Source organism: Promicromonospora sp. AC04 (genome assembly GCF_003058225.1).
Taxonomy (GTDB): Bacteria; Actinomycetota; Actinomycetes; order Actinomycetales; family Cellulomonadaceae; genus Promicromonospora.
Genome location: NZ_QBUG01000001.1, coordinates 804,306 through 861,286, shown reverse-complemented (window position 1 = coordinate 861,286; position 56,981 = coordinate 804,306). Strand labels below are relative to the sequence as shown.

Annotated in this window: 51 protein-coding genes and 1 tRNA gene (2 of these 52 cut by a window edge); 21 read left to right on the top strand and 31 right to left on the bottom strand. The window is 71.6% G+C overall.

Annotated features, from left to right (window positions below; translation table 11 throughout):
* Both C8K30_RS03675 and C8K30_RS03670 read left to right on the top strand, forming a co-directional pair.
* On the top strand, positions 1–1,037 hold the final stretch of the coding sequence (locus C8K30_RS03675; RefSeq protein WP_146197316.1) for a metallophosphoesterase. It extends 2,494 nt beyond the left edge of the window; 1,037 of the gene's 3,531 nt are visible here — the last part of the coding sequence; its start codon lies beyond the left edge, outside the window; the stop codon is at positions 1,035–1,037.
* Positions 1,034–2,320 (top strand): HupE/UreJ family protein, encoded by a 1,287-nt coding sequence (locus tag C8K30_RS03670; RefSeq protein ID WP_108491487.1) that lies wholly within the window; start codon positions 1,034–1,036, stop codon positions 2,318–2,320. Before C8K30_RS03675 ends, C8K30_RS03670 begins: the two co-directional genes overlap by 4 nt.
* Before the next feature lie 348 nt (positions 2,321–2,668).
* On the opposite strand, the gene C8K30_RS03665 is transcribed toward C8K30_RS03670, so the two are convergent.
* The 3 genes from C8K30_RS03665 to C8K30_RS03655 all read right to left on the bottom strand — a co-directional run bounded on the left by C8K30_RS03665 (position 2,669) and on the right by C8K30_RS03655 (position 5,247).
* Positions 2,669–3,238, bottom strand: a complete 570-nt coding sequence (locus C8K30_RS03665) for a hypothetical protein (protein ID WP_108491486.1) — start codon at positions 3,236–3,238, stop codon at positions 2,669–2,671.
* A 126-nt stretch (positions 3,239–3,364) separates the two neighbouring features.
* Entirely contained in the window at positions 3,365–3,889 is a 525-nt protein-coding gene (locus tag C8K30_RS03660; protein ID WP_233256950.1) for a type IV toxin-antitoxin system AbiEi family antitoxin domain-containing protein, read from the bottom strand.
* A gap of 359 nt (positions 3,890–4,248) precedes the next feature.
* Positions 4,249–5,247, bottom strand: a complete 999-nt coding sequence (locus tag C8K30_RS03655) for an alpha/beta fold hydrolase (RefSeq protein ID WP_108491484.1) — start codon at positions 5,245–5,247, stop codon at positions 4,249–4,251.
* A gap of 111 nt (positions 5,248–5,358) precedes the next feature.
* Here C8K30_RS03655 and C8K30_RS03650 point away from each other — a divergent pair, with 111 nt between their 5' ends.
* Positions 5,359–5,955, top strand: a complete 597-nt coding sequence (locus C8K30_RS03650; protein ID WP_108491483.1) for a TetR/AcrR family transcriptional regulator — start codon at positions 5,359–5,361, stop codon at positions 5,953–5,955.
* Between the two features lie 12 nt (positions 5,956–5,967).
* Here the strand turns inward: C8K30_RS03650 and C8K30_RS03645 are convergent, their stop codons facing one another.
* Both C8K30_RS03645 and C8K30_RS03640 read right to left on the bottom strand, forming a co-directional pair.
* Positions 5,968–6,267 (bottom strand): hypothetical protein, encoded by a 300-nt coding sequence (locus C8K30_RS03645; protein ID WP_108491482.1) that lies wholly within the window; start codon positions 6,265–6,267, stop codon positions 5,968–5,970.
* Positions 6,264–6,449, bottom strand: a complete 186-nt coding sequence (locus C8K30_RS03640) for a hypothetical protein (protein WP_108491481.1) — start codon at positions 6,447–6,449, stop codon at positions 6,264–6,266. The genes C8K30_RS03645 and C8K30_RS03640 overlap by 4 nt, the downstream gene beginning before the upstream one ends.
* A gap of 132 nt (positions 6,450–6,581) precedes the next feature.
* Here C8K30_RS03640 and trmB point away from each other — a divergent pair, with 132 nt between their 5' ends.
* From trmB to C8K30_RS03625, 3 genes are all read left to right on the top strand, one after another.
* Positions 6,582–7,361: a tRNA (guanosine(46)-N7)-methyltransferase TrmB gene (trmB, locus tag C8K30_RS03635; protein WP_108491480.1), complete on the top strand. Its 780-nt coding sequence runs from the start codon at positions 6,582–6,584 to the stop codon at positions 7,359–7,361.
* 195 nt (positions 7,362–7,556) lie between these two features.
* Entirely contained in the window at positions 7,557–7,895 is a 339-nt protein-coding gene (locus tag C8K30_RS03630; protein WP_108491479.1) for a DUF485 domain-containing protein, read from the top strand.
* Positions 7,892–9,541 carry a cation acetate symporter gene (locus C8K30_RS03625; protein ID WP_108491478.1) on the top strand — a complete coding sequence of 550 codons (1,650 nt, stop codon included), beginning with the start codon at positions 7,892–7,894 and terminating at the stop codon, positions 9,539–9,541. The genes C8K30_RS03630 and C8K30_RS03625 overlap by 4 nt, the downstream gene beginning before the upstream one ends.
* 90 nt (positions 9,542–9,631) lie before the next feature.
* Here the strand turns inward: C8K30_RS03625 and C8K30_RS03620 are convergent, their stop codons facing one another.
* Positions 9,632–11,959, bottom strand: a complete 2,328-nt coding sequence (locus C8K30_RS03620) for an FdhF/YdeP family oxidoreductase (RefSeq protein ID WP_108491477.1) — start codon at positions 11,957–11,959, stop codon at positions 9,632–9,634.
* Between the two features lie 76 nt (positions 11,960–12,035).
* Between C8K30_RS03620 and fdhD the strand changes: the two genes are divergently transcribed.
* Positions 12,036–12,935 (top strand): formate dehydrogenase accessory sulfurtransferase FdhD, encoded by a 900-nt coding sequence (gene fdhD, locus C8K30_RS03615; protein ID WP_233256949.1) that lies wholly within the window; start codon positions 12,036–12,038, stop codon positions 12,933–12,935.
* Positions 12,936–13,163: 228 nt separating this feature from the next.
* Here fdhD and C8K30_RS30905 read toward each other — a convergent pair whose 3' ends face one another.
* From C8K30_RS30905 to C8K30_RS03600, 4 genes are all read right to left on the bottom strand, one after another.
* Positions 13,164–13,310 (bottom strand): hypothetical protein, encoded by a 147-nt coding sequence (locus C8K30_RS30905; protein ID WP_165919678.1) that lies wholly within the window; start codon positions 13,308–13,310, stop codon positions 13,164–13,166.
* A 2-nt stretch (positions 13,311–13,312) separates the two neighbouring features.
* Complete coding sequence (locus C8K30_RS03610) at positions 13,313–14,704, bottom strand: OFA family MFS transporter (protein ID WP_199230361.1); 1,392 nt, start codon at positions 14,702–14,704, stop codon at positions 13,313–13,315.
* Positions 14,705–14,850: 146 nt separating this feature from the next.
* The gene (locus C8K30_RS03605; RefSeq protein ID WP_108491475.1) at positions 14,851–16,170 is read right to left on the bottom strand and encodes a serpin family protein; all 1,320 of its coding nucleotides are present in this window, start codon (positions 16,168–16,170) and stop codon (positions 14,851–14,853) included.
* A 67-nt stretch (positions 16,171–16,237) separates the two neighbouring features.
* A complete protein-coding gene (locus C8K30_RS03600) occupies positions 16,238–16,909 on the bottom strand; it encodes a Type 1 glutamine amidotransferase-like domain-containing protein (protein ID WP_108491474.1) in 672 nt (223 codons plus the stop codon).
* A 210-nt stretch (positions 16,910–17,119) separates the two neighbouring features.
* Here C8K30_RS03600 and C8K30_RS03595 point away from each other — a divergent pair, with 210 nt between their 5' ends.
* Complete coding sequence (locus tag C8K30_RS03595; protein WP_108491473.1) at positions 17,120–19,552, top strand: Tex family protein; 2,433 nt, start codon at positions 17,120–17,122, stop codon at positions 19,550–19,552.
* A gap of 103 nt (positions 19,553–19,655) precedes the next feature.
* Positions 19,656–21,209: an NAD(P)/FAD-dependent oxidoreductase gene (locus C8K30_RS03590; protein WP_108491472.1), complete on the top strand. Its 1,554-nt coding sequence runs from the start codon at positions 19,656–19,658 to the stop codon at positions 21,207–21,209.
* Between the two features lie 126 nt (positions 21,210–21,335).
* Here the strand turns inward: C8K30_RS03590 and C8K30_RS03585 are convergent, their stop codons facing one another.
* The 3 genes from C8K30_RS03585 to C8K30_RS03575 form a co-directional block, all read right to left on the bottom strand.
* Positions 21,336–22,364 carry a glycine betaine ABC transporter substrate-binding protein gene (locus C8K30_RS03585; protein WP_108491471.1) on the bottom strand — a complete coding sequence of 343 codons (1,029 nt, stop codon included), beginning with the start codon at positions 22,362–22,364 and terminating at the stop codon, positions 21,336–21,338.
* 170 nt (positions 22,365–22,534) lie between these two features.
* Positions 22,535–23,224, bottom strand: coding sequence for an ABC transporter permease (locus C8K30_RS03580; RefSeq protein WP_108491470.1), 690 nt, complete (start codon positions 23,222–23,224; stop codon positions 22,535–22,537).
* Entirely contained in the window at positions 23,221–23,880 is a 660-nt protein-coding gene (locus C8K30_RS03575; RefSeq protein ID WP_108491469.1) for an ABC transporter permease, read from the bottom strand. Before C8K30_RS03575 ends, C8K30_RS03580 begins: the two co-directional genes overlap by 4 nt.
* 43 nt (positions 23,881–23,923) lie before the next feature.
* Between C8K30_RS03575 and C8K30_RS03570 the strand changes: the two genes are divergently transcribed.
* Together C8K30_RS03570 and C8K30_RS03565 are read left to right on the top strand one after the other, a co-directional pair.
* Positions 23,924–25,024, top strand: coding sequence for an ABC transporter ATP-binding protein (locus C8K30_RS03570; protein WP_199230321.1), 1,101 nt, complete (start codon positions 23,924–23,926; stop codon positions 25,022–25,024).
* A 67-nt stretch (positions 25,025–25,091) separates the two neighbouring features.
* Positions 25,092–25,988 (top strand): RimK family alpha-L-glutamate ligase, encoded by an 897-nt coding sequence (locus C8K30_RS03565; RefSeq protein ID WP_108491468.1) that lies wholly within the window; start codon positions 25,092–25,094, stop codon positions 25,986–25,988.
* Between the two features lie 65 nt (positions 25,989–26,053).
* Here the strand turns inward: C8K30_RS03565 and C8K30_RS03560 are convergent.
* From C8K30_RS03560 to C8K30_RS30620, 3 genes are all read right to left on the bottom strand, one after another.
* Positions 26,054–26,129 (bottom strand) — tRNA-His (locus C8K30_RS03560).
* Positions 26,130–26,201: 72 nt separating this feature from the next.
* Complete coding sequence (gene orn / locus C8K30_RS03555) at positions 26,202–26,837, bottom strand: oligoribonuclease (protein ID WP_108491467.1); 636 nt, start codon at positions 26,835–26,837, stop codon at positions 26,202–26,204.
* Between the two features lie 184 nt (positions 26,838–27,021).
* The gene (locus tag C8K30_RS30620; RefSeq protein ID WP_158280925.1) at positions 27,022–27,171 is read right to left on the bottom strand and encodes a hypothetical protein; all 150 of its coding nucleotides are present in this window, start codon (positions 27,169–27,171) and stop codon (positions 27,022–27,024) included.
* 725 nt (positions 27,172–27,896) lie between these two features.
* On the opposite strand from C8K30_RS30620, the gene C8K30_RS03550 reads away from it, so the two are divergent.
* Positions 27,897–29,183, top strand: a complete 1,287-nt coding sequence (locus C8K30_RS03550; protein WP_158280924.1) for an MFS transporter — start codon at positions 27,897–27,899, stop codon at positions 29,181–29,183.
* A gap of 89 nt (positions 29,184–29,272) precedes the next feature.
* Here C8K30_RS03550 and C8K30_RS03545 read toward each other — a convergent pair whose 3' ends face one another.
* The 12 genes from C8K30_RS03545 to C8K30_RS03490 form a co-directional block, all read right to left on the bottom strand.
* The gene (locus C8K30_RS03545; protein ID WP_108491465.1) at positions 29,273–30,226 is read right to left on the bottom strand and encodes an FHA domain-containing protein; all 954 of its coding nucleotides are present in this window, start codon (positions 30,224–30,226) and stop codon (positions 29,273–29,275) included.
* Entirely contained in the window at positions 30,223–31,542 is a 1,320-nt protein-coding gene (locus C8K30_RS03540) for a VWA domain-containing protein (protein ID WP_108491464.1), read from the bottom strand. Before C8K30_RS03540 ends, C8K30_RS03545 begins: the two co-directional genes overlap by 4 nt.
* Before the next feature lie 25 nt (positions 31,543–31,567).
* Positions 31,568–32,686 (bottom strand): PP2C family serine/threonine-protein phosphatase, encoded by a 1,119-nt coding sequence (locus tag C8K30_RS03535; protein WP_108491463.1) that lies wholly within the window; start codon positions 32,684–32,686, stop codon positions 31,568–31,570.
* A 107-nt stretch (positions 32,687–32,793) separates the two neighbouring features.
* Positions 32,794–35,085: a serine/threonine-protein kinase gene (locus C8K30_RS03530; protein ID WP_108491462.1), complete on the bottom strand. Its 2,292-nt coding sequence runs from the start codon at positions 35,083–35,085 to the stop codon at positions 32,794–32,796.
* Positions 35,082–36,185 carry a hypothetical protein gene (locus C8K30_RS03525; protein ID WP_108491461.1) on the bottom strand — a complete coding sequence of 368 codons (1,104 nt, stop codon included), beginning with the start codon at positions 36,183–36,185 and terminating at the stop codon, positions 35,082–35,084. The genes C8K30_RS03530 and C8K30_RS03525 overlap by 4 nt, the downstream gene beginning before the upstream one ends.
* Positions 36,182–37,216 carry a glutamate ABC transporter substrate-binding protein gene (locus C8K30_RS03520; RefSeq protein WP_108491460.1) on the bottom strand — a complete coding sequence of 345 codons (1,035 nt, stop codon included), beginning with the start codon at positions 37,214–37,216 and terminating at the stop codon, positions 36,182–36,184. Before C8K30_RS03520 ends, C8K30_RS03525 begins: the two co-directional genes overlap by 4 nt.
* The gene (locus C8K30_RS03515; protein WP_108491459.1) at positions 37,213–38,550 is read right to left on the bottom strand and encodes a hypothetical protein; all 1,338 of its coding nucleotides are present in this window, start codon (positions 38,548–38,550) and stop codon (positions 37,213–37,215) included. Before C8K30_RS03515 ends, C8K30_RS03520 begins: the two co-directional genes overlap by 4 nt.
* A complete protein-coding gene (locus C8K30_RS03510; protein WP_108491458.1) occupies positions 38,547–39,881 on the bottom strand; it encodes an AAA family ATPase in 1,335 nt (444 codons plus the stop codon). Before C8K30_RS03510 ends, C8K30_RS03515 begins: the two co-directional genes overlap by 4 nt.
* Positions 39,878–40,456, bottom strand: a complete 579-nt coding sequence (locus C8K30_RS03505) for a hypothetical protein (protein ID WP_108491457.1) — start codon at positions 40,454–40,456, stop codon at positions 39,878–39,880. The genes C8K30_RS03510 and C8K30_RS03505 overlap by 4 nt, the downstream gene beginning before the upstream one ends.
* Positions 40,457–40,479: 23 nt before the next feature.
* Positions 40,480–41,697: a toxic anion resistance protein gene (locus C8K30_RS03500; RefSeq protein WP_108491456.1), complete on the bottom strand. Its 1,218-nt coding sequence runs from the start codon at positions 41,695–41,697 to the stop codon at positions 40,480–40,482.
* A 171-nt stretch (positions 41,698–41,868) separates the two neighbouring features.
* Positions 41,869–42,279 (bottom strand): type II toxin-antitoxin system VapC family toxin, encoded by a 411-nt coding sequence (locus C8K30_RS03495; protein ID WP_108491455.1) that lies wholly within the window; start codon positions 42,277–42,279, stop codon positions 41,869–41,871.
* A complete protein-coding gene (locus tag C8K30_RS03490) occupies positions 42,276–42,545 on the bottom strand; it encodes a hypothetical protein (RefSeq protein ID WP_108491454.1) in 270 nt (89 codons plus the stop codon). Before C8K30_RS03490 ends, C8K30_RS03495 begins: the two co-directional genes overlap by 4 nt.
* A 222-nt stretch (positions 42,546–42,767) precedes the next feature.
* On the opposite strand from C8K30_RS03490, the gene C8K30_RS03485 reads away from it, so the two are divergent.
* The 4 genes from C8K30_RS03485 to C8K30_RS03470 are packed head-to-tail and all read left to right on the top strand — an operon-like array spanning position 42,768 to position 48,104.
* The gene (locus C8K30_RS03485) at positions 42,768–44,423 is read left to right on the top strand and encodes an ABC transporter substrate-binding protein (protein WP_108491453.1); all 1,656 of its coding nucleotides are present in this window, start codon (positions 42,768–42,770) and stop codon (positions 44,421–44,423) included.
* Positions 44,420–45,403 (top strand): ABC transporter permease, encoded by a 984-nt coding sequence (locus tag C8K30_RS03480; RefSeq protein WP_369939212.1) that lies wholly within the window; start codon positions 44,420–44,422, stop codon positions 45,401–45,403. The genes C8K30_RS03485 and C8K30_RS03480 overlap by 4 nt, the downstream gene beginning before the upstream one ends.
* A 5-nt stretch (positions 45,404–45,408) precedes the next feature.
* Positions 45,409–46,272, top strand: coding sequence for an ABC transporter permease (locus tag C8K30_RS03475; RefSeq protein WP_108491897.1), 864 nt, complete (start codon positions 45,409–45,411; stop codon positions 46,270–46,272).
* Positions 46,269–48,104 carry an ABC transporter ATP-binding protein gene (locus tag C8K30_RS03470; protein WP_108491451.1) on the top strand — a complete coding sequence of 612 codons (1,836 nt, stop codon included), beginning with the start codon at positions 46,269–46,271 and terminating at the stop codon, positions 48,102–48,104. The genes C8K30_RS03475 and C8K30_RS03470 overlap by 4 nt, the downstream gene beginning before the upstream one ends.
* A 72-nt stretch (positions 48,105–48,176) precedes the next feature.
* Here the strand turns inward: C8K30_RS03470 and C8K30_RS03465 are convergent, their stop codons facing one another.
* From C8K30_RS03465 to C8K30_RS03455, 3 genes are all read right to left on the bottom strand, one after another.
* A complete protein-coding gene (locus tag C8K30_RS03465) occupies positions 48,177–49,406 on the bottom strand; it encodes a sulfotransferase (protein ID WP_108491450.1) in 1,230 nt (409 codons plus the stop codon).
* Between the two features lie 51 nt (positions 49,407–49,457).
* Positions 49,458–50,762: a cytochrome P450 gene (locus tag C8K30_RS03460; RefSeq protein WP_108491449.1), complete on the bottom strand. Its 1,305-nt coding sequence runs from the start codon at positions 50,760–50,762 to the stop codon at positions 49,458–49,460.
* Positions 50,763–50,938: 176 nt separating this feature from the next.
* Complete coding sequence (locus C8K30_RS03455) at positions 50,939–52,177, bottom strand: YwqG family protein (RefSeq protein WP_146197314.1); 1,239 nt, start codon at positions 52,175–52,177, stop codon at positions 50,939–50,941.
* A gap of 254 nt (positions 52,178–52,431) precedes the next feature.
* On the opposite strand from C8K30_RS03455, the gene C8K30_RS03450 reads away from it, so the two are divergent.
* The 5 genes from C8K30_RS03450 to C8K30_RS03430 form a co-directional block, all read left to right on the top strand.
* Positions 52,432–53,202 carry a hypothetical protein gene (locus tag C8K30_RS03450; protein ID WP_108491447.1) on the top strand — a complete coding sequence of 257 codons (771 nt, stop codon included), beginning with the start codon at positions 52,432–52,434 and terminating at the stop codon, positions 53,200–53,202.
* Between the two features lie 233 nt (positions 53,203–53,435).
* Positions 53,436–54,722 carry an ABC transporter substrate-binding protein gene (locus C8K30_RS03445; protein ID WP_158280923.1) on the top strand — a complete coding sequence of 429 codons (1,287 nt, stop codon included), beginning with the start codon at positions 53,436–53,438 and terminating at the stop codon, positions 54,720–54,722.
* A 17-nt stretch (positions 54,723–54,739) separates the two neighbouring features.
* Complete coding sequence (locus C8K30_RS03440; protein WP_108491445.1) at positions 54,740–55,696, top strand: carbohydrate ABC transporter permease; 957 nt, start codon at positions 54,740–54,742, stop codon at positions 55,694–55,696.
* Positions 55,693–56,544: a carbohydrate ABC transporter permease gene (locus C8K30_RS03435; protein ID WP_108491444.1), complete on the top strand. Its 852-nt coding sequence runs from the start codon at positions 55,693–55,695 to the stop codon at positions 56,542–56,544. Before C8K30_RS03440 ends, C8K30_RS03435 begins: the two co-directional genes overlap by 4 nt.
* Positions 56,545–56,549: 5 nt before the next feature.
* Positions 56,550–56,981 carry the 5' end (the start) of a hypothetical protein gene (locus tag C8K30_RS03430; RefSeq protein WP_108491443.1) on the top strand. The gene runs 1,215 nt beyond the window's last position, so 432 of the gene's 1,647 nt are visible here — the first part of the coding sequence; it begins with the start codon at positions 56,550–56,552; its stop codon lies beyond the right edge, outside the window.

Genomic DNA, 56,981 nt, shown 5'->3' with positions numbered 1-56,981 from the left:
TCCCACCGGAGCTCGAGGACCAGGTGATGGGCGAGCTCGAGTTCGCGTCGCAGGCGCAGGGCCGCATCGACGCCGCGGGCATCCCGAACGGTGTGGTCGCGGGCAACCACGACAACCAGTCGGGCACCGACCCCGAGCTGTACGACCGGTACTTCGGGCCGGACCGTTACGAGGCGCTCGCGGAGGACTGGGAGAACGCCACCTACGGCGGCACCATGACCGAGGGCTCCAACGAGAACCACTACGACCTGTTCTCGGCCGGCGGCCTGGACTTCGTGGTGGTGGGCCTGTCCTACGGCGTGACGCGGGACGAGGCCGAGTGGGCGGCGTCGATCTTCGACCGGTACTCGGACCGCAACGGCATCCTGCTCACGCACGACTACCTGGAGCCGTCCTCGTCGCCCGACGGTCGCGGCGCCAACTTCGGCGGGTCCGACGGGCCGCTGCTCTACAACCTGCTCGTCAAGGACAACCCGAACGTCTTCATGGTGCTGGCCGGGCACCGGCACGGCGTGGGCACCAACGTGCGCCCGCCCGTGGTCGGGGACATCGGCGGCGGCGTGGTCGAGCTGCTCGCGGACTACCAGTTCTACACGGTGTCCGCGGACCAGCTCGGGCTCACCCAGATCGGCGGGTACAACCCCACCGACCAGCTCCAGTTCGGCGCGTCGTTCTTCCGCATGCTCCAGTTCGACGTCGACCGCGGCGAGGTGTCCATCGACACCTACTCCCCGCTGCTCGGCGAGTTCGGCGCCACGGAGTACGACACCGAGCACCGGTACAACGGCCTCGAGGACAACATGGTGCTGCCGGTCGACCTGACCTCCCGCAGCACGTCGTTCAGCACCGACTCCGTGGTGCTGTACGACCCGGTCTACGAGATCGGCCGGGACACGGTGGCCTCCGGTGAGGTCGCCTCCGTCCGGTGGTCGGGCCTCAAGCCGGACCGCACGTACGCCTGGTTCGTCACCGCCCGCACCTCCGGTGGCGGCACGACGACGGCGTCGCCGGCGTACTTCACCACGGCGCGCCGTTGAGGCTCCGCCGCACCTTGGCCCTGGCGGGGCTGCTCGCAGTGCTGAGCAGCCCCGCCGTGGGGCAGGTCGCCTCGGCGCACGACGCCACCAGTGACGTCTACGCCGAGGTGACCACGGCGCCGTCGTCGTCCGGTCCGGAGGGCGGCGGCCCGGACGTCGTTGCGGTGCTCGACCTCGAGTACGACCTGCTCATGAAGTCCGCCTGGCTGCGGGCCGAGGCGTACGAGGCCACCGGCCGGGATGACCAGCTCGCCCAGCTCGACGAGCACGAGGCCGAAGTGGACGGGTACGTCACCGACCGCTTCGCGGTCACGCACGACGGCGAGCCGTGCGCCCCGGCGCTCGACGCGGCCGACGTCGTGGAGCGCGGCGAGCGGGCCTATGCCTCGCTCACGTACTCCTTCGCCTGCGCCGGCGAGCCCGGGGGCGTGCACGAGGTCTCCAGCGCGCTGTTCCCGGACGCGGAGTCGTTCGTGCACTCCACGGAGACGATCGTCCGGTACACGCTCGACGAGGAGGAGGGCTCCGCGGTGCTCACCGCGGCGTCGCCCACCCTGACGACGGGGGAGCACCGCCTGCTGAAGCAGGTCGGGGAGTTCTTCGTGCTGGGCGGCGAGCACCTGCTGTTCGGGCTGGACCACGTGCTGTTCCTGCTGGCGCTGCTGATCGGCGCGCGTCGGCTGCGCGACGTCGTCTGGACCGCCACCGCGTTCACGGTGGCGCACTCCGTGACGTTCCTGCTCGCGGCCCTTGGTGTGGTCTCCGTGCCCTCAATGGTGGTCGAGCCGGTGATCGCGGCGTCGATCGCGGTGGTGGCGGCGGTCGACCTGGTACTGATCTGGCGCGGTGGCGGCGGGGCGTTCGGGGATGGCGGGGCACTTGGTGGTGGCGGGGCGGTCACGCACGGCGACGGGACGACGTCGGGCCCCGTGCGGGACGCCCTGCGGTGGCGGGCCCCGGCCGGTTCCCGGGACGCTCTGACCGCCTGGGACCGCTGGCGGCTGCCCGTGGTGTTCGTCTTCGGCCTGGTGCACGGCGTCGGGTTCGCGGGCGCGCTCGGCATCGACGCGGCGTGGTCGTGGACCCTGCTGTGGTCGCTGCTGTCGTTCAACGTGGGCATCGAGGCGGTGCAGCTCGGCATCATCGCTGTGGTGTTCCCGCTGCTGGTGCTGCTGCGCGTCCGGGCCCCGCGGGCTGCCCGCTGGGTGCTCGGTGCGGCCTGCACGGCGATCGCGGCGGTTGCGCTGTGGTGGGTCGTGGAACGGCTCGCGGGTGCGTTCTGACCGCCGAACGTAGGAGCACCAGCTCTGACCGGCTGAGCGTAGGAGTACTCGCTTCATGAGCGCCCATGAAGCGAGTACTCCTACGTTCGGCAGACCTGGCCGTGCTGGCCGTTGCTCACTCGGCACCCTCGATGGCGGCAATCCAGGAGTTGAGCTCGGAGATGGCGACATCGATCGTCAGGCCGGAGCGCCCGACAGCTGCCGCCGCTGCGACGAAGTCGGGTCCCCAGTGCATGTGCGCCACGGCCGTGCAGGGCCAATGGCGGGTGGCTCGTCCGAGGGTTCGCGCGTCTTCGGCACGTGAGTTGAACACGTCCACACACGCGCTACGCAGGTCGCGAAGGCTCACTACGCCTTCGATCTCTGCCAGGTCTCGCAATGCAAGTAGGTCGACGACGTCGCGTGCTCGATCGTTCCTGGCCGCGGGTGGGTCGTGGGGATCGGTGCACGCATGCAGTTTTGGGCGATCTGGTAGCGCAGAGCGATTCCCAGCAAGCCGTCCGGTGATGGCAGCCCGAAATGGTCGAGCGGCGGCGCGGGAAGCACATCGTTCTCCAAGGCTGCAGAGCCCTCTTCGGGTGCAATCTCGACCTGGAGCTTGCGCCAGATCTTGCCGCGGATGCTCAGACGGACGTCGAACCGGCGCGGCTTTGCTACACGGGCGGGAGTCTCGATCGTCTCGACCGGACCGCGCTCTAGCGTGAGGGGTCCCCACGGCTCGATCAGGACGGAGTCGAGATGGCGGACGAACTCGATGTCGCCGCTGATGATCCCATCGACGTCCTTCGTCGGCCCGGCTGAGCGGCCTAGGCGATGCTGGAGATATGTCCCTCCCTTCAGGAGGAACGTGCCGGTCAGGTGATCCGACGGCGCGCTGCAGTACCGCGACCACGACGGTGGACGCGACGAGCCAGCCAAGGCGCCCGCTGTCCAGCTCGACCTTGTCGTGCGCTGCCGAGATCCAGGCGTCCAGGACCCGTGCATTCGTCGGCTCTTTGTCGCGGTCCGGTAGGGAACCGATCAGTGCGATCGGGTCATGGGCGGTCACGCCCGTTCTTCCAGGCGGAGGGCCAGTGCCTTCTGGTCGATGTCGCCCAGGCGCCCGACTTCGAGACCGCGTTCCAGTGCCTGCCGGAGCAGGTAGGTCGGGACGCCGCTGTCGATGCACTGCCGGATCGCAGTAGGCAGCGTGACTGTCGGAATCTCGTCCCACCAGCCGATTTCATCGTCGGCGAGGTCCTCGTGGTGGACGGTGTACAGGTCGCCGCCGGAGCGGCGGATGCGCCGGGCTCGCGGGACTGTGAGGTGCACGCGATCAGGGTTGATGTCGCTCACCTCGTACGCGGCGAGCGCCGTGTCGTGGCTCAGGCATGCTCCGGGGTCGCCCGCCCAGAGCACGGCCTGCATGTAGGGCGCATTAGCGCCGGCCGGAAACCTGGGGAAGCGATAGACCGCGGTGGCGACCCGTTGGATCTTCTTCCGACGGGCGAGCATCGTGACGGCGTCCTTGCTGATACCGAGGTTGCGGGCGTCGGACAGCGTGACGTAGCCATGCTGGTCGAGCGCCACGTCCCACAGCATGTCCTGTGCTTGCACCGTCCACCTCCGCGTCAAAATACTAACGGAAACGTTAGCATTTTGGCACCCGACGGGTCGGTGGTGCTGGTTGGCTATGTTGGTTCGAGCGGGCATGGATACGATCGTGGCGCAATAGCTCGGTATTGGCCTGCGATAATCGAAGTTGTTGCGTATAGGCAACAGGTCGGGCGATGGAGCGGCTGGCGGGGCGTTCTGACGGATACGGCTACGGGTGCAAAGGCGTTCGGGCGGCCGCTTCAAGGTCCGCCTCTACCAAGCGTCGTGCATGGATTCCCGCGATCGGAGCATGCCGGACGGTTTGGTAGAAGCGGACCTTCGTCGGAACCTGCCTACGGGTTTGCCGTCCAGAACGTCTCCAGCTCGGCGTCCAGGGCCGGGGCTACCTGCATCGGCAGGGAGTGCGTGGTGTTCGGCCAGATCTTGACCTGCGCGTCCGGGATCAGCTTCGCCTTCTCGGCCGCGGCCTCGCCGCCGGCCAGGGAGGTGTCGCTGGCGATCGCGACGTACACCGGCATCGGCAGGCCCTTCAGCTCGGCGTCGCTCAGGACGGCGGGGCTGGGCAGGGACGACGAGTCGAAGTGCCGGGAGCCCAGGGCGATCAGCCGGGCCAGCGGGTCGTCCGGGTCCACCTCCTCGGCATCGACGCCGCCGATCCGGTTCAGCCCGGCCTCGCGCCACGACTCCGGCAGGAACGGCAGCGACACGGGGATCGAGGCCAGGATGATCGGCAGCGGCATCATGCCCAGCGTGAAGACCGGCTCCAGCAGCGTGAGGCTGGCCAGGCGTTCCGGGTGACGCACCGCGACGGCAGCCGCCAGGCCGCCGCCCTGGGAGTGCCCAACCAGGTGGACCCGGTCGAGCTCCAGGCCGGTCATGGCCTCGTCGACCCAACGGGCCGAGTCCGCCATACCGGTCATCGGGGCGGCCTGCACGGACAGTCCGGTGTCGCCGAGGGTGTCGAACGCGTACACGGTGCGGTGCTCGATGTAGTCGGGCAGGTTGTCGCCCCACATCGGCACGGCGGCCGACCGGCCGGGCAGCAGCACCACCGGGGTGGCGTCCTGGTTCTGCTCGTTGATCCAGGCGTAGGCACGGACCGTGCCGAAGCTCGTCTCGACGTCGTGCGTCTCGGTGGGCTCGGGCAGGCCCGCCAGCGCGGTCGCGTACGCGTCCTCGTACGCCTGACGGCCGTCGACGGTGCGGAAGTGGCCGACGCCGGGGCCGCCGGCCGCGACGAGCAGGACCAGGCCGCTGGTCGATACCGCCGCCACGATCGCCAGCAGGACGACGGGCCAGCGGCGGCGCTTTCCGGTGGGGTTCTTGCTCATGGGTTCCTCTCGGGGTGGTTCGAGGGCCAGGCGCGGTGACCGGGCGACGTTTAGCAATACGATCGCATCGTAACAGGTTCCGATGCGATCGTATTGCTATAGCCTGTGCTCATGCCGAGGATCGTCGACCACGAAGAGCGCCGGGCCGAGATAGTCCTCGCGCTCTGGCTGGTGATCGCCGAGCACGGCATCGAGGGTGTGAGCCTGCGCCAGGTGGCCGCAGCGGCCGGCGTCTCGATGGGGCGGATCCAGCACTACTTCGGCACCAAGGAAGCCCTCGTGCTGGCAGGGTGCAACGCGCTGGTCGACAACGCCTACGCCGGCTACCAGGAGACCGCGGACGCCACGCCCCGCGACCGGCTGCTGCACGTCGTGAGCCAGCAGATCCCGGAGAACGACGCCGGCCGCATCGGCGTCAGCGTCTGGTACGCCTACGTGGCCAAGTCGATCAACCACCCCGCCGTCCGGCAGGTGCTGGCCGAGGCCCGGCGGGGCGCGGAGGACGAGTGCGCCCGGCTGATCCGCGCCGGCCGTTCGGACCAGGGCGCGGGTGACGAGGCCGACGGCGGCGCGTGCGACCCGGCGGCCCTGGAGCAGGCCCGGCGGCTGCTCGCCCTGGCCGATGGTCTGACCCTGCGCGTCCTGGTCGGGGACCTGGAGCCAGCCGAGGCCTTGGCCACACTCCAGGCCGAGGTCGACCACGTGTGACCGCCTGAAGGGTCAGTCCGAGCGGTCGGGGTCGCCGAGAAGGTCCCGGAAGAGCTCATCGGACCGCTGCGCGACCTCGACGTCTCGCGTCACCCGATCGCTCGGCGTCGTCCGGTCGTCCCGGCCGCGTTGCTCGCCCCAGGCGCCGTCGGTGAGCAGCCCACGCCGGATCCACCCGAGGACAAGCTCCGAGCCGTCGACGCCGCGCCGGGCCTCGGTCGCGATCAGCCTCGCGACGTCGGCGTCGGACAGCTCGACGACGATCCGGCGGCCGTCGAGCTCGACCCGCGAGCAGGAACCGCGGTCGGTCACGGGACCTCGGTGCAAACGTCGACGTTCATGGACCGGAGGATCTCGTCCGTACGTGACTCGAAGGTCGGGTCGCCGCTGGACGCGCGAGGGAAGTCGACGGGCTCTCCCCATTGGGGGCGGTCCAGATCATCCTCGCGTCCGGCGCCGTCGTCCGGATCAGTGATGGGTGCGATGGCGAGCATGCTCACCTCCTGAGGCAGCTGGTGTTCGGGGCGTCTGATCCCAGCCTGCCGCGAGCGCCCTTCGGCATGCGCGGCGAACCATGAATCCGTGCGGATACGCAACGCCGGGCCCCGACCTCGTACGCTCTTCCCGTGAGCCAGCCCGTTCCTTCGCAGCCCGACGCCGCCGACCGGCCCGACCTCCTGGGGTTCCGGACCAAGCCGGTGTCGTTCGTGCGCCGGTCCGGTCGGCTCACGGACAAGCAGAAGCGGATGTGGGCCGAGCGCCACGGTTTCTACCTGATCGACGTGCCCCGGGCGGTCGCGCGGACCTCCGTGGACCCTGAGTTCGTGCTGGACGCGGAGGCCGTCTTCGGGCGCAAGGCTCCGCTCGTCGTCGAGATCGGCTCGGGCCTGGGGGACGCCGTCGTCGAGGCCGCCTCGTCCGATCCCGAGCGCGACTACCTCGCCGTCGAGGTGTACCAGCCCGGGCTCGCGCACACGATCGCGCGCGCGGAGCGCGCCGGCGCGGCCCTGGGGCAGGACGGGCTGCGGAACCTGCGGCTCGTGCAGGCCAACGCGGCCGAGCTGCTCGAGACGACCCTTCCCGCCGGGTCCGTGGACGAGCTCTGGGTCTTCTTCCCCGACCCGTGGCACAAGGCGCGGCACCACAAGCGCCGCCTGGTCACCGCGGAGTTCGCGGCGCTCGCGGCGCGCGTGCTGCGGACCGGCGGGACGCTGCGCCTCGCGACCGACTGGGCCGAGTACGCCGAGCAGATGATCGAGGTCATGGAGGCGGACGAGGACCTCTCCAACGCGCACGGCCCGGGGCGCCTGGCTCCGCGGTTCGAGGGGCGCGTGCCCACGGGGTTCGAGCGCAAGGCGCACACTGCCGGGCGGGCTGTCGCGGACCTGGCGTACGTCCGGCGCTGACGATGTGCTGACCAGCCGGTTCCTGGATCGGGCGGGGGAGGCACGTCGGATTTGTAACGACTTGGTCAAGTCCGTAAACCCGCCGTCAGATCTGTTTGCCCCCAGCATGTGAGGTGCGGCACATTGGGCCCCGGGTGCGAAATGCGCACCGGGCCGCGAGCAGAGCGCGCGCCCCCATGAGCCAATGGAGGCGTCATGAGTGACGTACAGGCATCAGAGCCTGCTGAAACCGATTACCAACGCGTTGAGAGATCTGACGAGTTCCAGAGTCTCCGCAGGGCCTTTCGGAACTTCGTCTTCCCGATGACCGCGCTGTTCCTCGTCTGGTACTTCCTGTACGCGCTCATGAGCACGTACGCGCACGAGTTCATGAGCATCCGGGTGGCCGGGAACATCACGGTCGGCCTGGTCTTCGGGCTGCTGCAGTTCGTGTCCACGTTCGTGATCACCACGCTCTACGCGCGGTGGGCGAACAACAAGTTCGACGCCCGGGCGCAGGCCCTGCGCGAGGAGATCGAGGGGGGCCAGCTGTGAACGAGGTCGTCAAGGCAGCCGAGGCCACGAACGTCGGTAACACCGCGATCAACATCGGCATCTTCGCGGCGTTCGTGCTGGTCACCCTCATCGTTGTCTTCCGGGTCTCCCGGCAGAACAAGAGCGCGGCGGACTTCTACGCCGGCGGCCGCAACTTCACGGGCACGCAGAACGGCACGGCGATCGCCGGCGACTACCTGTCCGCCGCGAGCTTCCTCGGCATCGCGGGCGCCATCGCCATCAACGGGTACGACGGCTTCCTGTACTCGATCGGCTTTCTCGTGGCCTGGCTCGTCGCGCTGCTGCTGGTCGCGGAGCTGCTCCGGAACACGGGCAAGTTCACGATGGCCGACGTGCTGTCGTTCCGGCTGAAGCAGCGGCCGATCCGGCTGGCCGCGGCACTCTCCACGCTCGCCGTCGTGTTCTTCTACCTGCTGGCCCAGATGGCCGGCGCGGGCGGGCTCGTCGCGCTCCTGCTCGGCATCACCGACAAGGCCGGCCAGGGCCTGGTCATCGCCGTTGTCGGTGCCCTGATGATCCTGTACGTGCTGGTGGGCGGCATGAAGGGCACCACGTGGGTGCAGATCATCAAGGCGACGCTGCTCATCCTGGGCGCCGGCGCCATGACGATCTGGGTGCTCGCGCGCTTCGGCTTCAACCTCTCCGCCGTCATGCAGGAGGCCGTGAACATGGCCGGCGAGAAGGGCGACGCCATCCTCGAACCGGGCCTGCAGTACGGCGCGACCGCCCTGTCGCAGCTCGACTTCCTCTCCCTCGCGCTGGCCTTGGTGCTCGGCACCGCGGGCCTCCCGCACGTGCTGACGCGCTTCTACACGGTCCCGTCGGCCAAGGAGGCCCGGAAGTCCGTGGTCGTCGCGATCTGGCTGATCGGCATCTTCTACTTGTTCACCCTGGTGCTCGGGTACGGCGCAGGGGCGCTGGTCGGACCCGAGACGATCCTCGCGGCACCCGGCGGGCAGAACTCGGCGGCGCCGTTGCTCGCGTTCGAGCTGGGCGGCGAGATCCTGCTCGGCATCATCGCGGCGGTCGCGTTCGCGACGATCCTCGCCGTGGTGGCGGGCCTGACGATCACGGCGGCGACGAGCTTCGCGCACGACATCTACGCCTCGATCATCAAGAAGGGGCAGGTCGCCCCGGACGGCGAGGTCCGGGTGGCCCGCTGGACGGTGGTCGTGATCGGCATCATCGCGATCATCGGCGGGATCTTCGCCAACGGGCAGAACATCGCGTTCCTCGTGGCCCTGGCGTTCTGCGTCGCGGCGTCGGCGAACCTGCCGACGATCATCTACTCGCTGTTCTGGAAGCGGTTCAACACGTCCGGCGCGCTGTGGAGCATCTACGGCGGCCTGATCTCGACGGTCGTCCTGATCGTCTTCTCGCCGGTCGTCTCCGGGAAGCCGGCCGACCCGGTCACCGGGCTCAGCAAGTCGATGATCAGCAACCCGGCCATCGACTTCCACTGGTTCCCGCTCGACAACCCGGGCATCGTGACCATCCCGCTCGCGTTCGTGCTCGGCATCGTCGGCACCTACCTGAGCAAGGAGCGGTCGCACCCGGAGAAGTACGCCGAGATGGAGGTCCGCTCCCTCACGGGCGCGGGCGCCGAGAAGGCGGTCACGCACTGACGGCCTGAACGTGTCCGACGGCGGCCGTGGTCACCTTCCTCGTGAAGGTGACCACGGCCGCCGTCGTGCAGGGACGACGGGACGCGCCGCTCAGGGCTGCGGTGCGGCCAGGCGGATTACCACCGACTTCGACGCCGGGGTGTTGCTGCCCTCGGCCGTGTGGTCCAGGGGGACCAGCACGTTGGTCTCGGGGAAGTAGGCGGCGGCGCACCCCCGCGCCGTCGGGAAGGCGATGACGCGGAACCCCGAGGCGCGGCGTTCCTCCGTGCCGCCGTCCTGCACGGACCACTCGCTGACCAGGTCCACCGTCTCGCCGTCGGCGAACCCGAGGGCCGTCAGGTCCTCGGGGTTGACGAACACGACGCGCCTGCCGCCCTTCACGCCGCGGTACCGGTCGTCGAGGCCGTAGACGGTGGTGTTGAACTGGTCGTGCGAGCGGACCGTCTGGAGCAGCAGGCGGCCCTCCGGCACCCGCACGATCTCGAGCTCGTTCACCGTGAAGTTGGCCTTGCCGGTGAGCGTCGGGAAAACGCGGGCGTCGCGCGGCGGGTGGGGCAGGACGAACCCGCCGGGCTCGGCGACCCGTCGCTCGAAGTCCTCGAAGCCCGGGATCACGCGCGAGATCGAGTCGCGGATGCGCGCGTAGTCGTCGGCGAACTCCTCCCACGGCGTCGGGTCCTCCGGGCCGAGGGCCCGGCGGGCCAGGTCGCAGAGAAGCGCGGTCTCGCTGCGCAGATGGGCCGACGCCGGGTCCAGCCGCCCACGCGACGTGTGCACCACGCTCATGGAGTCCTCGACGGTGACGACCTGCTCGCGCCCGCCCGTCAGGTCCCGCTCGGTGCGGCCGAGGCACGGCAGGACCAGGGACCGCTTCCCGGGCAGGACGTGCGAGCGGTTCAGCTTGGTCGAGACGTGCACCGTGAGCGGGACCTCGCCCAGCGCGGCCTCGGTGACGGCGCTGTCCGGGGTGGCCGCGGCGAAGTTGCCGCCCACCGCCATGAACACCTTGAGGTGCCCGTCGCGCAGGGCCCGGACGGTGTCGACGACGTCGTACCCGTGGGCGCGCGGCGGCTCGAAGTCGAACTCCGCGGCGAGCGCGTCGAGGAACGGCGCGCCGGGCCGTTCCCAGATGCCCATGGTGCGGTCGCCCTGCACGTTGCTGTGCCCGCGCACCGGGCACGCGCCAGCGCCCGGGCGGCCGACGTTCCCGCGCAGCAGGAGGAAGCTCACCACCTCGCGGATGGTCGCCACTGCCTGCTTGTGCTGGGTCAGGCCCATCGCCCAGCAGACGATGACGTTCTCGGCGGCCTTGACGTCGTCGACGAAGGCCTCGATCTCCGACCAGTCCAGGCCCGTCGCCAGCTCGATGTCGGACTGCTTCACGGCTCGCCAGGACGCCGCGGCCGCATTGAAACCGGACGTGTGCTCGCGGATGAAGTCGTGGTCCAGGACCGGCGGGTGCCCGGCGGTGCGGGCGTCGTCGTCGGCCTCTACCAGCAGGCGGTTCACGGCCTGGAACAGGGCCAGGTCGCCGGCGAGGCGGACCTGGAGGAACCGGTCGGCGAGCTTTGTGCCCTGGCCCACGACGCCGCGCACGCGCTGCGGGTTCTTGAAGGTCTGCAGCCCGGCCTCGGGCAGGGGGTTGATCGCCACGATCCGGGCCCCGCGGTCCTTGGCCTCCTCCAGCGCGGTGAGCATGCGCGGGTGGTTGGTCCCGGGATTCTGGCCGACGACGACGATCAGGTCGGCGTGGTCGGTGATGTCCTGGAGGGACACGCTGCCCTTGCCGATGCCCAGCGTCTCCGTCAGCGCCGTGCCGGACGACTCGTGGCACATGTTCGAGCAGTCGGGCAGGTTGTTCGTGCCGAGCTTGCGCGCGAGGAGCTGGTAGACGAACGCCGCCTCGTTGCTGGTGCGGCCCGAGGTGTAGAACGCCGCCTGGTCCGGCGAGTCCAGCCCGCGGAGCTCGGTGGCGACCAGGTCGAGGGCCTCGTCCCAGGACACGGGCCGGTAGTGGTCGGCGCCCTCCTCGCGCAGCATCGGCTCGGTGAGCCGCCCGGACTTGCCCAGCCGGTGATCGGTCCAGGTCGCCAGCTCGGAGATCGGGTGCTCGGCGAAGAACGCGGCGTCGGCGCGCTTGCGGGTGGCCTCCTCGGCGACCGCCTTGGCGCCGTTCTCGCAGAACTCCGCGAGGTGCGGCTTGCCCGGCTCGGGCCAGGCGCAGCCGGGGCAGTCGAAACCGCGCTGCTGGTTGAGCAGGGGGAGCGTGCGCAGGCCGCGCGCGACGCCGGCCTCGTCGAAGACGTGGGCCAGGCCGTGGACGACGCCGGGCACGCCGGCGGCGCTGGTCTTCGGGGGGCCGATACGCAGGGTCTTCTCGGGGGCGTCGGTGCGGGCTTCGTCGCTCACGTCGGTCACATTGCCGACCCTACGCTCGATTCACCCGCGTGTGGAGGTATGACATATCGGTCCCCGGGGGTGCGAGACTGGCGGCATGGGAGTCGTCACCGACCGACGGCGCGTCGTCCGCGTCCGCGAGGGCGCACGCGCGGCGCGCCCGGACACGCTCGCCGTCGAGGAACCGCTCATGGTCCGGCTGGTCGGCCCGGGCGGGGCGTCGGGCGGCAGCCGGGTGGCGGCGCGCGGCATCGTGCCGGTGGGCGGCCCGACGGCGGGCTCCGCGGCGTCGGGCGGTGGCGCGGCGTCGGGCAGCGAGGCGCTGACCGTGACCATGCGCACGCCCGGCGACGACTTCGACCTCGTGGCCGGCTGGCTGGTCTCAGAGGGTTCGGTGGCCGCGCCGTCGGACATCGTGGGGATGCGGTTGTGCCCCGACGAGGACAACACCGTCGAGGTGGCGCTCGCGCGCGGCGTCGAGCCGCCGCGGCAGCGGGCCTTCGCGACGACGAGCGCCTGCGGGGTGTGCGGGTCGGACACGGTGGTGGAGGTGCGGGCCGGGCTGCGGTGGCCGGTCAAGAGCGACCCGGTCACGGTGAGCACGGACGTGATCGCCGCCCTGCCCGACCTGCTGCGCGAGCGCCAGCGCGCCTTCGACCGGACGGGTGGCCTGCATGCCGCGGGCCTGTTCACGGCCGACGGCGAGCCGCTGTACGTGCGGGAGGACGTCGGCCGGCACAACGCCGTCGACAAGGTGGTCGGCGCGGCGCTGCGCGACGGCGTCCTGCCCGCTGCCGGGACGATCCTGCAGGTCAGCGGGCGGGCGTCGTTCGAGCTGGTGCAGAAGGCCGCGCGGGCCGGGATCCCGGTGCTGTCCGCGATCTCGGCGCCGTCGACGCTCGCGGTGGACCTGGCGGACGAGTGCGGCCTGACCCTGCTGGGCTTTGTGCGCGGCGACTCGATGAACGTCTACACACGGGCGGACCGGCTGATCTGACCCGAACCGCAAGTTGCCGGTGAACGCTCCCCCCGCCCATCCGCACGTTAAAAGTGGTCCCGGGTGTCGAACCGAAACGACACTCCGATGTCACCAAGTTTTTCGGCGTGTCGTTTCGGTTCGGCGGGAACGTGGGTGACCAACTTGCGGTTCGGCGGGGAGGTGGGTGACCAACTTGCGGTTCGGCGGGGGACGTGGGTGAGCAACTTGCGGTTGGGCGGGGGGCGGTTAGCCCGTGAAGAGTGGGATGACGCCCTTGATCGTCTGGAACAGGCCGTAGGCCAGCGGGACCGTTACGACCAGCCAGGTGACGACGAGGCGCGGGACCTGGTTCCCGACCTGGTCCGGGGTCTGCCCCTGCGACTGCTCTTGCATGGTCACACCTTTCCTTCGGCGAACGCGTCCGCGTGGCCCTGCGCTTCGTGGAACCGCGCCGCCACTGGCCGGACCAGGATGTTGGCGACGAAGCCGACCGCGAGCACGCCCACCATGGTGAACAGCGCGGGCCGGTAGTCGGCGGCGACCAGCTCGCCCGGCGTCCCCTGGGCGTCGAGGAAGCCGTTGATGATCAGCGGCCCGGCGATGCCCGCCGCCGACCACGCGGTGAGCAGCCGGCCGTGGATGGCACCCACCTGGAAGGTGCCGAACAGGTCGCGCAGGTAGGCGGGGATGGTGGCGAAGCCGCCGCCGTAGAACGACAGGATGACGGCGGCGACGAGCACGAAGATGATCGTGGACACGTGGCCCACGGTGGCCAGCAGCACGTACAGGATCATCCCGACGCCCAGGTACATGATGTAGGTCGGCTTGCGGCCGATGTAGTCCGACGTCGACGACCACACGAAGCGTCCCGCCATGTTGAACAGGGACAGGAACGCGACGAACCCGGCCGCCGTCGTCGGCGCGACCGAGGACGTGCCGCCGTCGCGGAAGAAGTCCTGGATCATCGGCGCGGCCTGCTCCAGGATGCCGATGCCCGCCGTCACGTTGCAGAACAGGACCGTCCACAGGAACCAGAACTGCGGGGTCCTGATGGCGTTCGCCGCGGAGACGTTCGCCGCCGACACCATCGGCTTGGCCGCGACCGCACCGGCGTCGAAACCCGCGGGCGCCCAGCCTGGCGGCGGGACCTTCACGGTGAACACGCCGAGCATCATCACCAGGAAGTACGCGATGCCCAGGGTCACGAACAGCGAGGTGACGGCGCTGCCGGAGGCCACGGAGGTGGGGTCCGAGGGGTCGTACCCGCTGTCGTAGGCCGCCATGAGCTGCCGCGACAGGGGCGAGGCGACGAGCGCGCCGCCGCCGAACCCCATGATCGCCATGCCGGTGGCCAGGCCGGGCCGGTCCGGGAACCACTTGATCAGCGTGGAGACCGGCGAGATGTAGCCGATGCCGAGCCCGATCCCGCCGATGAAGCCGTACCCGAGGTAGACCAGCCACAGCTGCGACGTCGCGATGCCGAGCGCACCGATGAGGAACCCGGAGGCCCAGAAGCAGGCGGAGGTGAACATGGCGGCGCGAGGTCCGGCGCGCTCGACCCACGTGCCCATCACGGCGGCCGAGAGGCCGAGCATGACGATAGCGATGGAGAAGATGACGCCGATCGCGGTGAGGCTCGAGTCGAAGTGGGCGACCAGCGCGTTCTTGTACACGCTGGTGGCGTACGCCTGGCCGATGCACAGATGGATGGCGAGCGCAGCGGGCGGGATGAGCCACCTGCTGTAACCGGGCTTGGCCACCGTGTGCTCGCGGTCGAGGAACGACAGCGCCATGAAGCACCCCCTCGTGCTCAGGGGATCAACCACACAAAAGTATGGTTTAACCCATTTTGGTGCGCACGCTACTGGCGCTGGATGCCCGGGTCAATGGCCGACGGCGCACTGCGCGCCGTCGGCCGTCGACCCAGGTCCGGTCAGTGCTGCGGGCTGCGCACGGCCGCCAGGAACACGGGGAGGTTCGTCTCGGTGTGGGCGATCCGCAGCAGGTACGGGCGGTCGACGTACATCCGGATCGCGGGGTCCGTGGGTACCTGGGCGCTGCTCTCGGCGGCGCCGATCTCGGTGACGGCGGCCGCGACGGTGCCCGCCTCGTCCAGGCTCAGGTAGGCCTGCTGGAACGCCTGGCTCACCGCCAGGTCCTGGGTAATGCTGATGCCGGACAGGTCCGGTGCCTCGTACAGGCCGCCCAGGCCGGCCTCCTCCAGCGCCGGGGCCAGGTCCAGGACGGGCGGCTCCAGCTCCAGGGTCGGCATGGCGAGGTCGACGAGCCGCGGCGACTCGGCGTCGAGGGCCTCGGTGAGGGCGGTCAGGGTCTTGGGCGCGATCGTCGCCGGGTCGGTGCCGATCGGCGGCAGGAGCACGTCGGCGTGGAACGCCTCGGCGTAGGGGAGCCGGACGGCCGCCCACCCGCCGTCCTCCGCGTAGGCCCAGCTCTCCGCGGCGTGCAGCATCTCGGTGGGTGCGGTGCCGTCGGGCCCGGTGAAGTCCTGGTCGCTGGTGGAGTGCTCCTCGAAGGGGGTCTGCCAGCGGGCCGCGAGCAGGATGGCGTTCTGCAGCACCAGGCGCAGGTCCGGGTCGGGCTCGATCGCCGACTTCTCGATCAGGCCGCCCGTGTTGTGGTTCACCCAGGCGTCCAGCACCTTCTTGCCCTCGGGGCTGCCCAGGTCGGTGCGCTGCACGCCGGCGTCGAACGCGGAGGCGAGCGCATCGAGGTAGCCCTGCTCGACGTCGAGCTGGTCGTCCAGCACCGCCTGGTTCGCCAGGTGCAGCACCGGGCTGTCCGGCAGCTCGTCGTCCTGCGCGACGCCGGGGTCGCCGTCGTGCTCCGCGAGCGCGCCCGCCAGGGCGTTGTAGGCGGAGGTGCGATCCTCGCCCGACGCGCCGAGCGCGGCGTCCAGGGACGTGGCGGTCTCGCCGTTTGCGCCCTCGGCGAGCAGGGCCAGGGCAAAGGCCAGGGACGCGGGGGAGACCAGGGCGTTGTCGTCCGGCTCCTCGGTCGCGCGCAGCGCGAGCAGACCCAGCTCCTCGGTCGCGGCGACGGCGTCGGGGCTCGCGGTCGCGTCGGCCGGAGTGATGACCACCCGCTCCGCGTCCGACTGCTCCAGGCCCTCGTCGGCGGCGGGACCGCACGCGGCCAGGGCGAGGACGGCGGTCGCGACCACTGCTGTGGGTGCGATCGCGCGGCGGTGGGCGGGGCACGGGGTGGGGCGAGCGGCTCGGCGGCGACGCTGCACGGCTTCCTCCTGGTGGCGACTGTGCGGTTCGACCTGTTTGTGTCGCGACCAGGGCAGGGCTTGCGCCTCAGCCGCCCAGGAGCTTCCACCGGCCCTCGGAGACGACGTCGACGGCGCCGTCGGCCACGACGATCGCGGTGTCGTCGTCGATCGCGTACGCCGGACCGCCGATCCCGGCCGCCCACCGCTCGGCGGCGGCCATCGTGTTGGACGGCAGCATCGGGTGGTCGACGTGCGGAAAGATCGAGAAGTCGACGACCCCCAGCGTCTCGTCGTCGCCCGACGGCGGCGTCCACCCCACGAAGTCCTGCCCGATGCGCGGGGTCAGCACCATGCTGCCCGCGCTCATCCCCACGTACACCGTCTCGGTCAACGACGGCAGGAGGTCCACGAGCCCGGACTCCCGCATCCAGTGGCTCAGGTACAGGGCGTCGCCGCCTGACACCAGCAGGACGTCCGCGTCCCGGACCTTGGGGACCCAGAGGTCCTCGTTGATGGTGGGCAGGGCGGTGAGCTCCAGCACCCCCACGGACCTCCACCCCAGCTCGGTCATGGGCTCTGCCGACCGTCCCGCGATGAAGCGCCACGCCCCCGCTCCCGGGCCGACCTGCGGGTGCCCGTACATCGCGGTGGGGATGCAGAGGGCGTCGCAGTCGGCGACCGGCCGGCCGAGGAGGCCGAGCAGCGCGTCGTGGATGCTCGTGTTCTTGACGCCCGCGGACGTCAGTAGAAGCCGCACGATGTCTCCTGGTTCGAGTGAGGGAGGGGGGCGAACCGTAGACCGCGGGGCGCCCGAAAGTCATCGCTGTTGTGGGCTCTGAACCGTGCCCGCCTGGCGGCCGCCGTCGTCGGACCTGCGTGCCGGCTTGCCACGCGCCGTCGATGCGACAAGTGTCAGTGGCTCCGGGCACAATCTGTCCCGACCTTCTAGAAGTGAGGTAAGGGACAAGTGGCGAGTATCAATCAGCGGATCGCTGAGGAGCTGGGCGTTCGAGAAGGGCAGGTGACGGCTGCGGTCGACCTGCTCGACGGCGGCGCGACCGTGCCGTTCATCGCCCGCTACCGCAAGGAGGTCACGGGCACGCTCGACGACGCGCAGCTGCGCACCCTCGAGGAGCGCCTGCGGTACCTGCGCGAGCTGGAGGAACGGCGCGCGGCGATCCTCGCGTCGGTGCAGGAGCAGGGCAAGCTCACGGACGAGCTGCGGGCCCAGATCCTGTCCGCGGAGACGAAGTCGCGCCTGGAGGACATCTACCTGCCGTACAAGCCGAAGCGGCGCACCAAGGCGCAGATCGCGCGCGAGGCCGGCCTGGAGCCGCTCGCCGAGGCGTTGCTGGGCGACCCCTCGCTCGACCCGACGACGGCCGCCGGTCCGTACGTCGATGCCGACAAGGGTGTGGCCGATGCCGCGGCGGCGCTCGACGGCGCCCGGGCGATCCTCGTGGAGCGCATGGGCGAGGACGCCGACCTGATCGGCACGCTGCGCGAGCGGCTGTGGAAGCGCGGTCGGATGCTGTCCGCCGTGCGTGACGGGGCGCAGGACAAGGGGGCGAAGTTCTCGGACTACTTCGAGTTCGGCGAGGCCCTCTCCAGCCTGCCGTCGCACCGCGTGCTCGCCCTCTTCCGGGGCGAGAAGGAGGACGTGCTGGACCTGACGATCGAGCCGGAGGAGGGCATCGAGGCGGGCGTACCGACGTCGTACGAGGCCACGATCGCGCACCAGTTCAACATCGCGAACCAGGGCCGCCCCGGCGACCGCTGGCTCGCCGACACGGTCCGCTGGGCGTGGCGCACCAAGATCCTGGTGCACCTCGGCATCGACGTGCGGCTGCGGCTGCGCTCCGAGGCGGAGGACGAGGCGGTGCGCGTCTTCGCGGCCAACCTGCGCGACCTGCTGCTCGCGGCGCCCGCCGGCACGCGGGCCACTATGGGCCTCGACCCGGGCCTGCGCACGGGCGTCAAGGTCGCCGTCGTGGACGCGACCGGCAAGGTCGTGGAGCACGCGACGATCTACCCCCACGCGCCTGCGAACCGCTGGGACGAGTCGCTGGCCGTGCTGGCCCGGCTGGCCCAGAAGCACGGCGTGGACCTGGTGGCGATCGGCAACGGCACGGCGTCGCGCGAGACCGAGCGCCTGGCCGCCGACCTCATGAAGAAGGCGCCGGAGCTCGGCCTGACCAAGGCGATCGTGTCCGAGGCGGGCGCTTCCGTGTACTCGGCCTCCGCCTACGCCAGTGCCGAGCTGCCCGACCTCGACGTGTCCATCCGGGGTGCCGTCTCCATCGCACGCCGCCTGCAGGACCCGCTCGCCGAGCTCGTGAAGATCGACCCCAAGTCGATCGGCGTGGGCCAGTACCAGCACGACATCACGGAGACCAAGCTCTCGCGGTCGCTGGACGCCGTGGTGGAGGACTGCGTGAACGGCGTCGGCGTCGACCTGAACACCGCGTCGGTGCCGCTGCTGTCGCGGGTCTCGGGCATCACCTCGACGCTCGCGGAGAACATCGTGGCGCACCGGGACGCCAACGGTCCGTACGCGTCGCGGGCGTCGCTCAAGAACGTGCCGCGTCTGGGCCCCAAGGCGTTCGAGCAGTGCGCGGGCTTCCTCAAGGTCTCGGGCGGCGACGAGCCCCTGGACGTGTCGTCGGTACACCCCGAGGCGTACCCGCTGGCGCGGCGCATCGTGACGGCCTCGGGCGCGGACGTGCAGGCGCTGATCGGCAACGGCGGCGCCCTGCGCACACTGAAGCCCACCCAGTTCGTGGACGAGACCTTCGGCCTGCCCACGGTGACCGACATCTTCGCCGAGCTGGAGAAGCCCGGCCGCGACCCGCGCCCGGCGTTCACCACGGCCTCCTTCGCGGACGGCGTCGAGACCCTGGGCGACCTGGTGCCCGGCATGGTGCTGGAGGGCCAGGTCACCAACGTCGCGGCGTTCGGTGCGTTCGTGGACATCGGCGTGCACCAGGACGGGCTGGTGCACGTCTCGGCCATGTCCAAGAACTTCGTCAGCGACCCGCGCGAGGTCGTGAAGTCGGGCGACATCGTCAAGGTGAAGGTCATGGACGTCGACCTGCAGCGCAAGCGGGTCTCCCTGACTCTGCGCCTGGACGACGAGATCGGCGCGGCACCCGGTGGCCGCACCTCGGGCGGCGCCCGCTCCGGCGGGCAGGGCGCTGACGGGCAGGGCTCGGGCCAGGGCGGCGGGCCGCGTGGCGGTGGCCAGCGCGGCGGACGCCAGGGCGGCGGTGATGGGCGCGGCAGCCGCGACCGGAACGGGCGTGGTCAAGGCGGTCAGAGCCAGGGTCAGGGCGGCCGCGGCCGCCCTGCGCCGGCGGACACCGCCATGGCCGACGCGCTGCGCCGGGCTGGTCTGGCCTGAGCCGCCGGAGGTGTCAGAGTGACCTGTGCGTCTGACAGTTCCGTAAGGATCTGACAACCTGAGCCCCCTGGCGGCCGGGGCGGCGGGGAGACACGATGACGGCATGAGTCTTTCCGAGGAGTTGTTCGACGTCATCGTGATCGGTGGCGGGCCGGTGGGCGAGAACGCGGCAGACCGGGCCTCGCGCACCGGCCTCTCCGTCGCCCTGGTCGAGTCCGAGCTCGTGGGCGGTGAGTGCTCCTACTGGGCCTGCATGCCGTCCAAGGTGCTGCTGCGCGCGGGCACGGTCCGCGCCCTCGCGCGCGACACGCCCGGCCTGGCCGATCCCGGCGCGCCCGACGTCGCAGCGGTCCTGGCCCGGCGCGACGAGATCACCAACAGCTGGGACGACGCCGGGCAGGTCTCGTGGGTCGAGGGTGCGGGCATGACCCTCGTCCGCGGGCACGGCCGGCTCGCCGGCGAGCGGCTCGTTGAGGTCACGGCGTCGAAGGGTGGCCCCGACAGCGGCTTCGGCGAGGCGGCGACGTCGGACGACGCCCCCGCGACCCGCCTGCTGCGGGCCCGGCACGCGGTGATCGTCGCGACCGGCAGCGTGCCCGTCCTGCCGGACACCCCGGGCCTGGCGGCGGCGTCGCCCTGGTCGAGCCGGGAGGCGACGTCGGCCGACGCGATCCCCAAGTCTCTCGTCGTGGTCGGCGGCGGGGTGGTGGGCGTCGAGATGGCGAACGCGTACGCGGACCTCGGCGCACAGGTGACGCTGCTGGCCCGCGGCGGCCTGCTGTCCGGCGCCGAGCCGTTCGCAGGGGAGATGGTCGTGGACTCGCTGCGCGCCATCGGCGTCGACGTCCGCACGGGTGTCGAGGTCGCCTCGGTCGAGCGGCCCGGCACCGGGAGCGAGAGCGAGGCGGCCGGCCCCGTGACCGTCACCCTGACCGACGGCGGGAAGGTCACCGCCGCCGAGATCCTCGTCGCCACGGGGCGGGTGCCGCGCACGGGCGACCTGAGCCTGGAGAGCGTAGGCCTGGACGAGTCGGCGCTGGGTCGCGCCGGGGCGCTGGTGGTCGACGAGTCGCTGCAGGTCACGGGCGTGCCCGGCGGCTGGCTGTACGCCTGCGGCGACGTGACTGGCCGCGCAGCGACCACGCACCAGGGCAAGTACGAGGGCCGCATCGTCGGGGACGTGGTCGCGGCCCGGTACGGCACGGAGGACGGCGACCGGGCCCCGACGACCGGCGACCCCGAGCCCGCCGTCGGCCAGGAGGGGAAGCCGTGGTCGCGGTACGCCGCGACCGCCGACCACAGCGCGCGCGTCCAGGTGGTGTTCACGCGGCCGCAGGTCAGCTGGGTGGGGCCGACGGAGCGTGCGGCGCGCTCGGCCGGGATCCCGGTGGAGGCGGTGTCCTACGACCTGTCCTGGGTGTCCGGCGCGAGCGTGGACGGGCCCGGGTACACGGGCCGCGCCCAGGTGCTCGTCGACACGCAGCGGCGGGTCCTCGTAGGCGCCACCTTCGTGGGGCCGGACGCAGGGGAGATGCTGCACGCCGCGACGATCGCGATCGTCGGCGAGGTGCCGCTGGACCGCCTCTGGCACGCGGTCCCCGCCTACCCGACGGTCAGCGAGGTCTGGCTCCGTTTCCTGGAGTCCTACGGCCTCTGACCTGACACCCCAAGCACTGCGGGACCGACTCGGCGTGCGCAGTACGCCGAGTCAGTCCCGCAGTCCGACCAAACCACTGACTCGGCATACCGGGTATGCCGAGTCAGTGGCCTGGTCCGGGCAACGTCACTCCGACGGCGTCAGGGAGCCGTCCGAGCTGAAGACCAGGCCGAGCGTGATCTCGCCCTGCTGGAGCGCCGACTTGGTCAGCGGGCCGCCGGCGTCGAGCGAGCGGAACTCCGCGAACTGAAGGCCGTACGTCTCCTCGAGACCCGGCTGGCAGAACGGGCGCTCCGTGCACTCCGGCGGGCCGCCGAGCACGAGGCCGCCACAGGCCTCGGCGAGCTCGCTGAGCGTGGTGACGCCGTGCTCGTCCGCGAACGCCTTGGTCACGGCGAACGCGTTCTGGTCCTGCGCGGGGGAGGGCTCGCCGAACACGAGGCCGACCTCCTCGCCCAGGCCGGTGAGGCCCTCCACCGTGGCGTCGAGGTCGCTGCTCGCGACCGGCTCGGCGTCGGCCCCGTTGACGTCCTTGTTGATGAACTCCGTGAGGGTACCCACGTACTCCGGGATGACCTGGACCTGCTCGCCGTCCTCCAGCGCGGGGAGGTAGGCCTCACGGTTGCCGATGGTCGTGACCTCGGCGTCGTACCCGGCGGCGTTCAGCACCGTCGCGTAGATGGTGCCGAGCGTGGCGCTCTCCGCGAAGTCGGCGGCGCCGATGACGATCTCGCCGCTGCCGCTCTGCTCGGGGCTGTCCAGGCCGGCGTCGGCCACGAACTCCTCGGCGACCTCCGCGGAGGTGCGCCGGTCGACGTCCACCGCCTTGTTCAGGCCGATGAGGGTGTCGGTGTCGAGAGCGGCCGACACGGTGTTTAGGAGCGGGATCAGGCTGTCGTCGCCCTCGATCGCGGCGGCGTTGATCGCCGGGATGATGTTGTCGACGGTCTGGAGCTGCTTGTCGTCCTCGAGCACCACGAGCTCGTCGCCGGGGACCGCCTCGCAGGCAGCGACGTCGCCGCCGCCCGTTGGGGTGCTGCCGCCTCCGCCGGCGGAGCCTGGCTCGCCACAGGCGGTCAGGAGAGTGAGGCCGACGACCGCGACCGCCGCGCCGATGGCGCGGGGCAGGGACACGTGCGTACGGGGGAGGTTCATCGAATGTCTCCGAACGTGGATGACGTACAACTGTTCTACGGCTTCGATCTGTCCTATTTGACTCCGGCGGGCGGTCGAAGGCAAGGGATAAACCCGCTCGTGAGAATCTCGTTACATTTGGTCGGGTTTCGGCTGGCGGTCGGGCCGGGCCCGGAAAGGCTCCGGCGGGCCTAACCGGCCCCCGCGCCGACCCGGAGCGGGGCCGGCGTGGCCAGGCGCTGGCCGATCGCGAGGACGGCGTCGATCGCGAGGCAGAGCGCCGCGACCACCACGCCGCCCGCGAGCACCTCACCGTACCGCTGCGTGCCCATGCCGAGCGCGATGATCTGGCCCAGGCCCCCGCCGCCGGCGAGCGCCGCCAGTGGGATGGTCGCGACGACCTGCACGATGGTGACCCGCAGCCCGGCTGCGACCAGAGTGGTGGCCAGCGGCAGCTCGACCTGCAGCAGGATCCGCCCGCCGCTCATGCCCATGCCGCGGGCGGCGTCGCGGGCGTCGGGGTCGGCGCCGCGTACGCCCTCGTAGGTGTTGACCAAGAGGACGGGCACGGCGAAGAAGGCGGCGGCGATGACGGTGGCCGTGTTGCCGAACAGGCCGCCGGCGGCGAGCAGCAGGATGATGCCGAGCGTCGGCAGCGCCCGGGAGGCGTTGGTGAGCCAGACGACGAGGCCCGCGCCCCGGCCGCTGTGCCCCAGCCAGGCGCCGAGCGGGACGGCCACCGCGGCGGCCGCCGCGACGGCGGCCGCGGTCATGAGCAGGTGCTCGCCCGCCAGGTCGAGCACGCCGCCGGGCTCGGTCCAGGTCAGGGGGTCGTTCAGCCACACGAGGGCTTCCTGGACGACGCCGGTGGGGGCGCTCATGAGGTCCTCCCGCGCAGCCAGGGGGTCAGGGCTCTGCCGCCCGCCCAGAGGGCGAGGTCCAGCACGAGGGCGAGGGCGATGGTCGCGAGCGTGGCCGTCATGATCTCGGCCCGGTAGAAGTTGTTGCGGAAGCCCTGGAACATGAGCTGCCCCAGCCCGCCGTACCCGACCACGACGCCGACGGTGACGAGCGCGACGGTCGACACGGTGGCCAGCCGCAGCCCGGCGACGATGCTCGGCAGCGCGCTCGGCATGGCGACCTGGAAGAGCATCCGGCCCGGCCCGTAGCCCAGGCCGCGCGCGGCGTCGAGGACGGCGGGGTCGACGGTCTCGAGCCCGGCCACCGTATTGCGCAGGATGATGAGCAGCGCGTAGACCACCAGGCCCACCAGGACGGGCGTGCGGCCGATCCCGAGCAGCGGCGCGAGGATCGCGAACAGCGCCAGGGACGGCACCGTGTACATGACGGCCGCCGTGCCGAGCACCGGCCCGGACAGCCACCGGGACCGGGAGATCAGCGCCCCCAGCGGGATCGCGATGGCCGCGGAGATCACCACGGCCTCGATCGTCAGGCCGGCGTGCTCGATGGTGCGTTCCCACAGCACGGGTGCGTTGTCGACCACGTAGGACCAGGAGAACCAGGGGTTGCCGGGCATGCCTCCGACCGTACCGTGCCCGTGACCAGGTAGGTTCGACGACATGGCTGCGCGCACCGTGATCGAGCTGGACACCGTCCGCAAGGCGTACGGGAACGGAACCGTCGCCGTCGAAGGACTCAGCTTTTCCGTGCGCGAGCACGAGGTGCTCGCGCTCGTCGGCCCGTCCGGCTGCGGCAAGTCCACCACGCTGCGCATGGTCAACCGCCTGGTGGAGCCGACGTCGGGCCGCATCCTGCTCGACGGCGAGGACGTCACCACCACCGACCCCGTGGCCCTGCGCCGCCGCATCGGGTACGTCATCCAGAACGTCGGGCTGTTCCCGCACCGCACCGTCGAGGCGAACATCGCGACTGTCCCCGCCCTGCTGGGCTGGGACCGCAAGCGCACCCGGGCGCGCGTGACCGAGCTGCTGGACCTCGTGGGCCTGCCGGCCGCCACCTACGCGAAGCGGTACCCGCACGAGCTGTCCGGCGGCGAACGCCAGCGCATCGGCGTGGCGCGGGCGCTCGCGACCGACCCGCCGGTGCTGCTGATGGACGAGCCGTTCGGCGCCGTCGACCCGGAGTTCCGCCGGCGCCTGCAGACGGAGTTCATGCGTATCCAGCGCGAGACCGGGACCACGGTGATCCTCGTGACGCACGACATCGACGAGGCGGCGCGCCTCGGCGACCGGATCGCCGTCCTGTCCCGCGGCGGTGTGCTGGAGCAGGTGGCGAGCCCGCTCGCGGTGCTGGCCCATCCGGCGTCGGGCCGGGTGCGGGACTTCATCGGTGACGGCTCCGCCTCGCGCATGCTGGCGCTCGCGCGCCTGCAGACCGCCGACCTGGAGAGCGCGGACCGGATAGTCCAGCCCGCACCCGCGCCCGTGCGGCTGGGCGCGCGCCTGACCGACGCGTTCGAGGCCGTGGCGGCGCTGCCCGGATCGGCCATGGGGCGGGTGCCGGTCGTGGGGGAGTCGGGCGACGTCGTCGGCTCGCTCACGGCGGACGGGATCCTCGGCGCGCTGCGCCGGGCGGCGGACGCGGCGGTCTCTGATGCGCCGGTACCGGACGCACCCGTGGTGGACGCTGTGGCGGACGCGGAGCCAACAGCTGCGGCAGACGCCGCCGACGACACGTCCGGCCACCAGCCGGCACTGTGACCGACGCCGCGTTTTGCCAGGCCCCCAGGCCGGGACCCCGCGGAACCGGTCCCGATAGTCTCGTTCCGTGACCAACGCACGTGTAGCCCTCGCCACCTGCTCCCAGCTGCCCGACCTCGACACGGACGATGTGCCGCTGATCGCCGCCCTCGCCGGGCGCGGTGTGACGGCCGAACCCGCCGTGTGGGACGACCCGGCCGTGGACTGGCAGGCCTACGACCTCGTGCTGGTCCGCTCCACCTGGGACTACTCGCCGCGCCACGACGAGTTCCTCGCGTGGGCGCGCTCCCTGCCCAAGGTGGCCAACTCCGCCGACGTCATCGCATGGAACACCGACAAGCGGTACCTGCGCGAGCTCGAGGAGGCCGGGATCCCCGTGATCCCGACGATCTGGCTCGACCCCGAGCGGCACCTTTCCAAGCGCGCCGTGCACACCCGCATGCCCGCGTTCGGCGACTTCGTGGTCAAGCCCGTCGTCAGCGCGGGGGCGAAGAACACCGGCCGCTACCAGCCCGTGTCCGCCGAGTCGCGCGGCCTCGCCATCGCGCACGCCACCCGCCTGCTCGACGACGGCCGCTGGGTCATGATCCAGCCCTACGTCACCTCCGTCGACATCACCGGCGAGACCTGCCTCGTCTTCATCGACGGCGAGCTCACCCACGCCGTGCGGAAGAACGCCCTGCTCACCGGCCCGGCACAGGACTCGAGCGAGCTGTACGCCGAGGAGGAGATGGTCTCGTTCGAGGCCACCCCCGACCAGGTCGAGGTGGCGCTGCGGGCGCTCGCGGTGGCCCGGGAGGCCACCGGCGCGGACCTCACCTACGCGCGCGTGGACCTCGTCTCGGGCGACGACGGCGTGCCCATGGTCATCGAGCTGGAGCTCACCGAGCCGTCGCTGTGGATGAAGTACGGGACGGGCGTCGAGGCCAAGCTCGCGGACGCGGTGCTGAAGCTCCTGGGCTGACGGGCCGGCCGCCGTCGTCCGGCAAGAACGAAGGGCCCCTCGCCTGTGCGAGGGGCCCTTGCGTATGGGGTGAGCGACGGGACTTGAACCCGCGGCCCTCGCGACCACAACGCGATGCTCTACCAGCTGAGCTACGCCCACCATGTTCGCCGATCGTGGACCAGCGACCGTCGAAAAGCATACATGGTCGGTGGCCGCGGACCGAACCCAAATCTACGGAGCGAGCTGCTTCGTGACGGACGTCTCGGCCACGCGCTCCGCCGCGGCGCGGGCGGTCGCCGTGTCCGGGCCGGGCTGCGCGGGGAACAGGACCTCGCGGTAGTAGCGCAGCTCGTCGATCGACTCGAGGATGTCGGCGAGCGCGCGGTGCCCGCCCTCCTTCTTCGGGGAGGCGAAGTAGACGCGTGGGTACCAGCGCCGCGCGAGCTCCTTGATCGACGACACGTCGACGATCCGGTAGTGCAGGTAGCCCACCAGCTCGGGCATGTGCAGGTCGAGGAACGACTTGTCCGTGCCGACGGAGTTGCCGGCCAGCGGCGCCTTGCCGGGCTCGGGTACCCACTCGCGGACGTAGGCCAGGATCTGGTCCTGCGCCTCCTGGAGGGTCAGCCCCCCGTCGAGCTCGTCGAGCAGACCGGACGTGGTGTGCATGGTGCGGACGAAGTCGTTCATCTGCGCCAAGGCCTCGGCCGGAGGCTTGACGAGGACATCGACACCGGTGCCCAGGACGTTGAGGTCGGAGTCCGTGACGATCGCGGCGACCTCGACGAGCGCGTCGGCGCGCAGGTCCAGGCCGGTCATCTCGCAGTCGATCCAGACGATGCGCTCGTTGGGGTTGGGAAGGCTCACGCCCCTCAGCCTATTCCGTCCGCCGCCGACGGGTCGCCGCTGGGTGGGGTGGCGCTCTTGAGAGTGCCGACGATGCCGGCCCGGACGGAGAGACCGAAAGGCCCTCCCGCGGGGCGACCGGTGGTCGTCCGAGGAAGGGCCAGGTTGTCCGCCCGGGCCGGTCAGGCGGTCAGGGCGGGGCGGGTCAGATCAGGCGGAAACGCTTGGTGCGCTTGGCGGTACGGCGCTCGGGGCGATTGCGCAGGGCGCGCTCCTGTGCGCCGGCAACCTCCGCGCGGCGGGCGATCTCGGCGACCTGCGCGCGGCCGATGTAGTAAGCGGCATGGGCATCCATGACTGTGGTCCTTCCAGGGGTGGGGAGAGGGTGACGGTGCTTCGGGAGCGCATCGGCCGGGTCGCGGCTCGGCGCTCCTCAGTGTTTCCGTCGTGTTACATCATTCCTCATTACGGAAATCCCGCGCAAGGCGGACAGGGGTGACGTGCAGCACCCTTCCGCAGGTCAGCGGCTACGCGGATGGTGTCCGAGCGCGGTGCATGTGACGGGCGTTCGCGACCCGGCGCACAAGAACGAAGCAGAGCGTGTGTCGGACACACGCTCTGCTTCGGGGATGCCGGAGGCGCCGGGTGCCGGAGGTCCGGCAGGCGCCGTGCGGATCATGCGGATCGCACGCGCAGGGCGGATGCCTTTGCGCGGCTGTCGTTCCGGTGTGCGGCGCGGGCCTCGGCCTTGCGTCGCTTCTGCTCCTCGCGGAGCGTGCGGGAACGCCGATATTCCTCGGCGTCGCGGAGGCGGTCCTGGTGAAGGGACTGCGCCAGGTCGTACTCGGTATGCACGTGAGTGCCTTTCGTGACGCTGGATTGCCGGTCTCCCGACGTGGGTCTGGCCGGACCCTGTCCACCGCCCGGTATGGGACCGGACGGACGTCACCGCGGTGTGCCCTGAGCCTCCCAGGTAGTGCCCGCATCGCGCACGGCTTTTTCTGCTGGGCGGATCTCGCCCGACGGCGGCGCCGAGCAGGCGAGGCGGCCCTCGCTGCCGGGCGTGACAGGATCGCAGCCGTGACCACCACCGAGCCCCCCGCCTCCGGCGACGCGACCGCCCAGGGCGACCCGTCCGCCGTCGGGCAGCTGATGCAGGGCGACCCGGCCCAGCACCTGCGGACGCCGGTCTTCCGTACGCTCGTGGTGGGCTGGACGCTCGCGAACGTGGCGGACTCGCTCCTGACCCTGCTCATGGCCGTCTGGGTCGCGGACCTCACGGGGAGCGCCGCCCTGGGCGGCGTGACGTTCGCGCTGCTCGGCCTGCCCGCGCTCGCCTCGCCGTTCCTGGGGCACCTCGCGGATCGGGTGTCCCGACGGCGCATGCTCGTGTTTGCCTACGTGGTGGGCGCGCTCGGGCTGGTGCCGCTGTTCTGGGTGACGCGGCCGGACCAGGTCTGGGTGATCTTCGCGTCAACGCTCGTGTACTCCGCGGTCGCGTACGTGACGGGCGCCTGCCAGTCGGGCATCCTCAAGGACCTCCTGCCCGACGAGGCCCTTGGGCACGCGAACGGCCGCCTCTCGATGATCGACCAGGTGTTCCGGGTGGCCCTGCCGATCTTCGGCGCCGCGGTCTACGCCCTGGTGGGCGTGGTGCCGCTGGTCGTGGCGGCGATCGCCGGGTTCGTGGGCGCGGCGGTCGTGTTCTGCCTGGTGCGGGTCACCGAGTCGCGGTTCGAGGACGAGCCGGGCGAGTCGTACCTGGCGGCCACGACCGCCGGGTTCCGGCACCTGTTCGGCACGCAGCCGCTGGGCCGGATGACGTGGAACGCGGTGATCGTGTTCGCGTCGGTCGGCCTCGTGAACGCCGTCGTCTTCGCCGTGCTCGACGGCCTGGGAGTGCCCGCGGCCTGGCTCGGGCCGCTGACCGTGCTGCAGGGCGTTGCCGGGTTCGTCGCCGGGGCGGTCACGCCGCGCCTCATGGCGCGCTTCGGGCGGCCGCGCGTCTATGCGGTGGGGATCCTCGCCTCGGGGGTGGCCCTCGTGCCCCTCATGTTCAGCTGGGTGATCCCTGCGGTGGCGGGCCAGGCCCTGCTCGGGTTCGGGGTGACCGCAGCGATCATCGCGTGGGTCACCGAACGCCAGGTCCGCACGCCCGAGCGGCTCCAGGGCCGGGTGGCCGCCGCCGGCCACCTGGTCAACAACCTGCCGGGCACCGTCGTGACGGCGATCGGCGCCGGCCTGCTCGCGTTCGTGGACTACCGGGTGCTGGTGCTGGCCAACGCCGTGGTCGTGATCGGGGCCGGGCTGGTCGCGCTGCGCCTGCGCGGCGCGGCCGCCGGTGCTGGCGCGGACCGAGACCGATAAGCGGCCGACGCCACCCAGGCACCGACCCCTGGGCTGAGTGCGGGACTCTCGCCCGGTCGGGACGGTCCGACCGGGCGAGAATCCCGCACTCACGCCTCGCCCGGGAGCGCCTTTCGGATCACCAAGCGCGTCCACGCGCCGACGAAGACCCGGTCGTTCTCCTCGATCTCCCGGCGCACGCCCTGCGTCAGCGGGGTGTCCGGCAGGGGATCGCCCGCGGCCGCGACGAAGGTCCCGTTCGACGAGCCCAGGTCCTCCACCCACCAGCGCTGCCCGTCCGTGGTCAGCTGGCAGTGGCGCCGGGACACCCCGGGGTCGCTGCCGCAGTCGACGTCCGGCCGGATTCCGCGCGACCTCGACGGCCGCCCCACCAGGAGGCTGCGCTGCCGCAGCGTGACCAGGCCGGGCAGGCCCGCCGACGGCATCGGGTCCTCGGGCCGCTCGTGCGCGTACCAGTCGGGGTCCACCCAGATCTCCGCCACCCAGGCGTCGTCGCCCGGGACGGGCGGCGCGGCGAGCCCGCCGCCCTCCGACGGCGCTGGCGTGGCGGCCGACGGCGGCGCCGCCGTCGGCCCGCCTGCCTGTTGGGCGGACCCGGACTGCTGGACAGACCCGGACGGCTCGGCGGGACCCGCGCCCTGCGCAGGCGAACCCTGCGCCGGTGTGCCCGACGACGGCGCCCAAGGCCCCTGTGCCGAACCGCCCGCGGGCTGCGTCGCGCCCAGGTCCCCCAGGTCCAGACCGGACGCCGGGGAAGGGGGCGGTGGCGGCGGGGCCGTCGTGCCGGTCGTGAAGTCGTACCCGCAGTTCTCGCAGAACAGGGAGCCGGCGGGGGACAGGTCACCGCAGTTCGGGCAGGTCACGGGGCTACCGGCCGGGGTCGCGGCAGGCTCGCCCCCTGCGCCGGCGCCGCCGCCCGGACCGCCGGTCCCCGACTGCGCAGGCTCCGCGGCCGTCCCGGCGCCGGCCGGGATCGGCGTGCCACACACGTCGCAGTAGTCCGTGGACTCGCTGGTATGCCCCTCCGGGCAGACGACGGTCATGCGCGCCGTACCCGGGTGGTCTTGGTCGATGCTGTGTCGAGTGCCATCTCGTCCAGCTTGGCGGTGTTCCGCTTGAGCCGCACGGTGCCCTCCTCCTCGTTCTCCACCTCCACGATCTTGCGCAGGCGCGAGGTGGCCTCCTCGTTGCCGGTCTCGGCGGCGAGCTGCACGGCGCGGCCGAGCTTCACGGTCGCCGTCGCCTCGTCGCCCGAAGCCTTCGCGGCCAGGCCCTCCTGGATGGCCGAGGCGAGCTCCGCCTGGCCCGTGTAGTGCGCCACCTCGGGGCTGATCCGCGCGGTGAGCGTGGAGTCGTCCGACCACTTGGCCTTGACCAGGCCCGACGCCTGCACCTCGCCGCCCACCGCTACCTGCACCCGCGCCGCGAGCTGCTCCGAGCCCACGGGCTTCGACGCCACGCGGACCGCCACGTGGTAGTCGCGGGTCTCGTCGGCCCAAGCGCCGGTGGGGTACGCGCTGGTCAGCGGGTTCACCTCGGTGCGCCGGCCCGTGAGGTCGTCGACCTCGGGGGCCACCTGCTTGACGAACAGGACCTGCGACCCCTGTGGCGCCCACACCCGCAGGTCCACCGAGGCGACGCCGCGCGCCATGGACTTGCGCACCAGGGCCGCGAAGTCCTCGGCGATGTCCTCCGGGCGCGCGATGAGGTCGACGGTGCCCAGCAGCGCCGTCGAGATCTTGCGCAGCTCCTCGACCACCCAGCGGTCGCCCACGCCGCGGGCGTCGCACTGGAAGTGGCCCGTGACGTCGGCGATCATCCGGTCCAGGTGCATCGACGGCTCGGACTCGTTCTTGCCGTCGGTCAGCAGGATCAGGTGCTTCTGCGCCGCCGGGACCGTGGCGAACAGGTCATCGGCGAGCCGCAGCCACGTCGAGATGGCCGTGCCGCCGCTGGCCGACATCGTGGAGATGGCGCGCTTGGCCTCGTTGCGGGCGCCCGGCTCCATGGCCACCATCGGCACCCGGGCGTTGGGGTAGGGGAAGATCCGGGTGGCCACGTGCGAGCCGCCGATGATCGCGAACAGCGTGCCGTCCGGGATCTGGTCCACCGCCACGGCGGCGGCGTGCTTGGCGGCCTCCATGTTTCGGCCCTGCATCGATCCGGACGTGTCGACGGCGACGATCTCGGCGACCTGTCCCGCGCCGACGGCGTCGGTGGTGGCGCTCGCGCCCGCGGTGACGCCGACGGCCCCGGCCGCCCCGGCGCCGGCGCAGGTCACGGACACGATGGCGTGCACGTCGGTGGCGCCGTCGGACAGGAACTCGTTCTGAAAGACCTCGGCGGAGAACTCGGCCACGGTGGCTCCTCTCGGTAACGGCAGGCTAGCGCTGCTCGGTGACAGTCGTGGCGACACGGGCCAGCGCGGCGGTGATGTTGTCCCGCCCGCCCTGTGCGTTGGCCCAGCGGACGAGCGCCGCGGACGCGGTGTGCGGGTCGCCGGAGGCGGCGAACCGCCGCACGAGGTCGCCCATCTCGTGCGCGTCGGAGCAGTAGTTCCACAGGCCGTCGGAGCAGACCAGCAGCCAGCCCGGCTCGGACGGGACTGTCGCCGCGCAGCGCGCGTCGGTGTCCGGGGCGTCGGGGCCGAGCCACCGGGTGATGGCGTGCGCCTGGGGCGACGTCTCGGCCTGGGCACGCGGTACGCCCGCCGCGATCATCTCCTGCGCCCACGAGTCGTCGACGCTGAGCTGCTCGGCCGGACCGGCGTCGGGCAGCCAGTACACGCGGGAGTCGCCAAGCCAGCCGGCGACGACCAGGTCGTGGTCCACCACGGCGGCCACGAAGGTGCACGACGGCGGGTCCTCCGCCACGTTCGTCCCCTTCGTCGCGGCGAGCTGCTCAGCGGCGCCCCGCACGGCCTGGCCCGCCGCGCGGGACGCGGCGACCATGGCGTCGGTCCAGCCGGCGATGCGGCGGCTGGTAGCGCCCTCCACCGGGCTCGATCCCTCGGGCCCGTAGGCCAGGAGCACGTCGCGTGCGGCCCGGCTAGCGGCGAGCGAGGCGACGTCGGAGTCCGGTGCGCTCGACACGCCGTCGCACACGACGAGGGCGGCGAAGGTGCCGCTCGCGGCGAGCGCCATCGCGTCCTCGTTGCGGGCGTGCCGCACACCCCGGTCGCAGACGCCGGCGACCCAGCCGGCCGGGCGCTCCTCGAAGTGGTCGCGCTCGGACTGGCCGGGGGCGCCGCACTCGGCGCAGTACCCGTCGTCGGCGATGGTGCCGCCGCAGGCGGCGCAGGGCCGCCGCGCCGAGGCCTCGCCCGTCGAGGGGTCGAGGTCCAGCACGGTGGGAGCCGCATCCAGAGTCACCTCGGAGGGAGCCGTCGGGTCCGCTTCGCCAGCGCCCAGCGGGGTGCCGCAGTTCTCGCAGAACCTGGCGCGTGGCGGCGCGTTCTCTCCGCAGCTGGGACAGCGGACGAGGACACTGTCGTCGGCACTCATGTCTGGGTCGGTCTCCTTGCGTTCGTCAGGGCTCGCGCCCCGCGACTGTGGTTCAGCGGGTCACCGTTCAGCGGTTCTGTCGCGCTGGTTCCGGTCCGGTGGATCGCTCATCGCATGGTCCACCGCCGTACGGAGTTTGCCCGGTCGACGAGCGCCACGCGCTCCGAGCGGTCGTCCGTGAGGTGGGCGAGGTTGCGCAGGGCGAGCTCGAGGCGGTCCCGCAGCGCGGGCTCGTCGGCCTCTGCCCCGGCCACCCGCAGGCTCTGGTCGGGGCCGTCGGTCATGACCAGGTCGAGCGCGGCGTCGAGGGCGTCGACGGTGACCTCCGCCTTGGGCCGGTCGGGGACGTGGGCGGCGTCGAGCCCGGCGACGGCGTCGGACAGGTCGAGCAGGCTGCGGTGCGCCGAGACGAGGAGCCGGGCCCTCTGCAGGCGGGCGTCCGGGAAGGACCCGCGGGTGGGGCCCACCAGGTCGAGGGCGTCGAGGGCGCCGTCGAGCGCGCCGCCGGCGGACCGTACGCGGGCGAGGCCGAACGCGGCGGCGCCGGTGTAGTTGGCGTCGGCCCGCGCGATGATGCCGTACAGCTGCTCCGCCACGCCGGGCTCGCCGGAGACCTCGCAGGCCGTGGCGAGCGCGAGCTTCGGCGCCGGCTCACCGGGCACCTGCCCGTAGACGGCGTTGAACGACGCGCGGGCCGCGGCGGGGTTGCCCGCCGAGAAGTGCCCGAGGCCCTCCATCCAGGCGGCGCGCCACTCCCACGGGTCGTGCTCGAGGATCTGCCCCACCGTGCTGCGCAGCAGGGCGGTGTCCCCGGCCTCGATCGCTGCGCGCGCCAGGGCCAGCCGGACCTCCACGGTGGCCTCGGGGGCGCCGGCGAGCGCCGCGATCCGCGCGACGGGGTCGGCGACGTTCACGCCGGCCAGCCAGGACGCCATCGGGTCGGTGGAGTCCACCTTGAGGAGGGGCAGGTCGTGCCAGCTCAGGGCACCCTCGGCGCCGTCGAGGGGCGGCACGCCGAACAGGACGGACTCGGCCGACGTCGTGGCGGTGTACCCGGGGCCCTTGTCGGTGGCGACCACCTCGCGCAGCACGCCCAGGAGCTGGACGCGGGCCTCGTCGACCGAGGCGAACCGGTCGGCGGGCGCGGGGGCGCACGCCTTGGCGAGCCAGCGGTAGAACGAGTCGTACTTCTGGAAGACGGGTGTGTCGGAGACCGGCGGGAAGGACGCCTGGTACACCGTGGTGTTGCCGCGGAAGTCCAGCACGAGGGAGGCCAGGGTGCGGCCGAGCGTGAAGATGTCGGACGCCACGGACGGCCCGATCTCGGGCACCTCCGGCGCCTGGTAGCCGACGGTGCCGTAGATCGCGGACGTCAGGTCGGCGACGCGGCGCACGCCGCCCATGTCGATCAGCTTGACGCCGTCGCCCTGGGCGATGATGTTGTCCGGCTTGAAGTCGCAGTACAGCAGCTCGTGGTCGTGCAGGTAGCTGAACGCAGGCAGCACCTCGAGGATGTACGCGATCGCCTGGTCGACGGGCAGCGGCCGGGGCTGCCCTCCGTCCTGCTCCCTGCGGTCCTTGAGCACGTCCTTGAGCGACTTGCCGCCCACGAACTCCATGACCGTGTAGCCCAGGCCCTCGTGGAGCACGAAGTTGAAGATCTCGACGATCAGCGGGTGCTCGACCTCGGCGAGGAACTGGCGCTCGGCGACCGCGGCCTCGTACGCCTCCTTGTCGCCCGCGTTGAGCAGGCCCTTGAGGACCACCCAGCGGCCGCTGACGTTGCGGTCGCGCGCCAGGTAGATCCAGCCGAGGCCACCGTGGGCGAGGCAGCCCACCACCTCGTACTGCCGCGCGACGAGGTCGCCCGCCTTGAGCGCGGGGGCGAAGTCGTACCGCGCGCCGCAGTGCCCGCAGAACCCGGCGATGCGGCCGGGGACGCCGTCCCTGGCGCGGCCCACCGGCTGCCCGCACGTGGGGCAGTACCGCTTGCTCTCCGCGAGCTCGGGCGTGACCATGACGGCCTGCAGCGGGTCGGCCACCGGCGTGTGCGGCACCGTGGTGATGCCCGCGCCGAGGCGGTGCCCGCGCAGCCGCGTCGATCCGGTGCCGACCCGGCGCGTCTGGTACGTGCCGGACCCCACCCGCGCGGAGCCCAGGGCCGTCGAGGCGAGGCGGGACGAGCTGGTGCGTCCGGTCGAGGGTTGCGCCATGCCCTCGGGCCGGGACCCCGAGGCGCGCACGGTCGTCGCGTCGAGGTCCTCGTCGGCCCACGCCGCCGCGACCTCGGCGAGCGCGTCCCCCGCCGGGTTGCCGCCGGCGGGCGCCCCGCACACGTTGCAGTAGCCGTCCTCGATGGTGCCGGTGCAGCCGGGCTCGGCGCAGGCCTGTGTCGTCATCGGTGTCCCTCCGGGAGATCGCGCACGAGCGTCTCGAGCTGCTCGGTGAAGTGCCGTGCCAGGGCCAGGTCGCAGGGTGTGGCGTCCAGGGCTTCGCGTGCCTCGTCCTCGCCCGCCTTCACGGTGGACGACGCCGCCCGCCCGTTGCCCTGGGCCTTCGTCATCAGCTTCTTGACGCGGTAGCGCAGCTCCGCGCGCTCCCGCAGGGGTGCGGTGTAGGCGTCCTCGACGCGCTCCATGGCGCGCTCGACGGCGCCCAGCCGCTGGACGTACGTCGTGAGCCGGTCGTGCTCGGCCGGCACGTCGCCGAGGCGGCTCACGTCGGGGATCGCGAGCCGCGGCGGGTTGGCGATCTCCCGGCGGCAGCGTTCGGCGACCTGCGCCAGCCCCGGGGCCCGGTCCGCCAGGGTGGTGCGCAGCGCGACGGCGCGCTCCCGGTCCTTGACGAGCGCCCGGCTCCGGGCCGCGTGCACGATGAGGTCCCGCTCGGTGCGCGCGATGGAGTCCTCGAGGGCGCCGAGCGGGCCGGTGATGTCGGCGCCGCGGGCGGCGTCGGCCTTGAGGCGGCTCAGGCGGTCGCGCAGGCGGGCGACGGCGGCGTCGTCCTCCGTGTCGGCGGTGGCGAGCGCCGCGTCCTCCGCCCGGACGATGCCCGCCGCGACCGCCCGGAAGCGGGCGGTGACGTCGGCGGCGTGCGGGTCGAAGGACAGTCGGGTGGCGAGCTGGTCGGCCTGGGCGTCGCACAGGCGGGCGGCGTCGACCAGGGAGAGGAGCGACGTGGCGGGGTCGCCGCCGAGGCGGCCCCAGATGAGCTGCGACATGCGCTCGCGCGCGACGGCGTCGGCCCGGCCGGAGTCCCACACCTCGACCAGCTCGTCCGTGCGGGTGCGCACGGCCTGCCACAGGGTCAGCGCCAGCACGACGTCGGCCGTGACCGCTTCCGCGCCGGACTGGCGGGCCGCCGCGTCGAGCCGGTCCAGGTCGGCGCGGCGCGCGTCGAGCCAGCCCTGCAGGTCGGTCAGGTAGGCCAGGAGCTCGGCCGGCTCGGCCGCCACCCCCAGGGCGCCGGGCGGCGCCGGTGCGCGGTGGGCCCTGCTCACGGCGTCCGTCCGTACACGGGCTGCGGTGCGGCGGGTGCGGGGCCGAGCGCGTCGCCCAGCCAGCGGTCGTAGGACTCCTCCCACTGCCCGCCGGCGATCATCTGCGCCAGCACGCCGTTGACGAACTGCACCATGTCCGGCTGGTCGGCGGGGATGCCGACGCCGTAGGGCTCGTCGCTCACGGCGTCGCCCACGACCTCGGCGTACGGGTCCTGGGCGGCGAAGCCGGCAAGGACCGTGTCGTCGCCGGTGATGGCGTCCACCGCGCCCTGCTGGAACAGGACCAGGCACGTGGTGTGGGTCGGCGCGGGGACCGCCTCGACACCCTCCCACTGCTCGAGGCGCTCCAGGGTGGTGGTGCCCTCTGGCGCGCAGACGCGCTGCCCGGCCAGGTCGTCGATGCTCGCGACGTCGGAGGTCGAGGGCACCAGCAGCTTCTGGCCCGCGTGGTAGTACTCCGCGGAGAACGCGATGTTCTCCCAGCGGTCGCAGTTGATGGTGAAGGCGCGCGTCACTATGTCGACCTCGTGCTCCTGCAGGAGGGCCTCGCGGTCGCCCGACGTGATGACGCGGAACTGGATCTTGTCGGGGTCGCCCAGGATCGCGTCGGCGATCTGCCGCGCCACGTCGATGTCGAAGCCCTCGATCTTGCCCGTGAAGGGGTTACGCGAGCCCATGAGCAGGGTGTCCGCGGAGACGCCCACCACGAGCACGCCGCGCTCCCGGATGGCCGCCATGGTGGAGCCGGACGTCACCTCGGGGCTGCCGCCCGGGTCGATCGACGCGACGGCCGGCAGCCCGTCGCTGCAGTCCTCGGCGGCGGTGGCCGTGCCCGCCGCCGCGCCCGCCGCGGCCTGCGGCGCCGACTTCGCGGTCGAGTCCTGGAGCGACTCCTGCGCGGACGAGCCCGCCCCTGCGGCGCCCGTGAGGAGCTGCGTCGTGGGCTGCGGTGCACAGGCCGCCGTCGTGCCGACGAGGGCGAGCGCCACGAGAGCGGTGACTATCGGTCTGCGGGCTGCGCGCGTGCTCATCGGTACTCCTTCAGACGGACGTTCATCCCGGTGGCCGCGGCAACGGCCCCGGCGACGCCGAGCACGAGGGCGACCCAGGCCGCGATCTGCGCGGTGGTCGCCGCGGAGCCGAGCCGGTCGACGGCCTCCTCGCTGGTGGCCTCGACCTCTTCGTGGGCCCGGTCGGAGAACGCGGCGAAGGCCGCGCCCGCCGAGTCGTCGGCGGTGGACGTCGCCGCCGCGACGGCGGCGTCCCAGTCGCCGCCGTCGTCCAGCTTGCGGATCTCCGCGTGCTTGGCGTCCCATGCGTTCAGCAGGGAAAGAGGGTCGGAGCCGGTGTCGGCGCCGGCCTCGGCGTCCGCTGCGTCGGTCAGGAGGGTCTGGGCCTCGGCGATGGACGCCTGGTAGGACTCCTCGAACTCCGCGCCCGAGCCGCGCTTGATCAGCGTGAACGACTCCATGGACTTGGCGTCGGTAGCGAGCGACAGGGCCTGCGACGTGGCGACCGTAGCCGCGTACGGCCCGCTCGCCACCGACCGGGCGACGCCGTTCCCGCCCAGCACGGCGGCCGTCGCCACGATGCCGCCCACCAGGAGGGCGACGCTCGCGACCGCCAGACCCGTGTTCAGGACGCGGTGCGTGCGCCGCGCCAGCCAGAGCTGGACGGCGCCCAGCGCCACCAGGCCCAGCAGCACGAGCAGCAGCAGCGCCTGCGCGAGGGAGACGGAACCCAGGTCGTCGTCGACCCGCTCGGACGTCGAGACGGCCACCTCGTCGAGCGTGGGCAGCACCTCGTCGCGGAGCGCCGCCGAGGCCTGGTCCAGGTAGGCCGCGCCGACGGGGAAACCCTGCCGGTTGTTCGCCCGGGCCGACTCGACCAGGCCCGAGTACCGCTGCACCGAGTCGGACACCGTGGACAGGTCCGCGGTCTCTTCGGCACCCTGTGCGGTCGCGGCAAGCGTCGGCAGCGCCTGCGCCGCCTCGGACAGGCTCGTCTCGTAGCGCTCGCGGGCCTCCGCGGGCTCCAGCCCGCCGACGAGGAACGCGTTGGTCGCCGTCGCGTCCGCCGACACCAGGTCGTTGCGCAGCTCCTGCGTGCCGACGAGCTGCGCGGCGTCGCGCTGCGCGTCGTCCAGCGCCGCCGACTGGTTGCTGCCCGCCAGGAACCCGGTCACCCCCAGCAGCAGGCACGCCACCACGGCCACGGTCGTGGCCAGCGCCAGCCGCCCCGGGGTGGTCGCCAGCTCCGCCGAGAGGCGAGCACCGGCGGAGGTGCGCGCGGGGGCGGCGTCGCCAGGGCCGGTCGCGCCGGGTAGGGCCGACGGCGGGCCGGTGGTCGTCAGCGGTGCGGTCACGGGGTGGCCTCGCTGTCTGTCCCGATGTCCACGACATCCTCCAGGTCTTCCGGGACCAGCGTGCGTAGCTGATCCACAGTCGGTCGTTCAACGTCCCGCAAGCGCCAGGCGTGCCGGGCAATTGCGGAGTCGAGCACGTTGCGTGCCCAGCGCCCGTTGCCGAAGCCCTCGCCCCGCAGCTGGTCCGCGACGAGGCGGTCGAAGCGGTCGAGAGTGGCCGGCTGCGGCTCGAAGTCCGCTGCCCGGGCAAGGGTCTCGAAGATCTGCCGCAGCTCCGCGGCGGAGTAGTCCTCGAACGTGATGGTCCGCGAGAACCGGCTCTCCAGGCCCGGGTTGGTGCTGACGAACCGGGCCATCGGGCCGGGGTAGCCCGCAACGATCACCACGAGGTCGTCGCGGTGGTCCTCCATGTCCTTGACCAGGGTGTCCACCGCCTCACGGCCGTACTGGTCCTCGGCCAGCGCGTACGCCTCGTCGATGAACAGCACGCCGCCCAGGGCGCGCTGCACCACCGCCGTCGTCTTCTCGGCGGTCTGGCCCAGGTAGCCCGCCACCAGCTCGGACCGGTCCACTTCCACGAGGTGGCCCTTGTCCAGCAGGCCCAGGGCGCGGTAGATCCCGGCGACCAGCCGGCCCACCGTCGTCTTGCCCGTACCCGGGTTGCCCACGAACACCAGGTGGCGGGTCAGCGTGGGGGAGGTGAGGCCTGCCTCGGCCCTGAGGCGTTCGATGCGGAGGAGCTCGGTCTGGCGGTGGATCTCGTCCTTGACTCTGCCCAGGCCGGTGAGCTGGTCCAGCTCTTCCAGGAGCTCTTCGAGCGTTCGCTCTTCCTTGGGCGGCTCGGGTTCCTCGGCCGGGACGGCCGCGGGGTCGCCTTGCGCGGTGGTGGGGACTGCCGAGCCTGGCGGGGTGGTTGGCAGGGGGGTCGGTGCCTTGTCCCGGCCCTGGGCCGCGCTGCGGTGGACTGCCTTGGTGCCTTCCGCGGCGGCTATGGCGCTGATGCTGGGGTCACCGAGGGTTGCTGCGGCGTCGACGACCTGCGCCAGCGCTTCCGCGTACCGGGCTGCGGCCGGGGACCTGGTCGCGATGAGCTCGTCGAGCAGGTCCGTGGGGGCTGAGCGCCAGCGGCGGGCGCTGACGGCGGCGTCGAAGAACGGTTGCAGGCTGCCCGACGTCGGACGGCCGGTCGCCGCCAGCCAGTCCGCCGCGGCGCCCGGGGACGACTCGGCGACGGCGGCGGCGAGCCGCTCACCCTCGGCACGCGCGGCCGGGCCGCTCACGCCGGCTGCGGCGAGGGCGTCGAGTGCGGCGGCCAGCGCCGTCGTGCTCATGGGGCCTCCAGGGGCGAGGGGCCCGACGTCGTCCCGGGGCCCGGCAGGCCCTGTCCCGGGGCGGGCAACGTACCCGGGCCGGCGCTCGGGAGCGTCAGGCCCGACGTGCCGAACTTCTCCTCGAGGAACCGGCCGTGGGCCACGAGGGCGACGGCGTCGGCGCGGGACACGGCGTCGGAGATCTTGTCGAGGGTGGCGCCCAGCAGGTCGAGCTGGTCGCACAGGATCATGAGCGACGTCTTGCCGCGGTCCACGACGCGCCGGTCGGCGAAGTCGCGGGGGAGGCGCAGGTAGGCGTCGACCGCCTCCGGCAGGTAGCTCGTCGCGGTGGCGACCACGGTGTGCGCCTGCTGGGAGCCGGCGCCGAGCCGGTCCAGCCGGGGCGCCATCTCGTGCACGGTCTCGGCGACCCGCTGCACCCGGGCGGTGACCGCAGCGGGCGCCTTCCCGGACGCGCGCGCGAGGACGGCGTCGACGGACGTCACGATCTGCTCGGTCGTGGGCGGTGCCGGGATCGCGAGGGGCTGCTCCTCCTCGGTGCGCCCGCCTCCGAAGATCCGCCGCCACCAACCCATGCGTTCCTCCGAGCCTGCTGCTGTCACCGGTTACCGAGGTCGAGAGAGCCGCTCGCCACGCCGTTGGTGTTGGTGCGCCGGGCCCGCTCCACGTACTCGGAGGCCTTGGTCGTCTCGGTCTGGAGCACGCCGATGGTCTGCGACATCGAGTCGAGCGCCCTGGTCTTGAAGTCGCTGATGGAGTCCATCGTGGCGTAGATGTTCGCGAACGCCTCCTGCAGCTGCGCGATCCCGACGGTCGAGCTCGCGGCCTGCTCCTGGATGGTCGCCGACTGGTCGGCGAGCATCTTGGACGTCGAGGCGATCATGTTCGACGTCGTGGTGTTCAGGGCCCCGATCTGGTCCAGCACCAGCTTCTGGTTCGCGAGGGCCTGCGCCACGATGACGGCGGTGCGCAGCGCGGAGACCGTCGTGGTGGTCGCGCGGTCGACGCCCTTGGTGAGCTCGACGTTGTTCTTGATGATGATGTCGATCGCGAGGTAGCCCTGGATGGAGACCGCGAGCTGGGTGAGCAGGTCCTGGTGCTTCTGGCGCACGTAGAACAGGACGTCCTCGGAGAGCGCCTTGGCCCGCTCTGGCTCGGCGATCTGGAGCTCGGCGATCTTCGCGGAGAGCTGGGCGTCGAGGCGTTCGGCCACGTAGATGTACTGGTTGAGCCGCGCCATCGTGTCCCAGAGGTTCTGCTTCTCCAGGTTCAGTGCGGCGTTGTCCTTGCGCAGCTCGTCCTGGCCGTTGTAGAGGGCCTGGATGATGGCGTTGAGCTGGCCCTGGGCGGACTCGTAGCGGCGGAAGTAGTCCTGGAGCTTGTCGCCGAACGGGATGACGCCGAGGATCTTGCGGCCCACGCTCGCCTCGGACGGGTCCAGGTCCTCGACCGTGCGGCGCAGCTCCAGCAGGGTCTGGCCCACCTTGGAGCCGTCGGCGAGGCCGCCCTCCTTGAGCGCCCGGACGGGCGTGGCCAGCAGCCGGTTGCTGGAGTCCGCCGCCTGGCGGATGTCCTGGTCGCCCATGGTGCGCACGTCGTCGGCGCGCTTGGCGAACTCGGGGCTCTTGGTGTCGGCGCTGAGCAGGCCGTCGAGGTAGGTGGCGACCTTCTGGTCGAGCGCGGGCGCCACGGCTGGGTCCACCTTGGGCGCCATCTTGGGCGCCTGCGTCGCGGCGACGGGCTGCACCGGGTCGGGCGCGGTGAGCACGAGGGGCTGGGCTCCGGCGGGGGGTTGAAGCGGCATTGGCTCGGTCATCGGTGCTCCTCGAGATAGGGCGTCCCGAACGCGGCGAGTATATGCCGGGGCCCGCTCCCGTCGGGAGGAAAACGCCTGCTTGCGGGGTGAGAACGCGGGGGCGGCCGGGGGAGTTCCCCGACTGGCTCCGGGTCGGTCAGCAGGGCGTCGTCGACTGCGAAGGTCCCGCTGTCAGGGCACGAGCGTCAGGACGTCGACGTGAGCCGGGCGGATCGCGCTGAAGTGTCGTCGGTCCGTGGTCGCTATGCGTTGTACGCCGTACCGCTCCGCGATCGCCACGACGGACGCGTCGACCGCGCCCAGCGGGAAGTCCTGGTACTTCAGGACCAGCTCGCTCATCCTCGTCAGGTCGCCCGGTGTCGGCGTGATCAGTTCAAAGGCGCCGTCCGCGACGGAATCAAGGAACCGCGCCTCGACTCGGGGGGATCGCTCGAGAAGCCAGCAGACCTCGGTCAGGACGGGGCTCGGCAGGAGTCGGGGACCTTCGAGCGTCGTGAAGAGTTCGCGCGCTGCGGCGTGGTACGAGTCGTTGGCGTCGAAGAAGGCGTACAGGGGACCCGTGTCGAGGACCGTAGCGGTCATGTGTGGTCGCCGAACCGCTCCCGAAGGCGCTGACGGATGTAGTCGTCGTGGTGCTCTGCAATGTCCCCTGGGCCGTGGATGCTTCCCGCGAGGGCGGTGAAGCTTTCAGGAAGCGGCGTCGCCGCCGAGTGCCTCACCCGCTGAGCCGACGCGGCGCCCGCCAGTTCAGCGTCGTTGGACACGAGGACGCGGAGATGCCGCACCTGTGCCGGCGTGAGCCGGTCGACCAGGTGGCGGAGGTCCTCGTAATCGTCTGCGACGCTCATACGACAAGAGTAGGTGAACTCACCCGCTGACGGGCGTTGTCCACACCCGCACGTTCGTCGTACAGGCCCATCCGGCGTCAGGGCCGCAATGAACGGTGCCCGGGTTGGTGTGGCGCGTCCCACTTGGCGACCGGAGGCGGAATACCACCGCCCGGGCCTGCGGTTTGGGAGCATGAACGGAGTCGTTCGGAACCACCTTCCAGACAGGATGCACACGTAGCCATGCCCTCGCGCCGGTTCTCCCGTCCGCGTGCCGCCGTCGTCGTGACGGCCGCCGTCGCCCTCCTGCTCGCCGCCTGCTCCCCAGGGGGCGGGACGGCGAGCGAACCGTCCAGCGAGCCCGTCGCGGGCGGGACGCTCACCTACGCGTCGGGCGACGCCGAGCCGTCCTGCCTCGACCCGCACGTGGGCGGCAACTACCCGCAGGCGCTCATCGCCACCCAGTACCTCGAGTCGCTCGTCTCGCTCGACGACGACGGCGAGGTCATCCCGTGGCTCGCCACCGAGTGGACCGAGAGCGACGACGGGATGGCGTGGGAGTTCTCGCTGCGTGACGACGTGACGTTCACCGACGGCACGCCGTTCGACGCCGCGGCGGTCGCCGCGAACATCGCCCACGTGCAGGACCCGGCCACGGCGTCGTCGACCGGTTACCTCGCCCTCGCGAAGATCACGGACGTCGTCGCCGTCGACGACCACACGGTCCGCCTGGAGCTCAGCGCACCCGACAGCGCGCTGCTGGAGTCGCTCTCGCAGGTCTGGGTCGCCATGGAGTCGCCGAAGGCCCTCGAGCGCAGCCAGGAGGACAACTGCGCCGCGCCCGTCGGGACCGGCCCGTTCGTCGTCGACGAGTGGGAGCGTCAGGACTCGGTGACCCTCGTGCGGAACGACGACTACAACTCACCGCCCGCCGACGCCGAGGGCACCGGCCTCCCGTACCTGGACTCGATCGTGTGGCGGTTCATCCCCGACTCCGCGAGCCGCTACGCCGCGCTCCAGTCCGGTGAGGCCCAGGTCATCGACAACGCGCAGCCCGACACGATCAAGTCGGCCGAGTCCGACGACGCGATCGAGGAGCTCGACGCCCCGCGCCCCGGCGCGTCCAACCGCATCGAGCTCAACTCGGGCAAGGCGCCGTTCGACGACGAGCGCGTCCGCGAGGCGTTCATCCGCTCGGTGAACGTGGACGACGGCATCCAGAGCCTGTTCTTCGGGACCGCCGAGCGCTCGTACTCGCCGCTCTCGAGCGTCGAGCCGCTCGGCCTGAGCCTGCCCGACCTCTTCACCGTGGACACCGACGCCGCCGCGAACCTCCTCGACGAGGCCGGCTGGGCCGAGCGGGACGCAGACGGCTACCGCGTCAAGGACGGCAAGCGCCTGACCCTCGACTTCCCGGTGAGCACCAACCAGTCCATCCCGGCCGAGCAGTCCCTGTTCGAGCAGATCCAGGCGGACGCCAAGACGGCGGGCTTCGAGGTCAACCTCCACCCGCTCGACCTGTCGAGCTGGTACGGCGCGCTGGCCGAGAACGACTACGACCTCGTGAGCGCCCCCTACACGAAGGTCGGCCCGGACGTGCTGCGGATCCTGTACCACTCCGACTCGATCACCCCGGCGCCCAGCGGCTACTTCGCCAACCTCGCGCAGGTGGACGACGCCGCGCTCGACGACCTGCTCACCCGGGCCTCCGCCACGAGCAACGCCGACGACCGGGAGAGCATGTACGAGCAGGCCCAGCGGATCGTCCTCGACGGGTACTACATCCTGCCGCTGTACGACCAGCAGAACCACTTCCTGTACTCGTCGGCCGTGCAGGGGCTGCGCGCGATGCCTACGGTGTCGACGCCGACCTTCGCCGGGGCATGGCTGGTGTCTTGACGCTTCCGGTCCCCACTACCGGGGCGCGCAGGAGCCCGGTGCCGGGCTACCGGCGCTGGCTGCTCCTGCGCGCAGGTGGGGTCGTGTTCGTGCTCTGGGCCGCGGCGACGATCACGTTCTTCGCCCTCCGGCTCATCCCGGGCGACCCCGCCGAGGCGATCCTCGGCGGGCCCGGCTCGCAGGCCGGGCCCGAGGCGCTGGAGCAGGTCCGCCGCGAGTACGGCCTGGACCAGCCGCTCGTGGTGCAGTACCTGACCTATCTGGGGCGGCTCGTGACCGGCGACCTCGGGCAGTCGTACTCGCTGCACAAGCCGGTCGCCACCGCTATCGGCGAGCAGTTCGGCGCGACGCTCACGCTCGCGCTCTGCTCGCTCGTGCTCGCCTGGGCGCTCGCGTGCGGCCTTGCGGCGTGGAGCGTGCGGGGCGGCCGGGTCGCGTGGGCCATCGGCTCCGGGCTCGAGCTGGTCGCGGCCGCCGTCCCGCACTTCTGGCTCGCGACCGTCCTGATCCTGTTCTTCAGCCTCACCCTGGGGATCCTCCCGCCGGTCAGCGTGCCGGGGCCGCTCGGCATCGTGCTGCCCGCGCTCACCATGGCGATCCCGCTGGCCGGGTTCCTCGGCCAGGTCATGCGCGAGTCCCTCCTGACGGCGATGGAGTCGCCGTTCGTCACCACTGCCCGGGCGCGCGGCGAGAGCGAGGTCCGGATCTTCTGGCGGCACACGCTGCGGCACGCGGCGATCCCCGCGATCGGGCTGTCCGGCTGGGCCTTCGGGTCGCTGATCAGCGGGGCCGTGGTGGTGGAGTCCGTGTTCGCGCGCCAGGGCCTGGGGCGCAGCCTGCTCTCCGCGGTCCAGCTGCGCGACGTCACGCTCGTGACCGGCATCGTGCTCGTGGTGGCGCTCGCGTACACGGTGATGACCCTGGTCACCGACCTCGCCGACCGGGCCGTCGACCCGCGCCGCCGGGCGGTGGTGGAGTGAGCGGGCTGCGCGCCGCCGTCGACCGGGCCGCCGTCGTCCGGGCCGCCGTCGTCCACGGCACCGGCTTCCGCCCGACGGCGGCCGAGGCGGTCGCCGGCCTGGTCCTCCTGCTCGTCCTCGTCGCCGCGCTCTGGCCGGGGCTGCTCGCTCCCGGCGACCCGCTGGCCACCTCGCCCGCCGACGCCTTCCAGGCGCCCTCGCCCGCGCACCTCTTCGGGACCGACGAGTCCGGCCGGGACATCTACACGCGCGTCGTCCACGGGGCACGGGACTCGCTCCTGATCGGCGTCCTCGCGACGGGCATCGGCATCGGCCTCGCGACAGTGCTCGGCTTCGTCGCCGGTCTGGGCCCGCGCTGGCTCGACTTCGGCACCACCCGGCTCGTCGAGGTGCTGTTCGCCTTCCCGGGCCTGCTGCTCGCCCTGCTGTTCATCGTGGTGACGGGGCCGGGCGTGCTGAGCTCGACGATCGCCGTCGGCCTGGCGACCGCGCCCGGCTACGCGCGCATCATCCGCTCCCAGGTGCGGCGGACGGCGTCCGCCGAGTTCATCGAGGCCGCCCGCGTGCTGGGCCGCGGCCGCCTCTGGATCGTCGCCCGCCACATCCTGCCGAACGTGACCGCCGCGCTGTTCGTGCTCGCCACCCTCGGCCTGGGGCAGGCCATCATCTGGGTCTCGTCGCTCAGCTACCTCGGCCTGGGCGCCGTCCCGCCGGCCGCGGAATGGGGCGCGATGCTCGCCGCCGGCCGCACCTACATCGCCAACTTCTGGTGGATGACGTTCTTCCCCGGCCTCGCGATCGTCGCCAGCGCCGCCGCCGCTACCGTGATCGGGCGCGGCATCCAGAAGCGCAACAGGAGCGCCGCATGAGCGGGGCCGTGCCGGTCGAGCCGACCCGGGTCGAGCCGGTGCCGTCCGAGGTGGCGCCGTCCAAACTGGTGCCGTCCGAGCCCGTGCTGAGCGTCCGGGACCTGGTCGTCGCGTTCCCCGATCGTCGGGGACAGGACGGCGGCGGTACCGGCCACCGTGGCGTGCGACGGGTCGTCGACGGGGTGAGCTTCCAGGTCGCTGCGGGCGAGTGCGTGGCGATCGTCGGCGAGTCCGGCTCGGGCAAGAGCGTCACCGCGCGCAGCGTCGTCGGCCTGGCGGGGGAGGGCGCGCGGGTCTCGGCTGCGGCGCTGACCGTCGGCGGGCAGGACGTGCTCTCGCTGTCCGCGCGGCGCCTGCGCCGGCTGCGCGGCGGCACGGTCGGCCTGATCGCGCAGGACGCGCTCGTCTCCCTCGACCCCCTGCGACCCGTCGGCCGCGAGATCGGCGACACGCTTGCCCTGCACACGGGGCTCGACGCCGCCGCGCGCCGCGCGCGCACGATCGAGCTCCTCGACCGGGTCGGCCTGCCCGACGCCGAGCTACGCGCTGGTCAGCGACCCGGCGAGCTCTCCGGCGGGCAGCGGCAGCGCGCCCTCATCGCCGCGGGCATCGCGGGCGAGCCCTCGCTCGTCATCGCCGACGAACCGACCACAGCGCTCGACCAGCCCGTCCAGGCCGGTGTGCTCCGGCTGCTGGGCCGGCTGCGCGACGACGGCACCGCCGTCCTGCTCATCAGCCACGACCTGTCGGTGGTCATGGGCATCGCGGACCGCGTCCTCGTCATGACCGACGGCGTAGTGGTCGAGGAGGGGACACCGGCCGAGGTGTTCGAGCGGCCCAAGCACCCGTACACCCGCAAGCTCGTGGCCGCCGTCCCCGCGGGACGGGCCCGTGGGGTGCCGCTGCTGGACGGCGCGGCGCCGGCCGTCGTCGGCCCGCAACTTGCGGACGGCGCGCCGGCCACCGCCGTCGAACGTAGGGGTAGTGGCGGCAAGAGCGCTCCTGGAGCGACCGAGACTACGTTCGACGAGGCGCACGCCGGCCCCAGCGGCGTGCTGCTGGAGGCCCGGGGGCTGGGCCGAACCTTCCATGTCGACGGGCGCGAGATCGTGGCCGCCGAGGACGTGTCGTTCTCGCTCCGGGCGGGCCGGACCCTGGGGCTGGTCGGCGAGTCCGGCTCGGGCAAGTCCACCACCGCCCGGCTCCTGCTCGGGCTCGAACGGCCCGACGCCGGCGAGGTCACCCTGCTCGGCGAGCCGTGGAGCCCGCTCCCCGAGGCCCGACGGCGGCCGCGCCGGCCACTCGTCGGCGCCGTGTTCCAGGACGCCCTCAGCTCGTTCGACCCGCGCTGGACCGTCGGCTCGATCCTCGCCGACGCGATCACCCGGGGCCGCTCACTCCGGCCCGGACCCGTGCGCGCGCAGGTCGCGAACCTGCTGGACACGGTCGGCCTCGACCCGGACCTGGCCACCCGACGTCCGCTGCACCTCTCCGGCGGCCAGCGCCAGCGGGTCTCGGTCGCGCGGTCGCTCGCGGCCGACCCCCGGGTGCTGATCCTCGACGAGCCGGTCTCCGCGCTCGACGTCTCGGTCCAGGCGCAGGTGCTCGACCTCCTCGACCGGCTCCAGCGCGAGCGAGACCTGGCCTACCTGCTCATCACCCACGACCTCGGCGTCGCGCTGCACATGAGCGACGACATAGCGGTAATGCGGGCGGGGCGCATCATCGAGTCCGGCCAGGCAGGGACGGTCTTCGACGATCCAAGGGATCCGTACGCGCGCCTGCTGCGGGACGCTTCGCCGATCGCTGCCCGGGAAGCCGGCAGGAGCTGACCCGGCACCTGTTCCTTGCCGTCGCGGGTACGCCGGATCCGTGCGGACCCGACGTACCCGCGACGGCAAGCGTCACAGCTCAGCCGTCGGCTTCGCGTCCAGCACGTCGAACGTGTTCAGCAGGCGCAGGTATCCCGCGAACGCCTCCTGGACCTGATCCGGCTGCAGTCCGTAGCGCGTCATGTCGTACTGGTGCGGACGCGTCCCCGCCGGCCGGGCGATCACCTCGTCGAGCTTCGCCTCGTCGCTGGCTGACCACGTCGCCCCGATCGCCGAGTACAGCCGCGGCACCTCGGTGTGCGGGTCGTGGCTCAGTGCGTGGTACGGCACGTCCACGATGGACGACGGCGGCAGGCTGAGCCGTGCATCCAGCGCGTTGTCCACCCACGTGACCATGGACTCCATCACGAGCTGCCCGACCTCGAGCGGGTCCGGGTCCGTCTGGTACGGCGCCCACAGCGTCTCGATGAGACTGCACGACGAGCCGACGACGGCGGCCGGGTCGCGGTGCGTCCACACGAACGTGGCGTCCGGGAACACCTTCTTGATCACCTGCATGTCGTTCAGGTGCGCCGGGTACTTGACGATCCACCGCTTCGGCGCCCGTCCGTGCTGCAGCACCTGCAGGCCCTGCTTCAGGCACTCGTAGTCACTGGCCAGCTCCGCCTCGCTGCGACGCGCATACCAGTCACGGTAGGAGTGCATGCTGCCGTGGAACAGCGGCCAGAAGGTCCCGTGCGGCATGAGCACCAGCGACTCCTCCGGATCCTCTGCACGGATCGGATGGATGTGCTTCAGCCCCGGCGCGAACATGCTGGTGACCAGCTGGATGCTCTGGTCGAACCGCTTGATCTCCCGCTTGGCGACCTTCGGGTCCTCGAGGCCCGTGTAGGACATCTCCCAGGCGAGCGGCCCGCGATGGTCGGGCGATGCCGCGAGCACCTTGTGGGTGAGGGTGGTCGCCGTGCGCGGCAGCCCGAGCACGAACACCGGATTGGTGATCTGCTCGGCAGCTATCTCCGGGCGCTCGGCCAGCAGCTTCTTGATCCGCAGGCGGTTCACGTAGCGGCCCTTGACCACGTTGAGCGCGAAGAACCAGCCCAGGGGCGTCAGCCGGGGCTCCTCGACGATGCTCGCGAACACGCGGCCGAGACCGGCGGCGAGCTCGGGGTCCTGGATACCGGCGTCCTTCTCGACCTCGGCGACGGCTTTCGCCCAGGCGCCCGCGGGATCCTCACGCCCCCGGATGACGGGGGCGAAGACGGTGTTGAGAACCCTGGAGGCTCTGGTCGTGGTGCTCACGATGTCCCTTCTTGTGCATTCGGCGTGGCGGGTCGTGTGGCCCCGCGAGGATCACGGAACGTACAGCTCGGAATCCGGCGGGGAAGGCTGCTCCGGACGGAAGACGACGGGTAGTGCTTCCAGCAGGCGGAAACGCAGGTCGGGCGCCCACCGGAGGTCCTCCGCCTGCGCCGCGAGCGTGAGCGTGAGGCGGCGGTGCAGGGTCTCGGCCGCCGTCCGGACGATCAGCCGGGCCAGGTGCGGCGCGGGGCAGGCGTGGGCGCCCAGCCCGAACGTGAGGTGGGCACTGCTGCCGGACCCGTCCCACGGACCTTCGCCGCGGATGCTCGGGTCCGAGCCGACCGCACCGACCGCGAGCAGCATCGCGTCCCCGCGCTGGACGAGCTTGCCGCCGAGCAGGAAGTCCTCGAGGGCGACCCGTGGTGCCAGCGCGCTCACCGGCGACGCGGTCCATAGCACCTCGTCGAGCGCTTCGTCGGTCCCGAGCCGCCCGCCCGCGAGCCGCCTTGCGAACCGGTCGTCGGTCAGGGAGAGGTAGAGCGTCTGTCCCAGCCAGGCCCGCAGGCCGAGGGCCGCCGTGGCCGTGAGCGACAGGATGCCGAGTGCCGCCTCCGCGGTGCTCTCATAGGCGGCATGTCGCGCGAGCCGGCCGGCGGGGGTGGGCTCGCCGTCCGGCCGGCGGGCCGCCGTCTGCCCGCTGAGCAGGAAGCTCACCTCCTGCACGGCCGATGCGGCGTCCCGTCCCCCCGGTCGGCGCGTGGCGGCCTCGAACACCTGCTGTGCGGTCCCGGCATCGAACCCGAGGACCGCGCCGAGCGTCAGGTGCGGCATCGGCGCCACGTACTCGCGCACCAGGTCGGCCACGCCGGTCGCGGCGAACCCGTCGATGAGCTCCTCGCACCTGGCGCGGGTGGTCCTGGCGACCTCGGCATCGTCGACCACGCCGAGCACCTCGTCGAGCGGGGTGCGGAGCCGGTCGTGCTTCTTCCCGTCCGACTGCTCCACCTTCGGCCGGTCGTCCGATGCCAGCGGCCGGAGCAGGGGCGAGTCCGCGGACCGTGCCCCGCCCTCGTGGCCGCTCCAGGTCCCGGTCGTCACCGTGAGGGGGAACTGGCCGCGGGCCATCGCCACGATGGTCCGGTACTCGGTCACGAGCCAGGCGCGGGAGCCGGACTCCAGCTCGACAGGGGCGAGGTCCCCCCACTCCTCGCGTAGTCGTACGTGGACGGCGCCCGCGTCGTGCGACGCGGTCAGCTCGGTGATGGTCGTGACGGTCGCAGGGTCGTCGAGCTTCAAGGGTCGGCGGGCGCGATCACCGCCGACGGCGTCGCCGGTGCCGGCAATACCGTCGATCATTGTTGGGTTCATCGTGTCCCCGTCCGGGTCGGGTACAGGTGCTGGTTTCGCCAAACCCTGCCGGATATATGCGCGTATGTCGAGGTACGTCCTGCCTCAGGTGGCCTCGGAAAGCACGGCCTTCGACGCCCCGGGGCACCCGTATTCGCAGCGGTTGCGCGATGCTTCGCCGTTGCTCAGTGCATCTGCCACACGCCACGGGCCCTCGTGAAATCACCCGCCGACAGCGCGTCGCGAGGGATGAGGACGTAGACCAGGCCGTTGTCGCCGAGCTGGGCGTCCGGTTCGGAGTCGAGCTGGGCCAGCAGCTGCCACTGCGCGGGCGCCACGTCCGGCTCGGCGGTCGCGCACTGTTCCCAGGGATCGTTCTGCAGGGGATCGGCGTAGCCGAGCAGGCGGTGCCGAGGCCGGTCGTCGTCGTCCAACGGGGGATGGAACTCGTCAAGGAACTCGCCGAACGCGGCGAACTCCGCGCTCGGAGCAGTGGGGTCGGCGCCGGTGAGGTCCAGGTCGGTGAGGTCGCGGTAGAAGGGGCTGTCCAGCGGGGGCAGCGAGACGTCCACCGACGTGCTCACCGCGCGCCGCGGGAGCGCCTCGGCTCCGGTGGGAGGCGGCGTGGCGACAAGCTCGCGGGTGTCCGGCGGCTGGGTCATGACCAGCAACCCCGGCCCGTGCGCCGCGTCGTCCCACCCGGTGCCGCTGGTGAGGTCGGCGAAGATCTGCAGCAGCCCGGCCGACGGCAGCAGCTGGTCGTCGTCGCACCGGGTCGCTTCCGTCAGGTCGATCTGAGCCAGGAGAGTCATCGCGTGACCTCGGCGGTGCGGCCAGACCGCGCCGGGCGGTAGGTCGGGGACGCCGCCCAGGTGGGTGCGCCCGGCGGACGTGCCGTCGGAGCGGGGAGTCAGCTCGATCCCGGTGCGGCACAACGCCGCCAGTGCCGTCGCGTGCTTGCTCAACCGCAGGTCTTGGCAGACATCTGCTACCCACTCCGCGGTGTTGGCGGCGTCCGCCGCCGCGGCCCACACCCGCACAATGCTGGGGTCGGTGAGCTGTTCGACGAACTCCGCCGTGGTCCGCGCCTGGCTCTGTTCGAGCGCCAGCTGGGGAAACTCCAGCATGCTGGGGGCAACGGACCGGCCGCCCGACCGGTCGACCACGCACGCCAGCAGGGACGGCAGCGACTGCACCCACGCCTGGACGAAGGCGTAGGCACGCTCGGGGTCCTGCGTTGCCGGGACCAGCTGGACCGTCTGCTCCCCGCTCTCGCCCGTGCGGTCGTTGTGCAGGCACAGCCGCACCAGGACGCTTCCGTCCGACGCGAGGTCAAGGCCGGGCTCGACAAGCTCCAGTCGAGCCTGCTCATGCTGCAGGGGCAGGCCGGCCCGCAGCAGCGTTTCCAACGCTTCCCTGTCCACCCTGACCTCCGACCGAGCGACGATGCTCGGCGAGGTTATCAATCACCACTGACACGCAATCCCCGCCGAGACGAACGCCGTCGTGGGTAGTAAAGCGCTTCCGAACGAGGCGCGCGCCGGGGAAGAATGATCGGACCGCGGGGGTCGAACGACGCCGTGAGCGGGACTCGCTCTCGCGCGAAGACGCCGAGGTCGACCTGCTCACGTGGGCCCATGCGCAGGGCAAAAAGTCACGTCCTTCCGAAGGAGCAGGCATGGCCAGGTTCAGCACCTATCACTGGCAGGGAGTCGTCCTCCCCGACCCTGCACACGACGCTGCCCGGTCAGAACTTGAGTCCCCGTCCAGCGATCACGCGGCGGTGCAGGCATTCGTCACCCTGCTGCGGAGCGGCGACACCGCTGCGACCGGAATCGCGCTGGACCACTATCACTACGCGATCTCCATGGAGCGATACGGCCTGGGGAGCGATCTCAGGACTTACGGGCACGAGGCGCTGGAGTGCGCGCGCCGGATCCTCGGGAAGCCGGCCGTTCCGACGCCCGAAGCCGAACCCGACCTGGCCGGCGCGAGCTGCTCGAGCGCACTGCTCATCATGATCAACAGGGCCGAGCAAGAGGACTCCGACCTGATCGCCGGGGCTCTCGAGTCTCCTGCGAACTTTGATGCCGAGTCCGCAGCATTCCGATCCGCGGGCAGGATTCTGCAGCACTCCATCGAGCCCAATCGGAGGCTGGTCACGGCGCTCAGCGCCGTGGTCTTCGACGAGCTGCGACACACCGATGATCGCCTTGAAGCGCTGCAGGCACTCGCCAAGTCAGAGACGCCTCAAGCACTCGCTGAGCTGGAGCGGGCCACGGACCTTGACGATCTCCAGCTGCAGGCGACAGCAGCTCGTGCGCTCTGCGTCCACGACTTTGCCGGCCACCGCGACCGCATCGAGGAGAAGGTGGCTTCCTGGCCGGCCGACGCGCCCCATCCGGCGTCCGACGTAAGAGACATCCTCGGCGAGAAGTTGATGGCCTAGCTGCTCGGTCGGCGCCGACGGTCTGTCGCTCGGGCTTGATCACGGCCACTGCCCGGTCCCCCGGACGGGCGCTGGGCCCAGGCCCTGTAGGAACAATCAGGACAGCACATCCGGATGTCCGGACAAACCGTTGACCGGTGATCTGGTCGATGTTAACGTCCTCACGGCAACCGCATTCCAGGCAACACGCGGGCCGATCGGGTTCGGCCACGTCTCAGAGAAGAGGCACCCCCATGAGCTCAACTTTCACGCGCCGTCAGGTCCTCATCGGCGGACTCTCCGGCGCCGCGGTGATCGCTCTCACCGCCGCCTGCGGCGACTCCGGTGACTCCGGCGACCCCGCCACCGTCGGCACCCTGCAGTTCTTCCTCTCCGGCGACGCCAACCAGGGTGGCGGCTTCGCGGCGATGGCGGCGAAGTACGAGAAGGAGAAGGGCGTCAAGGTCGAGATCGTCGACGTCGCCAACGAGGACCTCACGACGCGGCTGAAGAACGCCGCCCAGGCCAACGACCTGCCAGCGCTCGCGCGCGTCGGCGCCGTCGACCCGGTCTGGAAGAACGCGACGATGGACCTCGCCGAGATCATGGCGGCATCCGGTGTGCGGGCGGACCTGTCCACGCAGGACGAGGACGGCCGGGTCTACTCGCTCCCGACGGACGTCACCGGCGTCGGACTGTTCGTCAACAAGTCGCTGTTCGACGAGGCGGGCGTGGAGTTCCCGGCCGACCTCGACGGCGACGTGTGGTCCTGGGACGACTTCGTGTCCGCCGTCAAGCAGGTGCAGGAGGCCACCGGTGCCTCCTACGGCATGGCGATGGACGCCAGCTCGCACCGGCTCAAGTCCTTCCTGTACGAGTTCGGCTCGACGCTGTGGCAGCCGGACGGCAGCGGCACGTTCACCACCAACGACGCCACCAAGACCGCGCTCGAGTACTTCTACGACCTCAACGACGACAGCTTCATGCCGCGCTCGGTCTGGCTGAGCGAGGCCGACGGCAACGCGCTCTTCAAGTCCGGCGACGTCGTGGCCTACTACTCCGGTTCCTGGCAGATCGCCGACTTCGCCGTCAACATCGCCGACTTCGAGTGGGCCTCGGTGCCGACACCGCGCCAGCCGGTGCAGGCGGTCAACTTCGGCAACGCCGCCTCGATCGTCGTGTTCGAGGGAACCGACCAGGAGCAGGCGGCGCTCGACTTCGTCAGCTGGCTGTTCACCCAGGAGAACTACACCGAGCTCGCCACCACCTCGGGCTTCCTGCCCGTGGTCGACGGCGTGACCGTCGAGTACGCGGACGACGCCGACGCGTTCGAGCTCTACAACGCCGAGATCGCGGCCTCCGACCCGATCGTCGCCACGATCAAGGAGATGGAGCTCGGCTTCGAGGTGGCGGGCCTGACCACAGAGGGCGACCCGCTGCGCGACCAGGTGGTCCGCTACCTCAACGACGAGATCGGCGTCGACGAGTGCATCACGACCATCGGTGAGCAGATGACCGAGGCATTCGGCTCGGCGAGCTGACGCGTCAGGAGGATGTGATGTCCCAGGAGACGCCCGTCGCCGCGGTGCCCGCACCAGCGCCGCCACCAGGACCGACGCTGACGCCGCGGCGACGCAGCGGGCTGCGGCGGCCAGGCCAGACAGTTGCGCCGCTGCTGTTCATCTCGGTGGCTGTAGTGCTGTTCGTCGTGTTCTTCGTCGGCCCGGGGTCGCTCGGGCTGTACTACTCGTTCACCGACTACACCGGCGTCGGGGACCCGGAGTTCACGGGGCTGGCGAACTACCAGGAGCTGTTCGGCGACGAACAGTTCTACTCCTCGATCGGCCGCACCGTGCTCTACACGGTGCTCGCGGTCCCGGCGCACTACGTCGCGGCGCTCGGCCTCTCGTTGCTGCTGGTCTCGGCCGCCGCCCGGTTCCGTACGGCCGCCCGGATCATCTTCTTCCTGCCCTGGCTCATCTCCCCGATCGTCACGGGGGTCATCTGGCGCTGGATGTTCGGCGAGAACTTCGGGCTGGTCAACTACGTGATGACGGTGCTCAGCCTGCCGCGCCAGCAGTGGGAGACCAACGGTGACCTCGCGCTCGCCGTCGTCATCCTGGCCAGTACCTGGGCGGGAACCGCGTTCAACATGCTGCTGTTCATCGCGGCCCTGCGGAACATCCCCAGGTCCTACCTTGAGGCCGCCCAGGTCGACGGGGCGTCGGCCGCACAGCGCTTCTTCCGGATCACGCTGCCGCTGCTGCGCCCGACGTCCTTCATGGTGATCCTGCTCGGCACCCTCGGCGCGATGAAGGAGTTCGCCATGGTGCAGGCGCTCAACGGCGGCGGGCCCGGCACCGAGAACATGTTCATCGTCCAGTACATCTACCAGACCGGGTTCGAACGGGCCCAGATCGGCTACGCCAGTGCCGTCTCGATGGTGCTCATGGTCATCCTCATCGTGATCGCGCTCGTCCAGATGCGCTTCGACCGGAAGGACGACCTGGCATGACCGCTCCACTCATGGCCGTTCCACGGCGGCTCTTCCGAGGCGTCAACATCTGGCTGACCCTGCTGCTCGTCGTGATCGCTGCACTGTTCGCGTTCCCGATGCTGTGGTTCGTGCTCAGCTCGTTCAAGCCCGGCACCGAGCTGTTCAGCCTGCCCCTGTCGCTGTTCCCTTCAGACTGGACGACGTCGGGCTACGTAACTGCGTGGAACCGGTTCGCGTTCTGGCGATACTTCGCCAACACCGGCGTCGTCGCGCTCGTCACGACGGCGTTCACCGTGCTGGTCTCCGCGATGACCGGGTACGCCTTTGCCAAGTACAAGGCGTGGTGGCTACGTGTGTTCTTCATCTGCGTCCTCGTCACGACGATGCTGCCGACCGAGGTCATCATGCCCTCGACGTTCGCGGTGATCCGGGACCTCGGCCTGTACAACAGCCTCGCCGGCATCATCGTGCCGTCGATCCTCACCGCTACCGGCATCTTCATGTTCCGGCAGTACTTCCGCACCGTCCCGGACGAGCTGCTGGAGGCGGCGCGCATCGACGGCGTCGGCGAGATCCGGGCGTTCTTCCAGATCATGCTGCCGATCGCGAGACCCATCGCGGTCGTGCTGGCGATCTTCTCCTTCCAGTGGCGCTGGAACGACTACATCTGGCCGTTGATCGTGCTCAACGACCCCAACAACTACACGCTGCAGATCGCGCTCAGGTCGATAGTGGGTGCGGACAACATCGACTGGTCGGTGCTGCTGTCGGCGTCGGTGATCTCCCTGGTCCCCATGGTGATCCTGTTCGCCGTGTTCCAGCGCCAGATCATGAGCGCCGACATCAACTCCGGTCTGAAGGACTGACTTCCTTGACCTTCACCGACCGGATGGCCGACCTCGTCGAGGCCTGGTGGGATCGCACGCCGGATCCGCTCACGCTCGGCCACCGTGAGCTCATGCGGATGGTCGCGACAGCCGTCGCGCTGAGGATCCTGCGACCGGGCGCGGTCGCGTCCCGCCGGGTCGGGACCGCGCTCACCTTCGCCGAGCGGCTCACCGCGCTGCAGGATCCCGGCGGGCTGTTCTCCTCCGACGGGAACCTGCAGTCACCGCCGGACAGCGCGTTCACCCTGAACGACCTCGGCAGCACGCTCACCTTGCTGGAGCGCGCCGCCGAACCCGAGCTCGCTCCGCTGGAGCAGCAGCTGCGGGGCATCGCGCAGCGAGCCCTCCCGGCGCTCGTCGCCGGTGGTGTGCACACGCCCAACCACCGGTGGGAGATCAGCGCAGCGCTGGTCCGC

What these genes read in the sequence shown, in the direction of transcription:
- C8K30_RS03655 (WP_108491484.1), bottom strand. Translation starts at nt 5,247, where the DNA reads ATGAGCAAGAACCCCACCGGAAAGCGCCGCCGCTGGCCCGTCGTCCTG.
- C8K30_RS03650 (WP_108491483.1), top strand. Translation starts at nt 5,359, where the DNA reads ATGCCGAGGATCGTCGACCACGAAGAGCGCCGGGCCGAGATAGTCCTC.
- C8K30_RS03640 (WP_108491481.1), bottom strand. Translation starts at nt 6,449, where the DNA reads ATGCTCGCCATCGCACCCATCACTGATCCGGACGACGGCGCCGGACGC.
- C8K30_RS03630 (WP_108491479.1), top strand. Translation starts at nt 7,557, where the DNA reads ATGAGTGACGTACAGGCATCAGAGCCTGCTGAAACCGATTACCAACGC.
- fdhD (WP_233256949.1), top strand. Translation starts at nt 12,036, where the DNA reads ATGGGAGTCGTCACCGACCGACGGCGCGTCGTCCGCGTCCGCGAGGGC.
- C8K30_RS30905 (WP_165919678.1), bottom strand. Translation starts at nt 13,310, where the DNA reads ATGCAAGAGCAGTCGCAGGGGCAGACCCCGGACCAGGTCGGGAACCAG.
- C8K30_RS03590 (WP_108491472.1), top strand. Translation starts at nt 19,656, where the DNA reads ATGAGTCTTTCCGAGGAGTTGTTCGACGTCATCGTGATCGGTGGCGGG.
- C8K30_RS03585 (WP_108491471.1), bottom strand. Translation starts at nt 22,364, where the DNA reads ATGAACCTCCCCCGTACGCACGTGTCCCTGCCCCGCGCCATCGGCGCG.
- C8K30_RS03580 (WP_108491470.1), bottom strand. Translation starts at nt 23,224, where the DNA reads ATGAGCGCCCCCACCGGCGTCGTCCAGGAAGCCCTCGTGTGGCTGAAC.
- C8K30_RS03575 (WP_108491469.1), bottom strand. Translation starts at nt 23,880, where the DNA reads ATGCCCGGCAACCCCTGGTTCTCCTGGTCCTACGTGGTCGACAACGCA.
- C8K30_RS03570 (WP_199230321.1), top strand. Translation starts at nt 23,924, where the DNA reads ATGGCTGCGCGCACCGTGATCGAGCTGGACACCGTCCGCAAGGCGTAC.
- C8K30_RS30620 (WP_158280925.1), bottom strand. Translation starts at nt 27,171, where the DNA reads ATGGATGCCCATGCCGCTTACTACATCGGCCGCGCGCAGGTCGCCGAG.
- C8K30_RS03545 (WP_108491465.1), bottom strand. Translation starts at nt 30,226, where the DNA reads ATGACCGTCGTCTGCCCGGAGGGGCATACCAGCGAGTCCACGGACTAC.
- C8K30_RS03535 (WP_108491463.1), bottom strand. Translation starts at nt 32,686, where the DNA reads ATGAGTGCCGACGACAGTGTCCTCGTCCGCTGTCCCAGCTGCGGAGAG.
- C8K30_RS03530 (WP_108491462.1), bottom strand. Translation starts at nt 35,085, where the DNA reads ATGACGACACAGGCCTGCGCCGAGCCCGGCTGCACCGGCACCATCGAG.
- C8K30_RS03520 (WP_108491460.1), bottom strand. Translation starts at nt 37,216, where the DNA reads ATGAGCACGCGCGCAGCCCGCAGACCGATAGTCACCGCTCTCGTGGCG.
- C8K30_RS03510 (WP_108491458.1), bottom strand. Translation starts at nt 39,881, where the DNA reads ATGAGCACGACGGCGCTGGCCGCCGCACTCGACGCCCTCGCCGCAGCC.
- C8K30_RS03505 (WP_108491457.1), bottom strand. Translation starts at nt 40,456, where the DNA reads ATGGGTTGGTGGCGGCGGATCTTCGGAGGCGGGCGCACCGAGGAGGAG.
- C8K30_RS03500 (WP_108491456.1), bottom strand. Translation starts at nt 41,697, where the DNA reads ATGACCGAGCCAATGCCGCTTCAACCCCCCGCCGGAGCCCAGCCCCTC.
- C8K30_RS03495 (WP_108491455.1), bottom strand. Translation starts at nt 42,279, where the DNA reads ATGACCGCTACGGTCCTCGACACGGGTCCCCTGTACGCCTTCTTCGAC.
- C8K30_RS03490 (WP_108491454.1), bottom strand. Translation starts at nt 42,545, where the DNA reads ATGAGCGTCGCAGACGATTACGAGGACCTCCGCCACCTGGTCGACCGG.
- C8K30_RS03485 (WP_108491453.1), top strand. Translation starts at nt 42,768, where the DNA reads ATGCCCTCGCGCCGGTTCTCCCGTCCGCGTGCCGCCGTCGTCGTGACG.
- C8K30_RS03470 (WP_108491451.1), top strand. Translation starts at nt 46,269, where the DNA reads ATGAGCGGGGCCGTGCCGGTCGAGCCGACCCGGGTCGAGCCGGTGCCG.
- C8K30_RS03460 (WP_108491449.1), bottom strand. Translation starts at nt 50,762, where the DNA reads ATGATCGACGGTATTGCCGGCACCGGCGACGCCGTCGGCGGTGATCGC.
- C8K30_RS03450 (WP_108491447.1), top strand. Translation starts at nt 52,432, where the DNA reads ATGGCCAGGTTCAGCACCTATCACTGGCAGGGAGTCGTCCTCCCCGAC.
- C8K30_RS03445 (WP_158280923.1), top strand. Translation starts at nt 53,436, where the DNA reads ATGAGCTCAACTTTCACGCGCCGTCAGGTCCTCATCGGCGGACTCTCC.
- C8K30_RS03440 (WP_108491445.1), top strand. Translation starts at nt 54,740, where the DNA reads ATGTCCCAGGAGACGCCCGTCGCCGCGGTGCCCGCACCAGCGCCGCCA.
- C8K30_RS03435 (WP_108491444.1), top strand. Translation starts at nt 55,693, where the DNA reads ATGACCGCTCCACTCATGGCCGTTCCACGGCGGCTCTTCCGAGGCGTC.